44 protein-coding genes, 1 other RNA gene and 1 pseudogene (1 of these 46 running past the window's edge) are annotated in these 57,671 nt (G+C 42.2%); 16 read left to right on the top strand and 30 right to left on the bottom strand.

Features of this window, described 5'->3' with window-relative positions; all coding sequences use genetic code 11:
• Nucleotides 1-844: the 3' portion of a phosphate ABC transporter permease PstA gene (pstA, locus tag LC605_RS03405; protein ID WP_229546166.1), read on the top strand. It extends 38 nt beyond the left edge of the window; only the last 844 of its 882 coding nucleotides appear in the window; its start codon lies beyond the left edge, outside the window; the stop codon is at nt 842-844.
• A gap of 37 nt (nt 845-881) precedes the next feature.
• Nucleotides 882-1,661 (top strand): phosphate ABC transporter ATP-binding protein PstB, encoded by a 780-nt coding sequence (pstB, locus tag LC605_RS03400; RefSeq protein WP_229546165.1) that lies wholly within the window; start codon nt 882-884, stop codon nt 1,659-1,661.
• Nucleotides 1,662-1,825: 164 nt separating this feature from the next.
• Here pstB and LC605_RS03395 read toward each other — a convergent pair whose 3' ends face one another.
• Nucleotides 1,826-8,965 (bottom strand): AAA family ATPase, encoded by a 7,140-nt coding sequence (locus LC605_RS03395; RefSeq protein WP_229546164.1) that lies wholly within the window; start codon nt 8,963-8,965, stop codon nt 1,826-1,828.
• 180 nt (nt 8,966-9,145) lie between these two features.
• On the opposite strand from LC605_RS03395, the gene LC605_RS03390 reads away from it, so the two are divergent.
• Nucleotides 9,146-9,886: a cytochrome c biogenesis protein CcdA gene (locus LC605_RS03390; protein WP_229546163.1), complete on the top strand. Its 741-nt coding sequence runs from the start codon at nt 9,146-9,148 to the stop codon at nt 9,884-9,886.
• Nucleotides 9,887-9,916: 30 nt separating this feature from the next.
• Entirely contained in the window at nt 9,917-11,314 is a 1,398-nt protein-coding gene (locus LC605_RS03385) for a cytochrome c biogenesis protein (RefSeq protein WP_229546162.1), read from the top strand.
• A 99-nt stretch (nt 11,315-11,413) separates the two neighbouring features.
• Here LC605_RS03385 and queF read toward each other — a convergent pair whose 3' ends face one another.
• From queF to crtH, 7 genes are all read right to left on the bottom strand, one after another.
• The gene (gene queF / locus LC605_RS03380) at nt 11,414-11,827 is read right to left on the bottom strand and encodes a preQ(1) synthase (RefSeq protein ID WP_229546161.1); all 414 of its coding nucleotides are present in this window, start codon (nt 11,825-11,827) and stop codon (nt 11,414-11,416) included.
• A gap of 602 nt (nt 11,828-12,429) precedes the next feature.
• The gene (locus LC605_RS03375; RefSeq protein ID WP_229546160.1) at nt 12,430-12,828 is read right to left on the bottom strand and encodes a hypothetical protein; all 399 of its coding nucleotides are present in this window, start codon (nt 12,826-12,828) and stop codon (nt 12,430-12,432) included.
• 256 nt (nt 12,829-13,084) lie between these two features.
• Entirely contained in the window at nt 13,085-13,471 is a 387-nt protein-coding gene (locus LC605_RS03370; protein WP_229546159.1) for a phasin family protein, read from the bottom strand.
• A gap of 25 nt (nt 13,472-13,496) precedes the next feature.
• An RNA gene (gene ffs / locus LC605_RS03365) (signal recognition particle sRNA small type) lies at nt 13,497-13,593 on the bottom strand.
• A 37-nt stretch (nt 13,594-13,630) separates the two neighbouring features.
• Nucleotides 13,631-15,457, bottom strand: a complete 1,827-nt coding sequence (modB, locus tag LC605_RS03360) for a molybdate ABC transporter permease subunit (protein WP_229546158.1) — start codon at nt 15,455-15,457, stop codon at nt 13,631-13,633.
• A gap of 480 nt (nt 15,458-15,937) precedes the next feature.
• The gene (locus LC605_RS03355) at nt 15,938-16,840 is read right to left on the bottom strand and encodes a class I SAM-dependent methyltransferase (protein WP_229546157.1); all 903 of its coding nucleotides are present in this window, start codon (nt 16,838-16,840) and stop codon (nt 15,938-15,940) included.
• A gap of 159 nt (nt 16,841-16,999) precedes the next feature.
• On the bottom strand, nt 17,000-18,502 hold the full coding sequence (gene crtH / locus LC605_RS03350; protein WP_229546156.1) for a carotenoid isomerase: 1,503 nt from the start codon (nt 18,500-18,502) through the stop codon (nt 17,000-17,002).
• Between the two features lie 557 nt (nt 18,503-19,059).
• Between crtH and upp the strand changes: the two genes are divergently transcribed.
• The 3 genes from upp to LC605_RS03335 all read left to right on the top strand — a co-directional run bounded on the left by upp (nt 19,060) and on the right by LC605_RS03335 (nt 20,547).
• Nucleotides 19,060-19,710: a uracil phosphoribosyltransferase gene (upp, locus tag LC605_RS03345; RefSeq protein ID WP_229546155.1), complete on the top strand. Its 651-nt coding sequence runs from the start codon at nt 19,060-19,062 to the stop codon at nt 19,708-19,710.
• 75 nt (nt 19,711-19,785) lie between these two features.
• Nucleotides 19,786-20,139: a hypothetical protein gene (locus LC605_RS03340; RefSeq protein ID WP_229546184.1), complete on the top strand. Its 354-nt coding sequence runs from the start codon at nt 19,786-19,788 to the stop codon at nt 20,137-20,139.
• Nucleotides 20,140-20,268: 129 nt separating this feature from the next.
• Nucleotides 20,269-20,547: a YggT family protein gene (locus tag LC605_RS03335; protein ID WP_229546154.1), complete on the top strand. Its 279-nt coding sequence runs from the start codon at nt 20,269-20,271 to the stop codon at nt 20,545-20,547.
• Between the two features lie 99 nt (nt 20,548-20,646).
• On the opposite strand, the gene thiS is transcribed toward LC605_RS03335, so the two are convergent.
• Both thiS and LC605_RS03325 read right to left on the bottom strand, forming a co-directional pair.
• Complete coding sequence (gene thiS / locus LC605_RS03330; protein WP_229546153.1) at nt 20,647-20,859, bottom strand: sulfur carrier protein ThiS; 213 nt, start codon at nt 20,857-20,859, stop codon at nt 20,647-20,649.
• A gap of 90 nt (nt 20,860-20,949) precedes the next feature.
• Nucleotides 20,950-22,065 carry a thiamine phosphate synthase gene (locus LC605_RS03325; protein ID WP_229546152.1) on the bottom strand — a complete coding sequence of 372 codons (1,116 nt, stop codon included), beginning with the start codon at nt 22,063-22,065 and terminating at the stop codon, nt 20,950-20,952.
• 541 nt (nt 22,066-22,606) lie between these two features.
• Here LC605_RS03325 and LC605_RS03320 point away from each other — a divergent pair.
• Nucleotides 22,607-24,433 carry a DUF1565 domain-containing protein gene (locus LC605_RS03320; protein ID WP_229546151.1) on the top strand — a complete coding sequence of 609 codons (1,827 nt, stop codon included), beginning with the start codon at nt 22,607-22,609 and terminating at the stop codon, nt 24,431-24,433.
• On the opposite strand, the gene LC605_RS03315 is transcribed toward LC605_RS03320, so the two are convergent.
• Together LC605_RS03315 and LC605_RS03310 are read right to left on the bottom strand one after the other, a co-directional pair.
• On the bottom strand, nt 24,404-24,712 hold the full coding sequence (locus LC605_RS03315) for a putative toxin-antitoxin system toxin component, PIN family (RefSeq protein WP_229546150.1): 309 nt from the start codon (nt 24,710-24,712) through the stop codon (nt 24,404-24,406). The genes LC605_RS03320 and LC605_RS03315 overlap by 30 nt on opposite strands.
• Before the next feature lie 42 nt (nt 24,713-24,754).
• Nucleotides 24,755-24,979: a hypothetical protein gene (locus tag LC605_RS03310; protein WP_229484255.1), complete on the bottom strand. Its 225-nt coding sequence runs from the start codon at nt 24,977-24,979 to the stop codon at nt 24,755-24,757.
• A 148-nt stretch (nt 24,980-25,127) separates the two neighbouring features.
• On the opposite strand from LC605_RS03310, the gene LC605_RS03305 reads away from it, so the two are divergent.
• Both LC605_RS03305 and LC605_RS03300 read left to right on the top strand, forming a co-directional pair.
• A complete protein-coding gene (locus LC605_RS03305; RefSeq protein ID WP_229546149.1) occupies nt 25,128-25,304 on the top strand; it encodes a hypothetical protein in 177 nt (58 codons plus the stop codon).
• Entirely contained in the window at nt 25,301-25,480 is a 180-nt protein-coding gene (locus LC605_RS03300; protein ID WP_100899738.1) for a hypothetical protein, read from the top strand. The genes LC605_RS03305 and LC605_RS03300 overlap by 4 nt, the downstream gene beginning before the upstream one ends.
• 411 nt (nt 25,481-25,891) lie before the next feature.
• Here LC605_RS03300 and LC605_RS03295 read toward each other — a convergent pair whose 3' ends face one another.
• Entirely contained in the window at nt 25,892-26,131 is a 240-nt protein-coding gene (locus LC605_RS03295; protein ID WP_229546148.1) for a hypothetical protein, read from the bottom strand.
• Nucleotides 26,132-26,584: 453 nt separating this feature from the next.
• On the opposite strand from LC605_RS03295, the gene LC605_RS03290 reads away from it, so the two are divergent.
• From LC605_RS03290 to LC605_RS03280, 3 genes are all read left to right on the top strand, one after another.
• Nucleotides 26,585-28,126, top strand: a complete 1,542-nt coding sequence (locus LC605_RS03290) for a helix-turn-helix domain-containing protein (protein WP_229546147.1) — start codon at nt 26,585-26,587, stop codon at nt 28,124-28,126.
• 268 nt (nt 28,127-28,394) lie between these two features.
• Entirely contained in the window at nt 28,395-29,249 is an 855-nt protein-coding gene (locus tag LC605_RS03285; RefSeq protein ID WP_229546146.1) for a glycosyltransferase family 2 protein, read from the top strand.
• A 942-nt stretch (nt 29,250-30,191) separates the two neighbouring features.
• A complete protein-coding gene (locus tag LC605_RS03280) occupies nt 30,192-30,614 on the top strand; it encodes a hypothetical protein (protein ID WP_229546145.1) in 423 nt (140 codons plus the stop codon).
• Nucleotides 30,615-30,877: 263 nt separating this feature from the next.
• Here LC605_RS03280 and trpB read toward each other — a convergent pair whose 3' ends face one another.
• The 16 genes from trpB to scyA form a co-directional block, all read right to left on the bottom strand.
• Nucleotides 30,878-32,101 carry a tryptophan synthase subunit beta gene (gene trpB, locus LC605_RS03275; protein WP_229546144.1) on the bottom strand — a complete coding sequence of 408 codons (1,224 nt, stop codon included), beginning with the start codon at nt 32,099-32,101 and terminating at the stop codon, nt 30,878-30,880.
• Nucleotides 32,102-32,252: 151 nt separating this feature from the next.
• Nucleotides 32,253-33,494: a tyrosinase family protein gene (locus LC605_RS03270; RefSeq protein WP_229546143.1), complete on the bottom strand. Its 1,242-nt coding sequence runs from the start codon at nt 33,492-33,494 to the stop codon at nt 32,253-32,255.
• A 402-nt stretch (nt 33,495-33,896) separates the two neighbouring features.
• Nucleotides 33,897-34,730: a tryptophan synthase subunit alpha gene (gene trpA / locus LC605_RS03265; protein WP_229546142.1), complete on the bottom strand. Its 834-nt coding sequence runs from the start codon at nt 34,728-34,730 to the stop codon at nt 33,897-33,899.
• A 43-nt stretch (nt 34,731-34,773) separates the two neighbouring features.
• Nucleotides 34,774-35,601: an indole-3-glycerol phosphate synthase TrpC gene (trpC, locus tag LC605_RS03260; RefSeq protein ID WP_229546141.1), complete on the bottom strand. Its 828-nt coding sequence runs from the start codon at nt 35,599-35,601 to the stop codon at nt 34,774-34,776.
• The gene (locus LC605_RS03255) at nt 35,594-35,731 is read right to left on the bottom strand and encodes a hypothetical protein (protein ID WP_229546140.1); all 138 of its coding nucleotides are present in this window, start codon (nt 35,729-35,731) and stop codon (nt 35,594-35,596) included. Before LC605_RS03255 ends, trpC begins: the two co-directional genes overlap by 8 nt.
• A gap of 3 nt (nt 35,732-35,734) precedes the next feature.
• Entirely contained in the window at nt 35,735-37,939 is a 2,205-nt protein-coding gene (locus LC605_RS03250; protein WP_229546139.1) for an anthranilate synthase, read from the bottom strand.
• Nucleotides 37,940-38,420: 481 nt separating this feature from the next.
• The gene (locus LC605_RS03245) at nt 38,421-39,638 is read right to left on the bottom strand and encodes a 3-dehydroquinate synthase (RefSeq protein WP_229546138.1); all 1,218 of its coding nucleotides are present in this window, start codon (nt 39,636-39,638) and stop codon (nt 38,421-38,423) included.
• Entirely contained in the window at nt 39,635-40,279 is a 645-nt protein-coding gene (locus tag LC605_RS03240) for a DsbA family oxidoreductase (RefSeq protein ID WP_229546137.1), read from the bottom strand. Before LC605_RS03240 ends, LC605_RS03245 begins: the two co-directional genes overlap by 4 nt.
• 12 nt (nt 40,280-40,291) lie before the next feature.
• Entirely contained in the window at nt 40,292-41,374 is a 1,083-nt protein-coding gene (tyrA, locus tag LC605_RS03235; RefSeq protein WP_229546136.1) for a bifunctional chorismate mutase/prephenate dehydrogenase, read from the bottom strand.
• A gap of 232 nt (nt 41,375-41,606) precedes the next feature.
• Nucleotides 41,607-42,896, bottom strand: coding sequence for a glycosyltransferase family 4 protein (locus LC605_RS03230; RefSeq protein WP_229546135.1), 1,290 nt, complete (start codon nt 42,894-42,896; stop codon nt 41,607-41,609).
• Nucleotides 42,897-43,585: 689 nt separating this feature from the next.
• A complete protein-coding gene (scyF, locus tag LC605_RS03225; RefSeq protein WP_229546134.1) occupies nt 43,586-44,755 on the bottom strand; it encodes a scytonemin biosynthesis PEP-CTERM protein ScyF in 1,170 nt (389 codons plus the stop codon).
• 171 nt (nt 44,756-44,926) lie between these two features.
• Nucleotides 44,927-46,333, bottom strand: coding sequence for a ScyD/ScyE family protein (locus tag LC605_RS03220; RefSeq protein ID WP_229546133.1), 1,407 nt, complete (start codon nt 46,331-46,333; stop codon nt 44,927-44,929).
• Nucleotides 46,334-46,369: 36 nt separating this feature from the next.
• Nucleotides 46,370-47,710, bottom strand: a complete 1,341-nt coding sequence (locus tag LC605_RS03215) for a ScyD/ScyE family protein (RefSeq protein WP_229546183.1) — start codon at nt 47,708-47,710, stop codon at nt 46,370-46,372.
• A gap of 196 nt (nt 47,711-47,906) precedes the next feature.
• On the bottom strand, nt 47,907-48,878 hold the full coding sequence (gene scyC, locus LC605_RS03210) for a scytonemin biosynthesis cyclase/decarboxylase ScyC (RefSeq protein ID WP_229546132.1): 972 nt from the start codon (nt 48,876-48,878) through the stop codon (nt 47,907-47,909).
• A 25-nt stretch (nt 48,879-48,903) separates the two neighbouring features.
• On the bottom strand, nt 48,904-49,965 hold the full coding sequence (scyB, locus tag LC605_RS03205) for a tryptophan dehydrogenase ScyB (protein WP_229546131.1): 1,062 nt from the start codon (nt 49,963-49,965) through the stop codon (nt 48,904-48,906).
• Between the two features lie 424 nt (nt 49,966-50,389).
• On the bottom strand, nt 50,390-52,276 hold the full coding sequence (gene scyA / locus LC605_RS03200; protein ID WP_229546130.1) for a scytonemin biosynthesis protein ScyA: 1,887 nt from the start codon (nt 52,274-52,276) through the stop codon (nt 50,390-50,392).
• A 1,597-nt stretch (nt 52,277-53,873) separates the two neighbouring features.
• Here scyA and LC605_RS03195 point away from each other — a divergent pair.
• Together LC605_RS03195 and LC605_RS03190 are read left to right on the top strand one after the other, a co-directional pair.
• On the top strand, nt 53,874-55,853 hold the full coding sequence (locus LC605_RS03195; RefSeq protein ID WP_229546182.1) for a scytonemin biosynthesis sensor histidine kinase: 1,980 nt from the start codon (nt 53,874-53,876) through the stop codon (nt 55,851-55,853).
• Between the two features lie 168 nt (nt 55,854-56,021).
• Entirely contained in the window at nt 56,022-56,894 is an 873-nt protein-coding gene (locus tag LC605_RS03190; protein WP_229546181.1) for a response regulator, read from the top strand.
• Nucleotides 56,895-57,022: 128 nt separating this feature from the next.
• Here LC605_RS03190 and LC605_RS03185 read toward each other — a convergent pair.
• Nucleotides 57,023-57,169, bottom strand: a pseudogene (locus tag LC605_RS03185) (AAA family ATPase); the annotation flags it as partial.
• A gap of 212 nt (nt 57,170-57,381) precedes the next feature.
• Between LC605_RS03185 and LC605_RS32765 the strand changes: the two are divergent.
• Nucleotides 57,382-57,510 (top strand): hypothetical protein, encoded by a 129-nt coding sequence (locus tag LC605_RS32765; RefSeq protein ID WP_267868391.1) that lies wholly within the window; start codon nt 57,382-57,384, stop codon nt 57,508-57,510.
• The last annotated feature ends 161 nt before the right edge of the window (nt 57,511-57,671 follow it).

The raw sequence follows: 57,671 nt of genomic DNA, 5'->3' as shown, positions 1-57,671 counted from the left end.
GGCGAAAGAATTATGCAGTCCTCTGTCAACAGAACGAGTAATATTTACTTATGCAATGAATGCGATCGCCTTTGGTTTGACAGGTCTAGCACTCATTCCTTTATTATCAATTTTGTGGGAAATTATCATCCGAGGCATATCTGGGCTGAAATCAGAGATGTTTGTCAAAACAGTTATTGACAATGGCTTTGGCAATGCCATCCTGGGAACCATAGTTATGGTGTTAGTTGGTGCTATTTTAAGCATTCCCACAGGAATAATGACAGGAATTTTCTTGGCGGAATTTGGTCAAACTAACTCCATTGCTAGTTTTGTTCGTTTCATCAGCAGTATTCTGACAGGTGTACCCTCAATTGTTGTAGGCGTATTCGCGTACGGTGTGATAGTTTTGGTAACTAAAGGATTTAGTGCGATCGCAGGTGGTTTTGCTTTAGCCGTAATTATGCTACCTGTAATTATACTGACAACAGAAGAATCCTTAAAACTTATTCCGACATCTCAACGCCTCGCTTCTGCTGCTTTGGGCGGAACTCATTTCCAAACTACTTCTCGCATCGTTGTGACTGCTGCAATTCCCGGAATTACCACAGGCATTTTATTAGCTGTAGCTCGTGCTGCTGGTGAAACAGCACCCTTAATTTTTACTGCCTTATTTAGTCTAGATTGGTCAGAAGGATTGTTAAGTCCAACAGCTTCCTTACCAGTACTGATTTTTAACCTCTATAACGACCCAGACCCGGAAAAAGGCCAATTAGTATGGACTACTTCTATAGTTCTACTAAGCTTAATTTTATGTGTCAGTATTCTTTCTCGCTTAGTTATTAGCCAGAGAAAACTAAAGTAAAAATAAATTTTTGTTTTATTTCACACCTTGGGAAAGCATGAGTAACCTAATTCCAGCTATCAAAGTTAAAAATATCAGCTTTTACTATGGCACAACAAAAGCAATCGAAGGGGTGTCAATAGATATTTATCAGAATCAAGTAACCGCAATTATTGGCCCTAGCGGTTGTGGTAAATCTACCTTTATCAAAATTCTTAATCGCATTAGCGAATTAGAAGGGCCCGTAAAAGTTGAAGGAAATGTAGAATTTTTTGGTCAGGATATTTATACTCCTCGTGTCAACATCAATCGGTTACGCCGCCAAATCGGTATGGTGTTCCAAAAACCGAATCCTTTTCCTATAAGTATTTACGAAAATGTTGCCTACGGGATGAGAATAGCAGGCAGGTACTCCAAATTAGAATTAGATGAAATTGTCGAATCTGCCCTTAAAAGCGCTGCTCTTTGGAATGAAGTGAAAGATAAGTTGGATAAATCAGCTTTAGGGCTTTCTGGTGGTCAACAACAAAGATTATGTATTGCCCGTGCTTTAGCAGTCAAGCCAAAAGTTCTGCTAATGGATGAGCCTTGCTCGGCTCTTGACCCCATCGCTACCATGAAAGTTGAAGAACTGCTCCATAGTTTACAGTCGGAGTTGACAATTGCGATCGTTACCCACAATATGCAGCAAGCTGCTCGCGTCTCTGATTTTACAGCTTTCTTTAGCACCGATGAAAGTCGGATTGGTCAAATGGTTGAATTTGGCGCTACAGAGCAAATCTTTAAGAACCCACTAGACCCCCGCACCCGCGACTACATATCAGGGCGTTTCGGTTAAGGTATGTTTTAGAGGGTGTTTGAAAAGTATTTTTGGTAACATCTAAGCCTGCCAAACCTAGCCCCCCTAGAGCGTGTTTTCAAACTCTCACAAAAGGGCTGAAACTGTTTTTTTACGAACCACAGAGGCGCAGAGAACGCAGAGAGAAGAGAAGGAGGAAATGCTTAACCCAAGTGTATTGCCCCACTGCCTACTCGTAATGAGACGATCGCCTTGACCAATTCTTCTGGGTCTACAGGTTTAGAAATATGCCGTTGAAATCCCACAGCGATCGCTTGTTGATAATCCATTTCACCAGCATAGGCTGTTAAAGCGATCGCGGGAATTGTCCCCCCTTGCTCTGGTTTGAGACTTCTTACCTGTCGCATCAGCATATAACCATCCATTTCTGGCATCCCAATATCGCTGATCATCAGATTTGGCTGGGATTGACTCAGTGCAGTTAATGCTTCAATGGCTGAGGCGACAACGGTAACAGTTGCACCATACTGCTCCAGCATGAAGGGCAAAAACTCTCGCATATCTCCATCATCATCCACCACGAGAATCTCTAAGCCAGACAGGGGCGAAGACTGAGTTGTCACAACTGAGGAGTTATCTTGTGCATTCTTAGTTCCTTTATTTTCATCCTGTAAGCAGGGAAATCTGACAGTGAAAGTCGCTCCTTTTCCTTCGCCTAGACTTTCTGCTTGCACAGTCCCCCCATGAAGTTCTACGAGATGGCGGACGATCGCTAATCCTAAACCTAAACCGCCAAATGTTCGAGTTGTCGCCCCATCTGCTTGACGGAAATAATCAAAGACATAAGGTAAGAACTCAGGTGCAATCCCCTTCCCTGTGTCAGTGACGCAGATTTGTAACTGTGAGCCAACTTGCTCTAATTTAATTTTTACCTCTCCACCGATGGGAGTAAATTTAATGGCGTTAGAAAGGATATTCCAAATGACTTGTTGCAAGCGATTGGCATCACCTAAAACTTGCCCAACACCAGATTCAAAAATTTTCTGAATCTGGATAGACTTAGCCTCGGCCGATAAACGCACTGTCTCGATGGCAGCTTCAATGACTGATACTAAATTAATCCGCCCGAAGTTGAGGTTAAGTTTACCCTGAAGGATGCGGGAAACATCGAGTAAATCTTCAATCAATTGAGTTTGTAACTTGGCATTGCGCTCAATAGTTTCGAGGGCGCGATCGCTGGTTGCTTGGTCAAGTTTGCGGCTGCGCATCAGTTTTGCCCAACCCAGAATCGGATTGAGCGGTGTTCTCAGTTCATGGGACAACACAGCGAGAAATTCATCTTTGATGCGATTTGCTGATTCCGCAGCACTTCTGGCCGTTCGTTCGGCTTCATAAAGATGGGCGCGAGCGATGGCTTGGGCGCATTGTTGAGCAACAGCCAAGATAAATGCTTGATCTTCTCCATTCAGTTGTTGAGGCTGGGCAAATCCCAAACTTATACCGCCAACTGCCCAACCTTCGACCATCAATGGAATAGAAATCCAGGTATTAATGTCATATTGGGCGTAAATTTCTGCTAAATGCGGGTGAGGAGCTACCCGATTTTCTCTTGTTTCAGCCCAAATAGGTTTCCCAGTCCGCACAGCTTCGGCTAAGGAAGAGGGTGAATCGATCGCAAAATTCCGGCAAGCGTGTATCAAATCCTGCTTATAGCCAACCGCCCGCAGAATTTCCAGTTCAGTTTTCCCTTCATTCACCAAGGCGACGAGGGCAGAGCTGGCTCCCAAGGCAGCCATGCTCTGCTCGACAATGACTTCAGAGACTTGGGCTGGTGTCAGGGATTCTGAAAGAGCAGCTGTGATCGATTGCAGACGAGCAATGCGCTCCAAGGCTTGTTCTGCCGTTTTTTGTGCTTGCTGCGCTTCTTGGTAAAGGCGGGCATTATCAATGGCGATCGCCGCACGATGAGCAACATCTTCGGCTAATGAGAGGTCAGCCGTGCTGTAACGACGTTCTGATTCAGCAGTCACAAAGGATATGGCACCAAAAATTCTTCCACGTGCCATTAATGGTAAGATAATACATGATTTTAAACGAAGCTCACGTAAAATCCGCAGATATTCTGGATCTTGGATGGCTGCTGCTAGGACTGCATCTGAAATTTCAGCGATCATTTCACCTTGTCCAGTACGCATAACTTTAGGCGCACCCTCATCTGCATCCAAATGTCTGGGATAACGCTGATAGATTTCCCAAGCGAGTTTTACTTTCTCTGGATCTCGGTGAGCAACTGCAACCCGATGAATTGATTGGTTGTCTTGCAAGAGGTCAACGCTGCACCAATCGGCAAAGTAAGGCACAACTAGATTAGCCACACTTGCTAGTGTGCTTTCGTAATTGAGGGAAGAGGCGAGGGTTGTACTGACTTCAGCTAAAAACGCTGCTCGTTGCTGATCGGCTTCTGCTTCTTGTCGAGCAGTTTGCTCCTGAATCAGTTGGATACGTTCCGCTTCCGATTGTTTACGCTCTGTGATATCAAGGACAACACCACTCATGTGTGTGGCTTTACCTGCTTCATTGAAAAAGGCTTTTCCGCGACAGGCTGCGTGGCGGATACTGCCGTCATGCCGAATAATTCGATATTCTAAATTATGCTCCACGCCTTGGTTAATCGCTCGACTTAACGATTGAGCCAGCAATCCTCGATCATCTGGATGCACACGAGCTAAAATTGCTTCGGAAGTACCCGCAAAGGTTTCCGGTGTTAACCCAAATAGTTGATAAATTTGCTCATCCCAGTCAAAGCGGTCATTGGTAATATTCCAACTCCAAACACCGATTTGGGCAGATTTTAACGCTAGGTTAAGTTGCTCTTGGCTGTCTTCTAGACCTTGATAAAGACGAGCATTTTCTAGAGAAATGGCAATTTGGACTGTCAATATCTCCAGCACGGAAAGTTTATCCTGTGTAAATGCACTGGAAATCAGATTATTTTCTAAATATAAGATACCAAGTAATTTCGACTGACGAGCGATCGGCAAACAAAGTACAGATTTAGGTTGCTTTTGAATTACATACTCGTCTTTTGAAAACAGATTCTGCTCAGTAGCATTCTGCAAAATCACTGTTTCTTGAGTTCGCTGAACATAATTAAGTATTGATTGCGGAATCAACTGTGAAATTTCACCCTCTAATACAGGTCGAGAAACATTGAGCTTTTCTGCTTGGGGATTAACCTTAGCTTCTACTTCAATCACCAGATTTTGCTCGTGTTCCAGTAACAAATAACCAATTTCTGCTCCTGCTTGCTCGATGACAATTTGCATTAATGTCTTCAACAACCGAGAAAAAACAATTTCACTAGATATGCTTTGAGAGGCTTTAACTACTGATAAAAAGTCTAAATGCTCACCTGTGGTAATAAACGTTCCATTAGAGATAAGCTGTTGTTGTGGCAATAGTTGAAGATACGATTCTTCAAGGTGCTTGACTTTAGCAGATGCCTCCCAGCGCACATAAGCATTTTTAGCTGCTTGTAAGTAAGTTTTGCCAATTAATTCAAACTCTCGTTCCAAGTAAAACTTAGCAGCTAGCTCATTAGCTAAAGCCTCATATTGCACAAATCCCTGCTCACCGGCTGAAGCAATTGATTGCTCATACAGGCGCATTGCTTCCAAGTCTCTACCTTCAATCCGAGCTATTTCCGCAGCTACTAATTGAGACTTGTGTAAAAAGTTTGCAGGGCAGTGATTAGCCCAGTATTGCAATTGCTGCTGATGAGATTCTAAGGTTTGCAAAAACTGTTCTTGCTCTTCATTAGATATTGTTGGATAAAGAGCCGTTAGAGTCAATGAGTAATATAAAATGTAATCTGTTTCAATTGGTAATGCCAGTGTCTTTACAGTAAACTTGGATAATTCTAAGACAGAATTCAGTGCTTCTGCATACTGTCGATATGTGAAAAATATAATTAATTTGATAATGTGATAAAAAATAATTCCACTGACAAAACCTGCATCTGTAATTACACACAAAGCGTGTGATTCATCAAAATTATCATCACTTAGAGTCAGGTTATGGTGAGTGAGTCCACGCAGATTCATCAGTAACATCTGCTGTAATCTGATGGTCTGATAGACAGCCTCATGTTTCGACTGGTGAGCAAAGGCGGTATATTTTTCTAAAGATTTATATGTATCTGCAAGTGGAGTGCCTAACTGGATAATTTGCCACGAGCCTTGATAGCCGTTATAATTCGCCATCGTCACATCACCTGCTTCGACACAACCGATAAATCCCCGTTCTAAAAAGGGAATATCGCTAGCAATATGGTTACGCCAAACGTTGATGTGGCTTCCATGAATATGTAGAACAGTTCCTCGAAGTTTCAAGTCATGCAACTTTTCATTCAATTGAATTGTCATCTCCGAAAACGCGTAACCCGTAGGAATATCATGGAAGATAGAGACTAACAGTATAGCGTACATACTGTAAGCGAAACATGAATCTTCCGTATTACCAAACTTGAGTGAGTAATTAAGAGCTTTAAGTACAACTAAGGGAAAGAGAGCAGGTCTAGCGAGATAAGTTGGTGGGCCTAATGTTGTCAACAGACTAATCAGTGTTTTAATATTTGAATCTTGGATTACCGGAGCATTAATTAAATCAGAGACTTGTCTATCACCTAAATTGATCAATACCTGGTTTTTCTCAATGGCGATCGCACTTTCCACTTCTTCATTGGTATCAGGTAATTTAACCCCAAAAAGTTTTAAAGATTCTAATCCTAATTTCAGCGCTTCTTCATATCTACCTGCAACTTGATAGAGTCTGATTTGCAGCATATAAATATTAGATTTCTCTACATGAGATTTTGCTTTCAGCAATAGTAGCTCAAATAATTTTTCTGCTTCCTCTAAATTTCCGGTTAAAAATTCACACTCAGCCGATTCTCTAAATAAAGTAAATGTTTGTTCATATTGTTCAATCCAGGCATTTTTAGCCAAAAGATTCATAGCAACACTAAAAAATCTTTTAGCAGGAGTGTAGGCTGTAGAAGCTTTTGCCTTTTTACCAGCGATTAAATTCAATCGCAGTAATTCATTTTTTTCTGTCTGTTCAACAATCAGAACCACCGCCAGATTAAGCTGATTTACTAGATCAAAAATTTGCTCATTAACTTCTTCATCACTAGCATTTTTCAGCAAAAGTTGCCCAATCTTCAGGTGAACAGCCGACTTTGATTCATCAGGAATTAGGGCATAAGCCGCTTGTTGAACTCGGTCATGGTAGAAACGATAGTTTTTATCAGCATTCTCATCTGACTCAATGGAAACAATTAATCCTCTTAAAATTGCTTCAACAAGTGCATTTGCCGTTTCTTCAATGGATTGTTCGCCAACAAGTGCCAAAACTTCTAAATCAAAACGATTACCGATGCAGGAGGCTAATTTAAGCACCTCTTGAGTTGCTTTTGGTAATTTTTGCATCCGCCCAATCATCAAACTGACAATATTATCTGTAATACCTTGAGCTTCAATCTGAGCTAGATTCCATTGCCACCCTCCTTGTACCCCCCTCTGTCCCCCCTTACCAAGGGGGGACAGAGGGGGGTCAAAATTGAGTAGATTTTCTTGATGGAGTGTTTTGAGAAATTCATTGACAAAAAATGGATTACCGCCAGTTTTTTGGATAATTAATTGAGCAAGGGGTTCTACTTGTTCTGGTGAACTATGCAACGTATCAGCAATTAACTGATTAACATAAACAAGATTCAACGGTGTAAGTATAATTTCAGTCGTTCTTGCCCCATGCTGACGCACCTTCTCTATCATCAAATTGAAAGGATGCACAATATCTACTTCGTTATCTCGATACGCTAAAACGAAGCAGAGATGTTGGATACTAGAGCCAGTAATAATAATTTGAATTAAATTCAAAGTAGCGGTGTCTGCCCACTGCATATCATCTAAAAAAACAGTGAGTGGATGCTCTTTTTGAGCAAAGACGCTGATAAAATTCTGAAATACCAAATTGAATCGGTTTTGAGATTCGGCAGGCCCCAACTCTGGTATAGGAGACTGTTCTCCAACGATTAATTCAACTTCTGGAATTACATCTGTGATTAGTTTCCCATTGTTCCCTAATGCTGTTTGTATTCGCTTTTTCCAAGTAGCAAGTTGATTTTCCGGCTGCGTTAAAATTTGTCGAGCCAGTGTTTGAAAAGCTTGGACAATGGTGGAATACGGAATATCTCGTTTGTACTGATCAAATTTACCAGAGATAAAAACGCCGCGTTCTCTGACAATGGGCTTGTGAATCTCCTTCACTAGCGAAGATTTACCAACCCCAGCATAGCCAGAAACTAACACGAGTTCTGGTTTACCTTGACTAACCACTCGCTCAAATGCTTGTAGAAGCTTGGCTATTTCTGGTTCTCGCCCATACAATTTTTGAGGAATTTGAAAGCGTTCTGAAATATCTTGCTCACCCAAAATAAAGGATTGAATTTGTCCAGTTGTCTCTAATTGCTCTAAGCATTTTTGCAAATCAAATTGTAAACCTAAAGCGCTCTGATACCTCTGTTCTGCAACCTTCGACAGCAATTTCATGATGATGTCACAAAGTATTTGGGGAATATCAGAGTTCAGCTTGTTTGGGGATAACGGAGATTTGGCAATATGACAATGCACCCACTCTAAGGGGTCTTTGCCTTGAAACGGTAGCTGACCTGTGAGCATCTCATAAAAGGTGACTCCCAGAGAATACAAATCGCTACGATGGTCAATTCCTCGATTCATCCGCCCGGTTTGCTCAGGCGATAAATAAGGTAAACTGCCTTCAATGCGACTGGAACTGCTAATTATTTGCTGCTGGTAGGGAATAAAGGCAGCAATGCCAAAATCGGCAATTTTGACTTGATTAGTTTCGAGGTTAAGTAAGATATTTTGTGGCTTAATATCCTTGTGAACAATATGATGAGTGTGGATTTGGGCAAGTTTGCTGGTGATTTCAATGGCAATCTTCAGAAACGGCACAGGCTGTTGAAATTGGTCTAAAAACTGGTCAAGCGATCGCGCCTGAAAATCCTCCATAATTAAATAAGGGATTCCCTGATGCATCTCCAAGGCGTAGACAATGAGGGCTGCTGTGGTATTTAACCTTTGAGCGATCGCATACTCATGTTTTAGTTGTTCAACATTATTGGGTGTACACTGTTCTGGACGTAGCCCTTTGATAATTACTGGACACTGGTCTTGAACCTTAATTCCACGGTATATGACTGCTTTTACCCCTGCTTTTAACAAAGTGGCAATTTTAAATCCGGGTAATGCAATCATCATGCCAAGTACTCCAGCCGTGCTTCTTCAGGGATAATTCGAGCTTAATTGTATTTTAGATACATTTCTTCGGGCAGATGAAATTTACTGATATCAGGTTCGGATAATCACTTCTGCTGACTCTCCAGACAAAAATAAGCTAAAATTCAAGCAGAGTAAGCATTTCCCGCTCATAAACTCCTCATGTTTGATCACCTGCAAACCCAAATTTACCAGCTAGAACAATTTGCCAACAGCCTCGTTTCTAACCAACTGACACACCTTAGCGTCGTGAGTATTGGCATCATCTTTGCGGCTGGCTTGCTCACCAGTCTCACACCCTGTATGCTTTCGATGCTACCAATTACCATTGGTTACATCGGTGGTTATGAAGCAAAAACCCGCTTGCAAGCAGCAGCCCAATCAACTTGGTTTGCTTTGGGATTAGCAACTACATTGGCAGGGCTAGGGATTATAGCAGGTCTTGTCGGAAAAGTCTACGGTCAAGTGGGAATTGGTTTGCCGATTATCGTCAGCATTATCGCCATTCTCATGGGGCTGAACTTATTAGAAGCATTGCCTTTGCAATTTCCATCCTTGGGTGAAACCAATTGGATTTCGCCAGATTTACCAGCAGGATTGCGTTCCTATTTGCTGGGACTAACTTTCGGCTTAGTCGCATCTCCTTGCAGCACGCCTGTTTTAGCCAGCTTGTTGAGTTGGATTGTCAATACACAAGACTTAATTTTAGGCGCTGTTTTGCTACTTTGTTACACAGCCGGTTATGTAGCACCATTGATTTTAGCAGGTACTTTTACAGCTTCAATTAAAAAATTACTAGAGTTGCGTCGCTGGTCTGGTTGGATTAATCCAGTTAGTGGGGCACTATTGGTAGGATTCGGTGTATTTTCCTTAATTTCTCGGATTCCCCTTGGCAGTTTTTAATATCAATACCTTTGTTATATTTTACACCTAATGACTTTAGAAGATTCAGCATCCAAAGAATTAAAATGGTGGGCAATACCTGGGCAGTTCTTACGCCAAGAGCTTTTACCAGTACTGACCAACTTAAGACTGGCGATCGCACTACTGCTATTGATTGCAATCTTTAGCTCCACCGGTACTGTAATTGAACAAGGTCAGTCACCCGCATTTTACCAAGTTAATTACCCAGAACATCCAGCTTTATTTGGTTTCCTAACTTGGAAGGTAATTCAGGTAGTTGGATTAGACCACGTATATCGTACCTGGTGGTTTTTAGCATTACTCATCTTATTTGGTACTAGCTTAACTGCTTGTTCATTTACCCGTCAGTTACCAGCCTTAAAAGCTGCCCAGCGCTGGAAATATTACGAAGAACCACGGGAATTTCAAAAATTAGCTTTAAGTGCAGAACTAGATACTGGTTCGCTAAATTCTCTCAGCGAAATATTACAGAAACGCCGCTATAAAATTTTTCCAGATCAAGAAAAAGAAAATCTCCTATATGCCCGCAAAGGAATAGTCGGACGCATCGGCCCAATTATCGTTCATATTGGCATCGTCGCTATTCTGCTAGGGGGAATTTGGGGGGCAATGACTGGGTTTATGGCTCAAGAAATGGTTGCTAGTGGCGATACATTTCAGGTGAGAAATATTGTCGATGCTGGGCCAATAGCTGCAAAAATCCCGAAAGATTGGTCTGTGCGCGTCAATCGTTTTTGGATTGATTACACTCCATCTGGCGGCATTGATCAATTTTATTCAGATATGTCTGTCTTGAATAATCAGGGACAGGAAATTGACCACAAGAAGATTTTTGTCAACGAGCCTCTGCGCTATCATGGTATAACTTTCTATCAAACTGATTGGGGAATTGCAGGGGTTCGCGTCCAATTTAACAACAGCCCGATTTTTCAGCTACCGATGGCGCAATTGAACACCAACGGTAAGGGGCGCATTTGGGGAACGTGGGTACCGACTAAACCGGATTTGAGTGAGGGTGTCTCCCTGTTAGCCAAAGACTTACAAGGGATGGTATTAATTTATGATGCCACTGGCAAACTCGTTGATACTGTCCGCGCTGGGATGTTCACCGAAGTGAATGGCGTGAAGCTGAAAATTCTGGATGTGATTGGTAGCACTGGCTTGCAAATTAAAGCCGATCCAGGCATACCAATTGTTTATTCAGGGTTTGGGTTGCTAATGCTGGGTGTGGTGATGAGTTACTTCTCTCATTCGCAAGTATGGGCATTGCAAAAAGGCGATCGCTTGTATGTGGGTGGCAAAACTAATCGCGCCCAAGTTGCTTTTGAACAAGAGGTTTTAGAGATTTTAGATCGGCTGAGTTCACAGCCAAAAGGTGAGGAGAAAGAGGCAGTGATTGAAGTTTAAACGCAGAGGAACGCCTTCGCGAAGCGTCTCGCAGAGAAGGAAATCGCAGAGGAACGCAGAGGTTTACTTTGCGTTCCTATGGGTTTCAAAGTTGTGATCTTACTTTTGGTGACGCACTTCAACCACAGTATGTACATTGCCACGAGGCGTAAAGTCTGCTTTCACCGTGACTTGCAACGGATCACAAGCAGCCACAATATCATCTAAAATTTGATTGGCTGATTCTTCGTGGGAAATATAGCGATCGCGGTAACTGTTAATGTAAAGCTTCAGCGCCTTCAATTCCGCTACCCGCTCATCAGGTACATAGGTAACGTAAATTGTCGCAAAGTCAGGATACCCGGAAAATGGACATTTACAAGTAAATTCCGGCAAAGTAATATTAATATCATATCGCCTCCCCACACGTGGGTTTGGAAAGGTAATTAGTTTACCTTCCGCAATGTCACGTTCGCCATACTTCATTTCTTGGCTTGTCTGGGATACACTTTCTGGTAATTTGTCATTTGTCATTTGTCATTTGTCATTTGTCATTTGTCACTGGTTATTCTAACCATCTTCACCAAAATCCTCGCGCCGTGGAAGCCCCTGCATTCATGCATGGGGGTAAGGGGCAGGCGAATTTATTCGCAGTCACCCTGACGGGTTCGCCAGTCGCTTCAAGTCGGGAAACCCGCCCAACGCGCTGGCTCACATTATCGCCTTGGGGTTGCTGTATTCGGTGTACTTTTGTTTTGTACTTTCAACAGGACAATTACCGTTTCAAACTTGACAACCCTGTACGCACAATGTTTTGCTCAGTTGAGCCTCCCTTGCGGGGTTATGTGAGCTTCGACAATGTTAGAGGTCGGTACTTTCCAAACGACACTGGTTTAACCCTTTAAGCCTGTTTAATCGTTCGGTTCTAGAGCAAGGGACTAGCTTCGCATCCCTTGGTAGGTCTTGAACTCTTGCCTCTAACGTAGTACGCCTTCGTACTGAGTCTGGTCAGGTTAAGGCTTTTTCAAGCCCCCGCATTTAGACGTGGGGTTCCTGACGTCTTTTGAGTCATTTTTTACCCTGTTAACTCCTAACCCCTAACTTCTAACTCCTAACTCCTAACTCCTAACTCCCCCTTAATACTCTTCCTTCTCCCAGTCTACACAATTCTCATCTTCACAACCGTGGGGATGCATGGCACAGACTAACAAATTACCACCATAAACTTGACCGTGGTAGTGAGTACAACCGATACAGGCAGGATTTTTTTCTGCTGTGGGTTCAACTGAATAAGGAAAACCCGGGTCTATATCTGTTACCATGTCCTCTAGTTCCCAGTAAGCTTCAAACATTGGTTCAGCCAAATCCTGTAAATACTGATCGAATTCAGTGACAATGCTAGGTACTTGCTCGGTCATTTCTTCCGTTAGCTCAAAAAAGGCTTCTACCATTTCACTCATTCCCAGGAAGAAACGCTCTACTTCATCAGCTACTGTTTCGACGATTTCTACTAAATCTTTTTGCCACTGTTCCATAAACTTGACGCCCTTACAGGCTATAAACAGGACGGTTTGTGCTATCTGGGTTGAAGCACTTGAATACACACTAAGGAATATGGATTGATTAACTTACAATTCTTGTTCATCAGCTAACTTGGTATTTAAAAGTTTTTAAACCAAGTTTTGCACTTTATTTAATCCACATTCCTAGACAATGTATCTTATCAAGTTTCTATGCGAAGTGTCATGTCAAAGTGCCACTTCTTGCTATTTTTCGATCAAAAAATGCTTTTTATTGATCGCGTTGCAATCTCTTTAACTCTTCTTGCAGGTCTAGCACTTCTTGGCGTAATTTATCTACGTTCTCATCAGCTGATGCCTCTTTCACCGTTGGTTCTTCATCTTCCTCTAAAATTTCAATGCGCCGAGGTTCAGAAGGGGGTGTTTTCTCAGAGGTCTCACCAGATCCTTGGGGCTGTTGGGCTTGCTTCATCATCTCTTCAACGAAGCGGCGGGCTTCTTCTGTGTTCATTTCGCCCTTTGCCACCATTTCATCTGCCAGCTTTTGGACTTGCGATCGCACTTCGGCTAATTTTCCCCCTGCTTTCTCACCTGCGTAAGAAGCTAATCCAACTCCGAGGTAAAAAGCTTTTTGAACAATATCTCCAAAACCAGCCATTGTTGCTGAAGGCTCCTAAAAATAGGGCGACCCGGAGACTACGCCTACCACAAGCCTCCCGTGTTGCTGCTACCTTCCGGTTCTGACAAGATTTGGGTGTTGCGATCGCATAGATCCAGGTCTGCTGTAAGCATAACATGAAAAGTCAGTAAGTGTGTGTCATTCCATCAAAATTAACCGCCGGGGATCTAAGCGCACATACCAAGGAAAAGGTTGGTCTTTCATCGTCGCCCATTTTTCTTTGAAGACTTCAGCTTGCAGATGGTAATCTTGAGAATTCTTGCCAGGGGTATGTAATTTGAGAAATAATGTGATCCGATGGGGCGTTTCACTTGTCCGTACTACCCAGCAGGGAAAGGTATTTTCCTGCGATCGCTCGTTGGTAAAAATGAACTGATGGGCACGAATGCCGACGTGGGATAATTCGCTCTTGATTGGTTCTATGACTTGAAGAGTACAACCCCAATCAATGGCTTCCAGTTGTTGCGATGACTGGAGAACAGCACGGGAGAAGTTTTTACATCCGGTAAGTTGGGCGACACTCACAGTAGCAGGATGCTGGAAAATATCATGTTTGCTACCATAATGAGCGGCTCTACCATGCTGCAATACCAATAGATTGGGACAAATCCGATAAACTTCTTCCATATTATGAGTGACAAATAGAGTCACACCTTGATAGCCAGCAAGAGTTTCTGTCATTTGCTGCTCTAATTGGCTACGCAGATGAGTGTCAAGTGCCGAAAACGGCTCATCTAAAAGTAATGCTTCTGGTTGACTTGCTAATGCTCTGGCTAAGGCTACCCGTTGTTGTTGACCCCCAGAAAGTTGGTGCGGATAGCGATCGCCTAATCCCTGCAACTGCATCGCTATTAGTTGCTCCTCTACCTGCACCCGAATACTCCCACCAGATAGGTTTTTGGGTAAGCCAAAAGCGATATTTTGCGCCACACTCATATGCGGAAACAGGGCATAATTTTGCACTAAAAAACCGATGCGGCGATGGCGGCTGGGTAAATTAATTCCTTGTTCGGAGTCAAACAGTACTCTGTTGTTTAAAACTATGCGCCCGATTGTGGGCGTTTCTATCCCTGCAAGGCAGCGCAAAATCATGCTCTTACCTGCTCCAGAACTTCCTAACAATCCCAAGGGTTGCTGATCAGCAGTGAAAGCAACTTTTAAGTGAAAACTAGGAAGGATTTTTTCAATGTTGACAAGCAATCCACCAGATTCAAAGCTAGAGCGCAAAGTATAAAGATTTTCTCCTCCCGCTCCCTGCTCGCGTTCGGCTACGCTCACCGCAAGCCTGCTCCCTACTCCCCTCTTCCTTTCCCTCAATTCTTGCCAGAAGTTGACTGCAATAATTCCAGATAGAGAAATCACCATAATTGCGATCGCCCAAAACCAAGCCTCATTCATTGCTCCCGCTTCCACCGCAAAATAAATCGCCATTGGGATTGTCTGCGTAAGTCCGGGAATGTTACCAGCCAGCATCAACGTCGCCCCGAATTCTCCTAAAGCACGGGCAAAAGCTAACATTGTGGCAACTACAATGCCGGGTAGTGCTAGGGGTAAACTGATGCGCCAAAAGATTGTGGCTTCGCTTGCACCAAGGGTTCTAGCTATTCGTAGCAGACTACCATCTATTTGTTCAAATGCTCCCAGTGCAGTTTTATACATTAAAGGGAAAGAAACTACGGTAGCTGCGATCGCTGCACCATACCAAGTAAAGACGATGGTGAAGTCAAAAGCCTGCATCAGTTTCCCTACAGGGCCATTTTTGCCAAAAAATAGCAGCAACAAGAAACCAACAACCGTGGGTGGTAAAATCAATGGCGCAATAAAGATACCCTCAATCAACGATTTACCTTTGCCACGATATCCCAGCATCCAGTAAGCAGCAGCGATACCCAAAAAGAAGGTGATCAATGTGGCAAGTAATGAAGTTTTGAGTGATATCCAAAGAGGCGATAAATCCAATGGCATAGTTGCGTAGGCAAGAATTAGCTCAACTAATCCCTAATTTACCAACTTTAATCTATATATCTTGGGAAAAGTTGGTAGATTACCGCAAAAACAATAAAGAAAATCGCAAAAACGAGATAATGATGTAGGGGCATAGCATTGCTCATACGTGTCAACTTAACGTGAAACCCAAGGAAGGAATGATCAAGAGTCCACTCACTTCCCATCACTCACCGCGTCACCCCACCCCGGTTTTGTCTAAAGCCAAAACCTCCCCTCCCCGCTTGCGGGGAGGGGATTGAGGGGTGGGGTAAAATGCCTGTGGGATAAGCGTTTGAGCTTAAGTTGACACCAATGAGCATTGCTGTACCCCTACGACACGTGTGGTTCAAATAGATTAGGACTTACGCAAAAACTCTCTGAAACTCTTGTTCCTTTGCGTCCTTTGCGGTTCGTTTTTTCATGATTTTGCGTAAGTCCTGTAGATGAAAATAGCTGTAATTAATCCAGTTGACTGCTGTAGGCACTAAAACCATAAGCCAAAGTTTGTTTTAAACTACCTGATGGCTTAAGACTTCTGTTGATAGCATTAGCAAATGGTACTGGAATTCCTTTAATAGTTTCCGGCAAAATTGCATATTCTTCTGTTGCTTCAACAATGTATTGTGGACATTTCGTTTTCATCCCAGCAGTTGCTAACATTTCATCTATTTCAGCAGATGTATATTGCTTGAGATAGACTGGATTTCTCACAAATGGGTTCAGCTTCCTGATCCAATTATGGATAATATGAGAAGGGCAGGACTTGTTGTGAAAGGAATGATTAAAAACAAAAATTCCACCAGGTTTAAGTACGCGAGATATTTCAACCAACAAATTTCTTAATTGTGCATCTGGGATATGCATAAAGACGCAGTTAGAAATTACCAAATCTATGGAATTATCTTCTAAAGGCAATGTTTCAGCAGAATTGCAAATTAAGTGAAATTCCGATTCAGGGAAAAAATTATATTCTTGTTTAACCTTGATTAACCGCCGCAATAAAGGCTCAGAAATATCAATCCCATAATATTTTTCGCATCTGAGATTTTTAGCTTTAGAGAGATGCAAAGGTGCGCGACCATAACCAGAACCAATCTCCAAAATAGAATCAACAGATTTATTCAATGGAAATTTATTCCAAGTACCTCCAGGTGTACCAGTTAAAAGAGTATAATCTTGTTTAATAGGCGATGTATCTGCAACTTTTTCAATTTTTTGGGAACCATAATAGGTTTTACCTATTGCATCCCAAGTTTTCTTATGTTTAGTATTATTCAATTGTTCGTAGTTGTTGGGAAAATAAATACCATCTCGTAATTCAAAGTCATTCAAACTGGATTTCACATTTGCTAATTGAGTCATTAGGATTATTCCCATGAGTAGCTAAGTCTGTTTTATGTTATACTCCCAACTCCGCATTAACCGCAAGTAATTTTTACAAGGGAGAGGGAACAGGGAACATTAACTCACCCACAGGGGGTGGGATTTTAGCAAGCTCAGTCCGTCTTACGGCGGAGTAGTTCACAATCCTAAATCTACGGCAATACGGTGGGCACAAGCAAACCCAGAAAAAGCGACTGCATTCAACCCTTGACCCGGAAAAGTACTATCGCCTACACAATAAAGTCCTGAAATAGCTGTGCGATTAAAGGGCATCTTCAACAACCCCCACAACTTCCGCCGGGGAATTGGCCCGTATGTGCCATCTTCACGACCCAAAAAGCGGCGATGGGTGCGCGGTGTCCCCACTTCTAAATAATCCAATGCGGCATCTAAACCTGGAAAAATCTTCTCTAGGCGGTCAATAATTCGCCAAGCCGCCTCTTCTTTCTTCCCTTCGTACTCACTTGGAGAAAGTTCTTGCCAATCATCAATCCAGTGAGGTGTAAAGGCATGAATGATGTGATATCCATTTGGTGCTAAGTCTGGGTCAAGTAATGTGGGAATCGAAACAAAAACTGTGCCTTCTACTGCTGTCATCTTTTCCCAATCTTCCAGCAAAATATGATGACACTCTGTTCCCGCAGGTAAAACTGACTCCTTTACCCCTATATGTAAACTCAAAAAGCTTGGAGATTTTTGATAATTTTGTTGCCATTTTTTCTCATTATTTGGCATTGCTTCAGGTGGTAGTAATTGTGCAAATGTATCCCACCGTGTAGCATTAGAAACTATGCGTTTACCCCGATATACTTGACCATTAGCCAGCTGCACGCCTACCGCTTTTTCCTGTTCTATGATAATTTTGGTGACTCTAGCTTGGTACTGAATCTTACCTCCAGCCTTTTCTAGACCTTCTACTAATTTTTGGGCAATTTGTCCGACTCCGCCTTTAGGATAGTTAACTCCGCCATAATGCCTGTCAGAAAAGACCATTCCAGCATTAATCATTGGTGTCATGGCTGATGGAACCACTGACCAGCAATAACATTCCATATCGATAAATTTCAATAATTGCGGGTCTTTGATGTAGCGCCGTGCCACATCCCCGGCATTTTGGGGCAGATACTTGACTAAGCCGAGACACGCCAAAGGATGCTGGAAAAAGACCCGCAGTAGATACCGAGGTTCTTCCAGTGACAGTAAATCCATGCTGTTGAGACACTTGAATACCTCTTGGCATTCGTCATAAAAGCGACGAATCCCCTGTTCTTCATGACGAAAATGAGCAGTAAGATTTTGCAAAAATTTTTCATAAATCCGGTCAACTTTCAGGTCTAAACCTTGGGGTAGATGATAGTGAATCTGTACTGGATCTGCGATCGCTTCTTGGCTGACATTTACAGCTGATAATGCACGGGTGAGTAAGTTGGTAGTACCGTTCTGTCCCAGCCCAAAAATCATTGATGCGCCAACATCAAATCGGTAGCCTTGGCGTTCAAAATAACCAGCGCTACCACCTGGGATCAAATAACGTTCAAGTACCAGCACTTTCGCTCCCTTCGCCGCCAGCTGGGTCGCTGTTACTAATCCGCCAATCCCAGACCCAATCACGATCGCGTCAATATTTTGTGTTTTTGTCATTTGTCATTTGTCCTTTGTCATTTGTCCTTTGTCTAGAGTCAACCAATATATAGGACTCATATTTGATTTTTGAAAAGATACGTAGGGTGCGTTAGCGACAGCGTAACGCACCATTGGTCAGGATTTGGTGCGTTACTAACGCACCCTACAAATACCTAATTTTGTTCAAAAATCAAATCGGATTCCTATAGGACTTACGCAATAACTCTCTGAAACCTTATTCCTTTGTGTCCTTCTCCCAGGGGGAGACGCACTCGCGTTTGCGGTTCGTTTTTTCATGATTTTGCGTAAATCCTTCAATATTTACCAATGACCAATGACAAATCAAAAAAAGAGGGACAAGCCTGCTGCTGCTGGCTAATCCCGTTTGCCGATCCTTAAAAGAGAGGAGAACACTGTATAACAGTATATCCTTGATTGACAATTAATGTCAAATACTAATGAAAATATTTATCAATAAAATTAAGAGTGTTAATTTTTAGCTGTCAGCCGGATGCAGGAAAGAGTATTATGGTGTTTCAGTTATTAGTACAATCAAAAGGCGCCTATTTCTGGCTATGACGCTACAATTGCGCGTTTATGTTCCACCCCATCCCCTGATCAAACACTGGCTGGCAGTTGCCCGTGATGCAGGCACGCCTTCAGTATTATTTCGCAGTGCCATGACTGAGTTGGGAAGATGGCTGACTTATGAAGCTGCGCGAGACTGGTTGCCGACTCAAGAAACAATGGTGCAGAGTCCTTTGGATACTTGTCCAGCAACCGTGATTGACCCGCAAGTACCTATGGCAGTAGTGCCGATTCTGCGGGCTGGGCTAGGATTACTAGAGGGAGCGCAGACTTTACTACCTTTAGCATCGATTTACCACCTGGGCTTGGCACGAGACGAAGAGACACTGCAACCTCATTGTTATCTCAATAAGTTACCAGAAAAATTTGACCCCCAAACACGAGTATTAATTACCGATCCAATGTTGGCAACAGGAGGGTCGATCATGGTGGCAATGGCAGAATTGACACAACGGGGTGCTGATCCAGCCTTAACGCGGATTGTTTGTGTAGTAGCGGCTCCACCAGCTTTGCAAAAATTGAGTGAAGCTTATCCAGGTTTAATAGTTTACACAGCTACTATTGACGAAAAACTGAACAACAGGGGATATATTGTACCAGGATTGGGAGATGCAGGCGATCGCATCTTTGGGACTTAAGCTAGTATGCAGCTAGGGCAGAAAAATAGCATAACTACTGTAAAAGTTGCAAGGTTTGTTGAAGGCGGTAAAGATATGAGTCAAAGAGATAGTTTTGGCAGTGGTTTTGTCACAGGGGCATTTGTTGGTGGCGTATTTGGTGGTGTCATCGGGGCACTGATTGCTTCTCGACGCGAGCCAGAATTGCTAGCAGAGGAGGAGACAGAACTGACAGATAGCCAAGGCGAAGCGAGAAAAATAGCAGCAAAGCGGCGTCAGATGAAAGCCTCAGAAAGTGAGAGCAACAGCATAGAAACGGCCCGGCGATCGCTAGAAGATAAAATTGCCCAGCTAAATGCCACAATTGATGATGTGCGAAAACAACTGGGAAATGTTAATGGCGGTTCACCCCAAGCAACCAATGACCGTTCCCTCACTAAAGACTCCTGAAGTTTGTTCAGGCGTGGTGAAAGTATCGAGTATGGTAAATGTGGAATCCGCAAACACTTTTGACTTTGGACTAAATTAAAATTAAAAGATAAGACCGCGTTTGACACTTAGTAGGAAACAAAGCTATCCATGAGTTTACTGATTACGACACTAGTTACCTTTGTCAGCTTTTATAGCTATTTGCTAATTATCCGGGTTTTGTTGACTTGGTTCCCGACAATCAACTGGTATAATCAGCCATTTGCTGCTTTAGCCCAGATAACCGATCCTTATCTGAATCTATTCCGCTCAATTATTCCGCCATTAGGTGGTATGGATTTTTCTCCGATCTTAGCTTTCTTAGCACTCAACCTAGCTGGAGAGTTTCTGAGAACCCTAACTCGTCTGCCATTCGCACAGGGATTTTGATTACTACTCTTATAAAAACAAGTGTAGAGACGCCAAGTGTAAAAGCGTCTCTACACTTGTTTTTATAAGTAAAATGCCGGCAAAATAGGGTTTAAAAACCTAACCACCACCGACAATAGTCACCACTTCTAAGCGATCGCCTAGTTGCACTTTTGTTTCCGGCCAAAACTGGCGGTGTAAAATTTCACCGTTATACTCCACAGCTACCAAACGAGGGTTAAAACCCAACTGTTGGAGTAAGGCGGGTAAAGAAGTTTGAAACGAACAGCTATGGGTTTCCCCATTTACCTGAACCGTAATTTCATTAGACATAAGCGATATTGGAAATTGGGCATTGGTGGAGAATGACAAATGACAAATGACAAATGACCAATGACAAATGACAAATGACAAATGACTCTTTTAAGATTCTGGTTTAATGCGATTGAGTTGGGAAAGCAAATATTGCGTCACGAGGGTAGGCTGTTCAGCTTGCATGAGCGATCGCACCACCGCTACACGTTCGGCTCCAGCATCGATCACATCATTGATATTATTAGCATCTATTCCCCCAATAGCAAACCAGGGAATTGAACAATTTTTAGCTGCATAGCTGACATATTCTAAACCTGCTGCTGCTTTACCTACTTTCGTGGGAGTTTCATAAACTGGCCCCACGCCAATGTAATCTACACCTTCAGCAATTGCTCCTTGCATTTCGTCTTTATTTGTGGTAGAAAGACCTATTAAACGCTGGGAACCGAGTAATTGCCGAGCAACAGCAATGGGCATATCTTGTTGTCCCAAATGCACCCCATCCGCATCCACCGCTAAAGCTACATCCACGCGATCGTTAACGATGAACAAAGCACCGTAAATGTGGCATAACTGCCGTAATTTTCTAGCTTGTTCTAGACGCAAAGAATCATCTGTGGTTTTATCGCGGTATTGTAAGAGTGTTAATCCACCTTTGAGTGCAGCTTCGACGGTGTTCAACAAACTTTCACTAGGCGAAGTAACAAAATACAAATGCGATCGCCACAACAATTGATGGCGCTGATGGCCCATTAAACTACTTTCTAGTGTATAAACCTGATAGCGCATCTGCTTACAAGCTTTAGCCATATTTGGCTGGTAAAGCTTGCTGTATTCTTCCAGCACCCGCAACGCTTCTTCTACGCGGCAAAAGTTAGCTTGCAAGACTGATTTAATACTAGCTCGTTCTTCTTCCTGAGGATGGGTTAACTCAGTACCCTGATCGCCTGGTGTATCTCGCGCCGCCCGCAATTCGGAACTATGCCACTTGGCTACCTCTTGTCGCAAGCGCTTGCATTCAAGAGCCAACTGGGCATTATTCAATCCAAACCGACACCATTCTTCGATAATTCGCAAGCCTTCACGAGCGCGGTCTAAATTTGCATCTAAAATGCGGTAGATAACCTGCTGAATTTGCCCTTTTTGGCTGTATGGCTCGACCATTACAACAACCCCGTTAGTGCTTTCATCAAAGTGTGAATTATCATATAGCCTAGTAATCATAGTTAATTAATTTGCTTTTTTTTACTCAATTTTTACTAAATCTACCCAAAAAAATGTAGTAGTCAGAGTTACGGTCAATTATCCCATGTTCTTATAGGCAGTGATCAGGGTAGTTTGAGGCTACAGTTTAGCACTAAGATTAGTGAAAAAGAATTGTTTTGACGTAGCACTGCTACGTCTCTACAAGGGTTCTGGATAACGCATATTTAATTTCGCCCAATTGACGTAGGCACAATTCACGAATTGTGCCTACCAAAGATTTTGACCAACGCGTAATTAATTTCTGGAGATGTTTAATATCATTTATTACTATGTATTAAATATCGCCAATGGGTCAATATGTGAGTAATATTATCGACATAATACTCTCAGGGATTGTTTGAAAAGTCTAACTGGCGTGGGTCAGGGGTAATCAGCAAGTGCCTAAAGTTACAATCAGCCACTTTTCAAACAACCTCTAAGAATTTATTGTTACTTGTAAGTAATTGTGTTAGATATGATTTTTTGTCCTGTGCTTACTACGTACCGTAGAGTAGATATTATGCTTGCAAAGCTTAAGTTTCTGGAATCAGCAAGGCTTTTATTGTTTAGGTTTTCAGTATTATCTTTAACTGTCGGCATGGGGGCGGCAAGTATGACGTTCCTAGGTAGTAGCCTTGGCAGTGCGATCGCTCAGATTCCATTGATACCAGATTCAGCACCTCTGGGTGAGAAAACAATTTCTCAGGTTAATGTACTGTTTGTCAACCCAAATGTTGGTGATGACAGCACAGGTAATGGTAGCGAATCCACTCCTGTGAAAACGATTACCCAAGCGTTGCGATTAGCTCAGGCCAATACTGTAATTATCCTCTCCACGGGCACTTATAATGCTGAGACAGGAGAGGTTTTCCCCTTAATGCTGAAACCGGGGGTTTCAATTCAAGGCAACCCTAGCAATCAAGGTAAGGACATTATCATTCAGGGAGGTGGTGATTACCTGAGCCGCAGCTTTGGCGGTCAAAACGTCGCCATTGTTGGAGCAAACCAAGGAGGGCTGTCTGGGGTGACGGTGACCAACCCCAATGGTCGTGGTTACGGTTTATGGATTGAATCTAGCAACCTAGTCGTCAGAGAAAATACATTTACTGGCAGTACCCAAGATGGTATTTCCATTAGTGGTAATGCTGCACCCACCATTAGCAAGAATTACTTCGATCGCAATGGAGCTAATGGCATCACAATTGCTGGTAACTCCAGTCCGCAAATTCAGGAAAATGTCTTTCACCAAACGGGTTTTGGCATCAATATTGCCCAAAATGCCGCTCCGATAGTCGTAAGCAATCAAATTCAGAACAATAGAACGGGAATTGTGGTGCAAGCAAATGCCCGCCCGATTTTACGGAATAATATTATTCAAGATAATAAAGAAGACGGTTTAGTAGCGATCGCTCAAGCAATGCCAGATTTGGGTAGTGCATCCGAACCTGGGGGTAATCAATTTCAAAATAATGCTCGCTACGACATTAACGCCAGCGCTGCTAAACAGGTGATATCTGCTGCTGGTAACAATCTTGTCAGCGATCGCATCACTGGCAAGGTAGATATCAACGGTACAACAGCACTAGTAACCCAAACTTCTCAACCCGCTCCAGTCCCCAACAAGGTATTACAAGAAATACCAGCAAACGGTGAAATCACCTTCTCGGCTCCTGGAGTTTCTGAAACTACCAATGGGCAAACCAGCAACAGCATTTCACCAAATAATGGGATTCCTGGACAATTAAACAGTCAACTGCTGCCATTATTGCCGGCTAATATACCACTTTCCGCGCCCATATCCAATCAACAACAAGCCACCTCTAAAGTTGCCGGTTTTCCTACTCCTAGCAGCTTGTCGGGTAGACAAATACCAACTGACACTCAAATTGCAACTTCCAGTCCAGCACAGCCTCCTGATACACCACAGTTGAATTATGTGCGGATTGATCCTAATACGATTGAGTTTACTGCTCCCCAGTACCCATCCAATTCAATGGCACAGCCACCAGTTCCAAGTATGAGGGATCAAACACAGCAGCAATTACCAGTTTTGGATCAGAATATCCCCATTGATAATACTCGTAATATGCAAACAAGTTCTGCAAGTATACCCTATGGGGGTAACTCTGGGACACAATTGGGTGTACTTTATCGCGTAGTAGTTACACTAGCAACTGATCGGGATCAAGATTTAGTGCGATTTCTTGCTCCTGGTGCGTTTCCCACAGTTTGGGAAGGTCAAAGAGTTATGCAAGCAGGAGTGTTTAGCAGTGAATATAACGCCAAAGAAATGCTCAAAACACTCTCTAGCAAAGGTTTAAGAGCCATTATGGAGCCGTTGAATTGAGTAGGGAATTGGGCATGGGGCATCAATCGCTGTAGCCAACACAGGCAAATCTTTGGGATCTCGACAATTAGGCGGAACAGTTTTCAACTCAACCCATAAGGCGCGGTACTGCAATTGTTGTTCTAGGCGAATCGCCTGACTAGAGTCAATTTGCTGTCTTAAACGGGGGCGATTCCAAACAAGATGGAGTTCTTCCATGAGAGGTTGACTCATTACCAACTGGAATTTATCCTCATTAAATGCTGCCAAAATCGGCAATGTAACTCGCCCTTTGAGCAAAATGCTCTCTCCAAATGTTGGTGTCGATGACCACTCGCAACATCAGACCTGCTGGGATTGCTGACGCACAGCTTTAATTTCAGCCCTGATTTCATCGTCTGTAATCTCATTCACGGGGGGTTCGGCATAAAGTTCTTGAATTAAAGCCGTCAAATCTGAACGTAAATCTATTTGAATCAAGGCTCTAGCGACTTTTGCTCGTTCGTCTGGCTGCAACTGTTGTACTGCCGTAATGAGTTGTTCCAAAGTAATTGGGATCGATACCATGTTAGTACCCATCATCATAGGTTCTTAAATTTTAGTGCGTTTGTGCGATCGCTATCAGTCTTTTCAGCGGAATTTATAATTGACAAAAGCAATGTTATTCTAACTTGTCACGAATAAACCGATTTAATTTTATTCAATAGTAAGAGGTATGGAACCGACCATCGAGCAACTTAAAGCATTCTTTGACTTTTGCGTTCGGGCTAGTAATTTGTTTAGAGATATCGCATTGGTTAGATTTGATGAGAGGACAAGCCGAATCGTGATTTTGATAGGTGAAACCATCCAAGTAGAAATTCTTAGTAATGGGGAGAACATTATCCGATGACAGACTATTTAACTCTTAATGAGCAAGAATTAAGACAATATGTGATCTCAAACCCCCAGGATGAGGAGGCATTTCAGCATTACCTCAGCATCATGAGAGCGAAACCGGGGGTAGTGGTCAGCACTCCAGAACAATTAGAGGCTGAGTTAAAACGGCGTATTAATCAAGCTAGTTAATGTAAAACCCGTTACTGACATTCCAGCAACGGGGTTTTTTCAATTTAGCAGTTTGACTCAGTGTGAATTTTGGGACTTGCCTTTATTCAGCAACACCGATATTCCCGCGATCGCACACCCTTATATCTCAATACGCTTGGCTTTGTGGATAATTGTAGGTTGGGTTGAACTTTAGTGTTACCCAACAAACCCCGTGAAATGTTGGGTTTCGTTCCTCAAACGCCACGTGCTACCCTGCGGGAACGCTAAAAGCGAACAAGTCGGGGAACCGCAAGGGCGCAGTGGCTCCCCAACCTACGCAATACAAGGTTTTTGACGCTAACCCAAGCGTATTGCCTTATATCTGCGCTGATTTGGCGACTTGCGTCTGGATACAGCAGGCTGAGTTTTTTCCGTTTTACCAACTTTCGGTTAACGCGAAGACTCAAAAATGATGGCGATCGCAAACAGACAAAAGATGAAAACTGCTATCCGCAGAAGCCATTGCCACAAACTTCCACTCAGTAGTATCTCGATAATGGGAACGACGCCGAAAATTGTAGACATAATGTAGGCGATCGTAAAGCCAAGTAGAGTCAGTAGAAAGTACTTGAGTCCTTTACACGCCAAGTTGAACAGTAGATTATTGTTGTTTGATAAATTGGTTTTCATAGTTCTTCTTCTGATGTTGAGAGATGAATCTAAGTAAGTCGGCAAAAATAAACCAAACTATATTACGAAACGTAAATACACCTTAAACCCTTATAAATGACGAAGGACAAATGACAAATGACAGCCTTAGCTAGTTAGCTTTATTTGCGTCGCTCTACTTAGTGAACGCTACCTAATGATTTGAGTTTATAGGAGCTAATTCATTCAAACCAGAGAAGATAAGAGCAGTTAAGTGCAAATAGCTTAAAAACAACTATCTGCATTTATCCACTTCGCAGTTTTTGACCTCGATTTCCTAAAGTCTTGTGAGAAATCCGGCTTAATGCCTGAGCAATATCTGCTGCACTACTTTTGATGTGTGGGTCTTTAAGAGAGGCTAAAACTTGTGGATGGATCTTGTTCGCCAGCAACCATTATAGTAAAGACAGTTCTCGGTCACTTTACTTACTACCAATGACTGAATCAGAAAGCACAAAGGGTAAACAGTCAAGGCAACGTGGGTATATAGCAAGTCCAGACGGACTTAGAAAACTTCAAGAAAGAAGGTTTTCCAAGGGATTTTCTTATGAGACTCTGGCAAATGAGGCAGGTTTAGCTACCGATGGGGTGAAGCGGCTGTTTAACCCGCGCTGGGGGCGTAGAGTGCAATTAGAGACGATTGAAAAGATTGCTAGAGTCTTAGATTTAACCCCAAGGGATATCATTAATCCAGAGGAGTGGAGTTCATCAAATAAGGAACCAGACGTACATATTAATAATTCTAATAACATTTATCCAGTAATTCCATCTAGTATAGAGTTGAAAATCGGATTGTCATCTGAAACATCAAGGCTAATATCTGATCTCCTCAAGGATTTTGAGAATATTATTAATGCTTTTCTGCCGAAATCATTTTCTCAACTAAATTTCACCATTATTGAATTAGCAAATGAGGAAGCTAGAAAAAAATTTCAAAAGCCAGAACTCTACGACATCATTATGCTAGATGATCCTTGGATTCCAGCTTACTTGAATAACATTGAACCATTGGATAGCTACTTAACAGAATTTGGGTTGAACAGTAAAGCTTTATTTGGTAAGGTATTCCTTGAATCATTTCGCTCTGTTTGTGTATATGAAGATCAAATAGTTGCGGTTCCTATTTTAGGGAATGTGCAATTATTAATTCATCGATGCGATGTAGCAAATAAACTATCAGAGAGAACAGGAAGTAACCTGCTTAATCGAGAGTTGCTACATCTTAATCTGCGGATGATGGAAGATTTTTATTCTATTGTTCAAAGTACAAACTCTATTAACAAGAACTCCTATTCTGCTATTTTAAGTGCGGAATTTCTTCCCTTAGTTGTTCGTGACGATGGCAATGGTAATTTTGTCGTAGCCTTTTGGGAAATACTACGTGCCTTAGGTCATGAAGATGGAGATAGAGCCGTTGATGATCCAGTCAGAATTGATTTGAATACTGCAAATCAAGCACGCTCTTGGCTATACGATTTTACTTGCAGGCTGGATTATTCAGATCTTCATTCCTCCTTGTTAGCAAGATCTTCTAACATCGCTACTGCTCTTGCTTGGCCTGGATGGATTACTTATGCTCTTAGCAAGAATCCACTAGCTCTTACTGAAATTGAGTTTCAAAGGTTGTCGAAAGCCCCTGTTATGGGAGCATGGTGTCTTGCCCTACCTCGCTATCCTGCTCAACTTAAATTAAGGGAATATGCAGTAAAAGTGATACTTGCCTTAACCACTGATCCGAATATTCAATTCTTTCTTGCTAAAGGAGGTAACATTCCAGTTTTAGCGGATTTTGATGAAAAAGTAGAATCCCTAAGACAAATTCCATTTTGGAGAACAAACTATAACAGTATTTGCGCTGCGCTTGCTGATTCGTTACCACGTCCACGCACCAAATATTGGAATGATATTGAAAAGGAATTAGATTTTCAAATCTATAGAGGAGAATTTAGAAGTATTCCAGGGAAATTAGAATTTTAGATTTTTCTATAAGTAGAACGGGGTAAATAATTAAAGGTTTGTAATAAGGACTTTAGTCCTCATTTGAGGGCTGTTCGCGAAGCGTTCCCGTAGGGTAGCCCTCTCTACGAGACGTACTCGCGTTCACTACAAACTAATATCAAGATTTTTTATATTACTTAACCTAGTTTGATTTATTCTCACCGACTTACTTAGCAGTCCTAAATCATTTGTGAAAAATCAAACCTGTTGTAAACTGGCATTAAAAAGAGAAATAGAAGGTTCAAAGATGAAACCTGAATTGAATCTTTCGCCGCAGGAGAGTTTTGAGTTTCAAACTGGTGCATGGTCGGATGAGCCAGAGACACTGCCAAATTGTTTGCAGGATGCCTCAAGTCGTATATCTGTAGTCATTGTCACCCTTGGTCGTCCCCAATTAGAGCAGGCGATGGAGAGCGTTTATCAGCAGGATTTTACGGGGACAATTAGACTCTTGGTAATCGGAGACAATTGTCAAAAGCTTCCCATAAATTTGCCAACTCCCCCACACATCAAGCTCACAGTCGGCAATACAAGGTTAAATCAAAACAGTAATCCCTACCACCGAGTGGCGCGACTACGAAACATTGCTTATAGTCTTGTGAATACACGGTTTTTTTGCTTTTTGGATGATGATAATCTTTGGGAAAAAGACCATATCTCAACGCTGATAGATTTGATCCAAAAGACTGGTTTTCTTGCTGTTCATAGCTGGCGTAAGTTGATAAATCATGACGGTAAGTTTGTGATTCCAAATCGCTATCCCTGGCTACCTCCGGGATCTCTATCTGAGCAGATGTTCTCTATCTACTGCCAACACGGAGTTATGAACCCAAATGATTCGATTATCCGCGATCGCCCAACACTAAATGTTGGCGAGCAAGACTATGGCATGGTTGATATGGGGGAATGGCTGTTTGATCGAGAGTTATTTTCTCTAATACAATTCAACGAGGATGAGCCATCGGGAAAGCATCAGCTGCATTCCGGCGAAGACGACAAGCTGCTGCGCGATTTGAAAAAACTGGCTGTTCCGACGGCTTGCACCTCAAAACCTACATTACTTTATCGCTTAGGTGGCTTCTCAAATGATTTCACAAAATAGCAAACTACTGACACGAGCAGAGAATCAAGCACAGAATCTCAACGAGTAAGTAAGTCGGCGCAATTAAAGCTAACTGGCTAAGGCTGTCATTTGTCATTGGTCATTAGTAAAGATTTTAAGCCTATTTATGTTTCGTAACATAGTTTGATTTTTTCGCGCCAACTTACTTATATAAAATTCCTATTTGATTTTTGAAAAAACGACCTACATCCCAAGAGTGACGAAATCAAAGGTAGGTTCTGCCTTTAGAGCCAGGGGACTTAAACCCCCAAACTTAGTTAAGAATAACACTGACCCCCTTCCTGTCAAGCCTACGGCTTAACAGGAAGGGGGTCAATACGGTTCGGTTAAGACTAAAAATAAAAATGTCTAGGTTGGGTTGAGCGTAAGCGTTACCCAACAAAGAGAAAGAAAATGTTGGGTTTCGTTCCTCAAACGCCACGTGCTACCCTGCGGGAACGCTAAAAGCGAACAAGTCGGGGAACCCGCAAGGGCGCAGTGGCTCCCCAACCTACGAATATTCTTAACTTCAACATGACTTGGAAGTACTCTAACACGATTTGAAAGTACCTCAACATGACTTGGAAGTACTCTAACACGACTTGAAAGTACCTCAACATGACTTGGAAGTACTCTAACACGATTTGAAAGTACCTGAACATGACTTGGAAGTACTTCAACACGATTTGAAAGTACCTGAACATGACTTGGAAGTACTTCAACACGATTTCAAACTACCTCAACATGACTTGGAAGTATCTGTTGTTGATTTAATGTAATTTTTTTGACATTTTGAATAAATATTTCAGTATAATCCCTTAAAAATAATCAGGTCGATTTTAATTTGCTTTAATTTTTCCGAATTATCTCTCACAGAAGTTTATTGTTGCATTGGCTACAGTACATACAGTAATCCTATAACTTCCTTCAGGAGCGCATTTCATGGCACGACTAAAACGCAGTTCACCCACTCTAGAAAAGGCTCTCCGTCGAATTGCAGGAATGCGATCAATTAGCCCGACGCTAGAATTTGGCAACGGATTAAGTTTGACAGACTACGACGGCCACATCCAAACCTTGCAAACCCAACTATCTACCTACAACACTTTACTCTCTAGCCTGGATGAAATGGCAGGTCGCCTCTCTCTAATTGAAGAAGAATTGCGCAGCTACTCTGAAAAGATGTTAATGAGTGTGGTAACCCATTATGGCAAAGACAGTTTGGAATATATCCAGGCGGGAGGGAAGCCACGCAAGAAATTATTACGCCGTTCGAGCAATACCCAATCCCCATCTGAGAGTACAGCTACAACCTTGAATAGTGCAAACAACAATGGTAAAGAAACCTCTGTTGTTTTACCCTAATGTTCCATCGAGCGGAGTCGAGATGCTCACCGTAAACTCACCAAGCGCGAATGCGAGTGCGTCTGGTAGAGTTGTCGTTGGCGTGGTCACTGAGCGACTTGTGCCGAGCATCTCGTCTCGACTTCGCTCGTTGGCGTAGCCTCTCGTAGAGATGGAGCCGGAGTCGAGGTAAGTCGAAGTGCAGCCTAAGAAGAAAAGTATTGGAGCATTGGGGTATTAGTTATTCTTTTCCCCTCATCCCCCTCATCCCCCTCCCCGCTTCATTAAAGAATTTTCGCCACAGCCTGCACATCCTTATCACCTCTGCCAGAGCAATTGATGACGATGCGGGGACTACCTTCTAACTGAGGACAAAGGGTTTCTAGATATGCGATCGCATGAGCAGTTTCTAAAGCTGGTATAATCCCTTCTAGTTGCGAAAGTCTTTGAAATGCATCTAAGGCCTGTTTATCAGTAACACTGTAATACTCGGCGCGACCAAGATCCTTTAAATAACTATGCTCAGGGCCAACACCTGGATAATCTAATCCGGCGCTAATTGAATGGGCTTCGATGACTTGACCATCATCATCTTGCAGCAAATAGCTCATAGCACCGTGCAGTACACCTATTTTGCCTTTTGTCAAGGTAGCAGCGTGTTTTTCTGTATCTACACCTTCACCCGCCGCTTCGACTCCAATTAAGCGCACCGAAGGTTCATGCATAAACTCATTGAATAAGCCGATGGCATTGGAACCGCCACCCACGCAAGCCAGTAAAATATCTGGTAATCCTCCCCATTTCTCCTGGGATTGAGCGCGAGTTTCTTGTCCAATTACTGCGTGGAAGTCACGGACAATCATCGGGTAGGGATGAGGGCCAGCAACAGAACCGAGGATGTAATGGGTTGTTTCCACATTCGTCACCCAATCCCGAATTGCTTCCGAAGTTGCATCCTTGAGAGTTCCCGTACCTGCCTCCACTGGACGCACTTCTGCCCCCATTAATTTCATGCGGAACACGTTCAGCGATTGTCGTTCCATATCGTGGACGCCCATGTAAATCACACATCTCAAACCAAACCGCGCACATACAGTTGCAGTCGCTACGCCGTGTTGTCCTGCACCCGTCTCTGCAATCACCCGTTGCTTGCCCATGCGTTTAGCTAGCAACACCTGAGCCAAAGCATTATTAATTTTGTGAGCGCCTGTATGATTTAAATCTTCGCGCTTTAAATAGATTTGCGGGCCCGTGCCATCTGGTCTAGCGTAGTTTGTTGTTAGGCGTTCAGCAAAATATAATGGGCTGGGTCGTCCTACATAGTCACGCAGTAAGTTTTGCAGTTCTGTTTGGAAACTCGGCTCGTTACGATATTGATTAAATGCTGCTTCTAGTTCACTTAATGCGGGCATTAAGGTTTCTGGGACGTATTTACCGCCGAACCTGCCAAACCTGCCCAAAGAATCTGGTTGTTTAGTTGCAGTTTTGATGTCTTGTATGCTTACCATTGTTTAAAATCCTTTTATGTTCAAGTAAGTAGGTTGGCGCAATTAAAGTTAACTGGCTAAGGCTGTCCTTTGTCATTGGTCATTAGTAAAGGTTTTAAGCTTATTTACGTTTCGTAACATACTTAATTTTTTTCGTACCAACGTACTTATTTTAGGACTTACGCAATAACTCTCTGAAACTCTTATTCCTTTGTGTCCCGTAGGTATAGCCCAGTTTCCTGTGATTCAAAACGTCTATAGGGCGCACCAAATCGTTAGAGTCAAAATTTGGTAATAGGGATAGTAAATTTCCTAACCCCGTAGCTTTTGGGGTAGACATACCGCCGTCCCAAGGCCACATTCGGTCTTTAAGATTGTGCCCATAAGGCTGACCATCAGCAGGATAAAAATTGCTACCTTGATGACCGTTTTCTTGCCATTCAGCCCAGAGGCGGTCTACATTGGCATGATGCAACCAAAACACTGGGTCATAGGGCGAACTTGGTATATTGCTCATAGTACCCAGACCCTTCAATTTTATGGGTGTCGTGCTTGCATCTATCTGTACCCCACCAACTAAACCATGAATGTAGTTGTGTATAAATCCTCCTGGGGTAATTTTACCCTGCTCATCTACAGAGATAAATCCTTCCAAAGCAGGGCGTAATAGAGAATAGTTATTAAGACTCAGGGCACGCTCAACATCTTTTTTGGGGACAGGGTAATCACTAGCAGGAGGTACTCGTAGAAAGCGGACAAGTGATGTACCTAATGATATTTTGGTATCTGGGTCAAAGTTTAATACTGGATTCATAACCCAGCCATTTGCAGCAGCAAAAGCCCCAGACTGTACAGGCCCACCTGTAAAGTTTCCCTGATTTGGAATTTTGATGGTTACTCCTTGACCATTAGAACCAAGAAAGTCATCGTTAAAAATCACATCAAGTGCTTTGGCATCTGTCCAATCCCAGTATGGCAGAGTAACAGTTGGGTCTACTGCTTGCAGTGCTTGTTCAAATCTGCGAATATATTCTCGATGCCAAGGGAAAAATGCGGCATTTTCATGAGCAAGTTCTTGGACGGAACCATCGGAATGTCCTTTATGGTTATGAATCAGCCGTGTTGCCCCTATATGTATAGCAACGAATTGGTCATAAATACTGAGCTTGCTACCTGCGGGTATGACAGTTTTTAAGGTTTTGATAGCCTTGACGAAGGCTGTTTTCTCTGCTGATGTTAGGTCAGTTACGTTCTTTCTTACAGCTAGGCGAGCGTATTGTCCAACATTGTGATTCCAATGGTATTTGTATTCTCTGTGGTCAATGCGATCGTGGGCGAAGACTGTAATCGCACAGGCGCTAACTATAAGTAAGCTATAAATTAATATTTTGACGGATTTCAGCAGGGATTTCATTATGTTAATCGAACCAGGGGGCAGGGGTAAGCACAGGGCTATTTCATTCTCATCTAGCCCGCCTCAGAATTAATTCACCAGTCTAATAGCGAAAGTAGTCTAAAGACGACTGAGAAAAAGTTATAGTCCGTTAAAACGGACTTTAGCTATGAGCCAGGAACCTCAGTTCCGGGTGGTTTATGTCTAGAATGAAATAGCCCTGGGGGTAAGCAAGTTCGTAGTCAGGACTTTAGTCCTTATTTTCTAAGCACTAAAGTGCTTACTACAAACCCTGAAAACTAGGTTAGACATTGGACTAAATTTGGGGGTGAATTAGACATATCCATAAATTAAATATGCGTTACCCAGAACCCTTGTAGAGACGTAGCACTGCTACGTCTCTACATTTTTGGAGATGTCTATTTATCTCACCTCTTGAAGAGATGAACTTTTGCGCTGACTTTCTGTGATGGCTGTTTTAAGTTCTCGACAAAATTCTTCCACGGCTTGCAATCCTTGTGTTGGGCTACCTTCAGCTAACCGTTTAACAAAGGCACTACCAACAATCACTGCATCTGCACCCCATTCCATGACTTGGTGTGCTTGTTCTGGGCCTGAGATGCCAAAACCAACGCCGATGGGTTTATCGGTGACGTTTCGCAAATCTGTAATTAAATGCTCTACGCGGTTTTGGATTTGAGCGCGGATCCCTGTAACACCTGTAACACTTACCAGGTAGATAAAACCCTGAGACTGACGAGCGATCGCTTCAATTCTATCTTGAGAACTGGTAGGAGCTACGAGTAAAATCACCTCAATTCCCAAAGTTGCGGCAATTTGGATTAATTCTTCTGCTTCTTCTAAGGGTAAGTCTGGTACTACTAATCCTTGCACCCCAGCAGTAGCAATTTGCGCCAAAAACGACTTAATACCCCGGTGCAAAATGGGATTGTAGTAAGTAAATAGAATTATTGGCGCTTTCAGGCTAGGAATCACTGTGTGTAACATCTCTAGCACTTGCTCTAGTTTCGTACCTTTTTGTAAAGCGCGGGTTGCTGCTGCTTGAATCACAGGCCCATCTGCGAGAGGATCGGAGTAGGGAATGCCCAACTCGATGAAGTCAGCACCGTTGCGATCTAAGATGCGTAAAGCTTCGGCAGTGGTTTCTAAATTAGGATCGCCTGCTGTGATAAAGGGGATTAAAGCACACTGTTGGCGATCGCGTAAAGTTTGAAAGGAATCGGAGATAGAAGTCATGCTGAAAAATAGTTAACGATTGGTTAAACCCAAAAATTCCGAATTACGAATTACTTAAAATACTACACACAGCTTGCTCTACATTAGCTTGTTTAACTAAAGACTCTCCAATCAAAACTGCACGCGCACCAGCCTCGGCAACAAGAGATAAATCAGCAGGTGTATACAGTCCAGACTCGCTGACGACGGTAATATCTAAGCTTTGTAATTGTTGTTGACGCTCTGCTAAAAGTTGCTGTGTTGTACCCAAATCAAGGGTAAAATCTTTGAGATTGCGATTGTTGATTCCTACTAAACTTAGGTTATCAAGCTTTAGCACTCGATCCAGTTCAGCCAAAGTATGAACTTCTACCAGTGCATTCATGCCCAAATCATGAATCACTCGCAAAAAATCTTGAAGTTTTCTATCTGATAAAATAGCCGCAATCAACAATACAGCATCTGCACCTACTGTCCGTGCTAAATAAATTTGATAGGGGTCAATGATGAACTCCTTGCACAGTAGGGGTAATGCTACTTGCTGCCGCACCCTTCGCAGATAATCAAAACCGCCTTGAAAGAACTTTTCGTCAGTCAGCACTGATAAACAAGCTGCACCGCCTCGTTCATAAGCTTGAGCGATCGCTACTGGGTCAAAATCTGCGCGGATAACCCCACGGCTTGGTGATGCTTTTTTTACTTCAGCAATTAAGCTAGGTTGTTTAGGATTTTCTTGTAAAGCAGTCAAGAAATTTCGGACAGTCGGGGCTGCATTTAACTGTTTTTGCAAGGACGTTAAAGGCAATTCTTGCTGCATTTGTGCAACTTCTTGCCTTTTATGCGACACAATTTCTTCAAGAATATGGCGGGGAGGGGCAATTTGGTTAGTCATAATTTTTTAGGGGGAGTAGGGGGCAGGGGGCAGGGGGAGATGAGGGAGATGAGGGAGATGAGGGAGATGAGGGAGAAAGAATAACTAATGCCCAATGCCCAATGACTAATGACCAATGACCAATGACCAATGACTAATGACCAATGACTAATGACTCCTTGGTTTGCGTATATGCACACACGACATTTTTAATGATTTTCAGACCGACTTCTCCCGCTAAAGTCATGATTGATTCTGGATGAAACTGAACGGCAGCTATGGGAAGTGTCTGATGTTCAATACCCATAATTACGTCGTCATCAGAAATAGCTGTCACATTGAGTTCTTTTGGCAAATGTTGCGGTAGGGCAAATAATGAATGGTATCTACCCACTGCAAAGGATTCTGGTAAGTTTTTGAAGGTGACAGAATTGGAATCGGTGACGAAAATGCGTGAGGATTTACCATGTTGAGGATAGTTGAGAACTCCCAATTTTCCATCAAAAGCTTCAACAATGCCTTGCAGTCCCAGACAAACTCCAAAAATAGGAATTTGGCGATGAAGAAGCGCACCGACAGTCTGTGGAACCCCAAAATCACTTGGTCTACCAGGGCCAGGAGATAAAACAACTAAGTCAGGGCGTTCTGTATCGAATAGCGATTCCGAGAAACCATGACGTAATGTAGTTACGCTTGCACCAGTTTGGCGAATGTAATTGGCTAAGGTATGAACAAATGAGTCTTCATAGTCTATTAATAAGACACGTTTGCTAGCTTCCGCACTTGGTAGGATTTTAGTTAATTTTATGGAACTGGATTGATCAATTTTCTGACTCGTTTGCTTTACACGACGAATTGTCTCAAATAAAGCAGCAGCTTTGGTAATTGTTTCTTGTTCTTCTGCTTGTGGTATTGAGTCATAAAGGACAGTAGCCCCAACTCGCACTTCGGCGATGCAGTCTTTTAATCGGATTGTCCGTAGGATTAATCCAGTATTTAAATTCCCATTGAAATTTAAATAGCCCACTGCTCCACCATACCAACGTCGGGCGCTCTTTTCGTGCTGTTCAAGAAAATCTATTGCTGCTTTTTTGGGTGCGCCGGTGACTGTAACTGCCCATGTGTGCGAAAGAAAGGCATCTAAAGCATCAAATTGCGATCGCAGTGTCCCCTCAACATGATCTACTGTATGAATTAAATGGCTGTATAATTCAATTTGGCGGCGGCCAATCACTCTTACTGAACCAGGTTCGCAGATTCGGGATTTGTCATTGCGATCGACATCAGTACACATGGTCAACTCAGCTTCATCTTTGTGAGAGTTGAGTAACTGACGAATTTGCACCGCATCATCGAGAGCATCTTGTCCGCGGCTAATAGTACCACTAATCGGACAAGTTTCTACCCGCCTACCTTCAACCCGCACAAACATTTCTGGAGATGCACCAATCAGATATTCTCCACCTAAATTAAAAATAAATCCATAAGGACTAGGATTTATTTCCTTTAAGGTGTTAAATAGTTTGCTGGGTTCCTGTTCATAGCCCTCAAAAAAGTTTTGACTAGGAACAACTTCAAATAAATCGCCTCGGCGGAAATAATCGAGTGCAACCTCAACTTTTTTGGCATACTCGCCTACTTCATGGTCAGCAGTTTGATTTGAGAGAAGATGTTTTCCGCGATAATCAACAGACTCGCCTGTTCGAGGCAAATTCTTAGTGTTGCCATGCGCTGTTTCAAAATCATATTTTAGACAAAATGCCCGTTGCTGATAGTAGTCAACAACTATCAATTCATCAGGCAAATAAAGCACCAAATCACGCTGATCTTCAGGACGTTCTAGGCGGTGATTAATTGGTTCAAATTGAAAAACTAAGTCATAGCCAAATGCACCATACAAGCCTAAATGCTCATCTTCATGACTAGAAAAAATATGTAGAATTTCGCGAACAACAGTAAATACTGAAGGCTGTTTGCTACGTTCTTCTTCAGCAAATATTTTTTTTGTAGGTTTAACAAAGCCTACAATCTGGTTATTATACTTAGTGACCTTTTCAAGTTCTTTGGAGTTAGATAAACGCTCTAATAATAATGGTAAAAGTACTCGACCGCGTTGATTTAACGCTATCAAAGTGAAAGTATTTTCCTGTGTAGTCAACTCCAATGGTGGATTGACAAATCCGATCGCCCATCTTTTGTATCTCCCTGGATATTCGTAGCTGCTCCTTAGCAAGCCTCCACGCTGAGAATTTAAATGGAATAGAATATCTTCGAGGGCGGTGTCCATCTTCACTTCGGTGATGGAGCGAGAAACACTTACACCACCAAGGCTTTTGTAAGAACGTGAATCAAAAATCATGAGTAACTTCTCTGAAATAGTTATCAGTCAATCATCAATAAGCAACCATTAATTATTAGTAGTTATTTTTAAACCCAGAGCAAACTTAAATAACATACTGTCAATCTAAGTAGGTCGGCGCAATTAAAGCTAACTGGCTAAGGCTGTCATTTGTCCTTTGTCATTGGTCATTATTAAAGATTCTAAGCCTATTTATGTTTCGTAACATAGGTTTATTTTTTCGCACCAACTTACTTAAGTCAACTTATTTTGACTCGCATATTCTTTTTAAAGAATGTGATAAAACACTACTTGCTTCTTCTTTAAGAATACTAGATATCAAGCAAACAATACATTGAATAATTTTTCGATCAGGTGTCAATTTATTCGCTTTTTATACTAATTTTCCAGTACATTTAGCAACAACTGCATTTCCAAAACTCCGCCTCTCTCAAAAGTAGTAAATTATTTCATAAAACCTCAGCGTGACTCTGCGCTTCCCTCAGCGTGACTCTGCGTTTAAAAAAAATTCCCCATTAAATTCCCGCAACAGTAATATTGCTTGCTTGTACAAAAACAAATCCACCTGATGAACCTCAATTCTTCTTCCAATCCCTTGTAAGAGCGTCAAAGTTAATTCTCCACCCAAGTGTTCGCGGAACTCAGTCAAACCGCGAAATAAACAATCAGGATGTTCCACTTGTGATAACTTCTCAGCTAGTTCTGGCACATACAACTTAAAACCCAACGCTGATAAAGTATGTAATATCCGTTGCCACTCAGAACAATCCAGCAGTCCCATTAAATAAGAATAAGTGCTATCCAAAGCGATACCGATCGCAACTGCTTCGCCATGACGTAAACGATAATCTGTCAAATGCTCCAGTTTATGAGCCGCCCAATGTCCAAAATCTAGGGGACGAGACGAACCCATTTCAAAAGGATCGCCGCTATTGGCAATATGTTCTAGGTGCAACTGAGCGCAACGATAGATAACCTGTTGCATGGTATCCATGTCTCGCCGCACCAGGGCTGGGGTGTGAGAGTGGATAAAATCAAAAAAGCTAGCATCCTTAATCAACGCCACTTTGATTGCTTCTGCAATGCCAGAACGCCAATCGCGATCGTCTAGGCTTGTCAAAAAGGCAGAGTCATTTATAACTGCATAAGGTGGCGCAAATGTGCCGAGAAAGTTCTTTTTACCAAAGGCATTGATGCCGTTTTTTACTCCAACCCCAGAATCATTTTGTGCTAACACCGTTGTCGGAATGCGAATCAGGCGAATTCCCCGGTGAGCAGTTGCAGCAGCATATCCTACCAAATCCAATACAGCCCCGCCTCCGATCGCTAATATGTAAGAGTGGCGACATAATCCGGCGGCTTCAATCAGTTGCTGGATTTGCTCTAATAAAGTAGGGTCGTTTTTGGCAGCTTCTCCTCCCGAAATGATCATTGGTTCAGCTGCGATCGCTAATACCTCTGCATAAAACTTGGTATACGCTACTAATTGCTTCACCAATTCCGGTTGATACTTTAATATTCCGGCGTCTACCACTGCAACTAATTTCTTCGGCTTAGTCTCTCCATCCCCTACAATCACTTGCGCTAGCGTCGGGTTTTTCAACTCAAATAAATTTTGGGTGAAGTAAACTTCGTAGTTAAAAGTAACCGAAACACGTTGATGAATTAATCTACTTTTTTGCTTGATGTCAACTATCATATTTTTGCAGGTATATTTAAAAGTGCAGCACGATTCAAATTTTCCAGGAATACCTCTACCGAGTGAGAACCATTTACCTTGACTTTGTTATTGATGACAAAGAACGGCACGCTGTTGATGCCATTTAACCGAGCGAATGTAGATTCAGCAACAACTGCATCAATCAGATTATGATCATTTAATTGCAACTTTAATTCCCTAGCATCCAGATGATATGCTGCACCGATGGCAACAATAACGTCAATATCTCCGATGTTCAAACCATCTTCAAAATAAGCTTTATAAATAGCTTCGACGATATCGTTTTTTACCTTTGCAGGCGCAAGTGCAATCAGTTGGTGAGCAAGCTTAGTATTAACAGCTAAACGAATTTTTTCAAAATCTAACTTAACTCCAGCCGCTTCAGCTGCGCGTTGGGTAGTATCAAACATCTGTTGCAGTTCTTCTGCTTTCATGCCTTTTCTATTTTGCATAAAGCTACGAAATTCGTACCCGTCAGCAGGAACAGTATTGTCCAGAAGAAAAGGATGCCAACGGATATTTATTTCTTCTTTTTGCAGTTGTGCCAGTGCATCAAACAGATGTTTTTTACCAATTCTGCACCAAGGGCAAACGGGATCATGAAAGATGTCTATCAGCATAGTTTTTGTTACTTAAATGCTAATATTGGTGTGCATTTGTGGCTGGAAATCTCGTTGGATAGCCATTGTATTTAAAGGCTGTAGAAAAGTATTTATTTTCTCTTCAAAAAAGCTTTGAGCATTTTCAAATTCTTCAATTAATGCTTCTCTATCTTTCCTCGCCACCAGTTTCGCCAAACGGCTGTAAGTATTAGCTAAAAAGCTAATTTTATCACACCTTTCTTCTGTAGCTAGCATAATATCGACGCATAACTGAGGGTTTTGGGAAAACAAACGTTTAACAATATCAATTTCTTGACGGTAGTTAGGAGTTGACATCCTTAAGGTCTGTTCTATGTCAATTCTTGCTTCTGCGAAGAAAACGCCAAGACTAAATCTACAGAAGTGCTGGGTAGCTTGAACAATCACCATCATTTGATCATGTTCTTCAGGCGTGCAAACAATCAACTCTCCACCTTGACCTTTAATAAAGTCCAATAACCATTGAAATGAATCATCGTTCCGACCTGGACATATCACCACTTTTTGTCCAAAGAACGATTTGATATTTGGCCCAAACATCGGATGTAAACCCATAACTGGGCCGGAATGGTGTTCAAGCATTGCTTGATTTGCCTGTGTTTTAATACTCGTGATATCGCACAAAGCTGTAGTTGGAGCCAGATATTTAGCTGCACGCTTAATAACATCAACTGTCTGTTCAATGGGAACACTTACTAAAACTAATTGTACCTGATTCAACAGTTGCTTTGCGTATTTCCAATCCTCATGTTCGAGAACGCTAACATTGTGCCCTACTAGGGAAAGTTGCTCTTGAAATAATCTCCCCATTCTGCCGTGTCCACCGATGATCGTAACTTTTCGGGGGCTGACATGATTTGTCGGATACTTATGAGTCAGAGTAGCGTGACAACACTTCAGCACACTCACCCAAACAGACTGAGGAATACCAGCTTGTGCGAGTAGGGGGGCCACATCAGCCAATTGTTCATCTAAAGAAGGTTGTTCTGATGCTGCTAATAATGATAAGCGATCGCTCAGTAAGGCAATTAAGTCTTCGTCACTTTTTTTCAGCTGATCTAATAAGTCATTCATATTGTAAAAGTCGTTTTACTCTAGAATTGGATATCAAGCATTAAAATAATTCCTAACTACATTTTGTAACTCGCGAATTCTCTTTGCGTTCCTACCCTACGGGAAGGCGTTCGCGTAGCGTCTCGTAGAGAAGCGCCTATGCGCTTCCCTTTGCGCCCCTCTGCGTTTAAAATTCAACCCTCAATTCACCACAATTTTACACAAAGCTGTACGTAGTCCCCATTCCCAAATTTCAAATATCAACAAATGATTCCTTAGAACTCATTTCGGGCAAGATATCCAAAGTTGTTGCTTCTTTGGCAATCACATGAGAAAATAACTCTTCATACTGATCTAGCGCTTGCTCAAAGCAATAGTTTTCCACCGCAAACTTTCTGCCTTTGCGCCCTAATTTTGCTGCTAGTTCCGGTCGATCATATAAATCCAATACCGCAGCAGCTAAAGCATCTGCTGATTCTGGTTCAACGATAATACCACCACCACTTTCTCGGATAGCTTTGGCAGCAGTACCAGCGCCGGGAACTGAACCGACAATTGGGCGACCACTGGCTAACAAGAGTGGTATTTTAGAAGGCATATTGAAGGAAATCACATTGCACTTTTGCACAATCAACCCGATATCGGCGGCTGCTAACATTTGCGGTAGTTTTTCTCGCGGTTGCAATGGCAAAAGCAAAACGTTATCTGCACCACAATCAACACAATGTTTTTGTAACTTTTTGAGAGCTTGGGATTCCCCTGCTACGACAAAAACAATATCATTAATATGACGCAACCGAGCTGCTGCTTCTATTACTGTTTCCAAACCTTGAGTGAGAGCAATATTACCTGAATAAAGAACTACAAATTTACCATCGAGTTGATGGGTCGCTCTCCAAGAGTTGTTCTCCGGCGGTAAAGGGCGGATAAAATTTAGGTTTACCCAATTGGGAATACAGGCAATTTTATTAGCAGGTACACCCTTATTTATTAAATTATCTACAAAGCCATCGGCAATCACACTAATGGTGTGTGCAGTTCGGTAGGCAAATTTTTCTAAAGCTTCCAGAGCGAAAATCATTAACTTATTTTTAATTAGCCCAACACGCACAGCAGCTTCCGGGAGAATATCTTGCACATTCAGCACTATTGGACAGTTATATAGCCAAGCTATTAAGGTTGCAGGTAAGCAAACTAGTAAGGGTGGCACTGTTAAGAGGATTACATCAGGACGTTCGCCCTTGAGGGCTTGTGGCAAACTCGTAAAAACAAAACTCAACTCTAGGAGTAGCCGATCTACAAGGTTAGGTTTAGACTTAATCCGCAGGTAACTACGCTGAATTTTAACACCATTTTTATGTTCAGTAACGTATAGTTTACCCCGATAGCGATCGTAAATCTGACGCTGAGGATAGTTAGGCATACCTGTGATTACCCGCACTTGATGCCCTCGCTTCACCAGTCCTTCTGCTAGTTCAGTCATCAAAGGTGCAATACCAATTGGTTCTGGATGATAGTTGTATGAATAAATCAGAATGCGCATGAGTTGTTAATGTCCTGGAAGCACCTTCATAAATGTTGGCTTTATTGTATTAACCAGTTTTTATCTCCCTTATTCCGGATTTAATAACCTGAAATTTTCGTAGACACCTTTGTAGAATGTGTTACTAACGAGAGTACGGCACTGAAATTATTGAGATGGTGCGTTAGCCAAGGGCATAACGCACCCTACTGTGGTGACGCACCTAAAAGAGTGCATTAGAAAACTCTTGTGGGATGGGCGTCTCGCCATTGGTGTCAACTTAACGTGAAAGTTATGTCCCAATACGCTTGGGTTAAGCCGTAAAAATAAATTTGCGTAGGTTGGGTTGAGGAACGAAACCCAACATTTTCGGGTATTTGTTGGGTTTCACTAAAGTTCAACCCAACCTACAATTATCCACAAAGCCAAGCGTATTGAGTTATGTCCCGCAAGGAACTGAAGTTCCTTGCTAATAGCTGAAGTCATCTAAAAGATGACTAATAATCGGAAAAATTTTTAGTGTACTGAAGTAGACTTTAGCTATGAGCCGCTGAAATTTATTTCAGGGCGGGGTGGAAGCCAACAGATAAAAGATTTCTAGCAAAAGTAGATACCAATGATCTTGCCCATACCACAAAAAAATTTATTGCATGACTTTAACTGTGTCACCCTACTGCGAAACTTATTAATTACGAATTACGAATTACGAATTAGTAATTATTTTGTAGTTCCTTTTCTAAACTGAAGACTGGCTTTTGTTGCCCACGTTTCCGTAATGTGACGGTAGCAGCGCCTAGTCCAAGTAATGCCAAACCCAATGTTGAACTAGGTTCCGGCACTTGTCTTCTGCCTTCTACGTTTAACACTTGGACGCGACCTTGAAAGAAATCGCCGACATAAAGCTTACCATCTTTGTAGCTTGTGCCACCTGTCCAGTTAAATGTACCTGGTGTGAGGTCGAGGGGATTGCCAAAGGGTGGCTGACCTAGTTGTGGTGGTGTTGCTGCGGCAGGTTTACCATAAGCTGTCAGGAAGTTACCGTTTTTATCGAATACTTGAACGCGGCTGTTGATAGAATCAGCCACATAAATATTCTCAAACTCGTCTACTTCTAAGCCGATGGGCTGATTAAACTCGCCATCTCCATTGCCTTGTTTGCCAAATGTTAAGAGCGGTTTCCCTTCTGGGTCGAGTACTTGGACGCGGTTGTTAAACTGGTCGCTAACATAAAAATTGCCACTGACTGGGGAAATTCTTACACCTGCTGGGCCTTGAAACTGCCCAGGTTGAGTGCCAGAGCTACCAATACTACCAATTAGTTCGCCGTCTTTAGTGTATTTATTGATCTTGTCGCCGCTAAAATCGCCTATATACACATTGCCAGTTTTGTCAAATGTCACACCAGATGGGCCAAAGAAAGCTCTACCTGGGATTAAACCGCCAAACTCACCAAATGATTTAATAAAGTTACCCTGGCGATCAAAGACATTAACGCGGTTGTTGAAAACATCACCTACATATAAATTCCCTGTTTGCGGGGAGATTTCTAGAGCCGATGGTTCGTCAAATTGTCCAGGCCCTTTACCACCCTCGCCGATCGCTCCAATATAACTACCTTGAGGGCTGAATACTTCAACTTTGTTACCGATGTTTGGGTTAAAAGTGCCGTCGGGGTTAAGACCGCGACCATTACTTATAAGGATGTTCCCGGTGTCATTTACCGTTATGCCTTGGGGAACAAACAACTGCCCAGGCCCAAATCCAGGGCTACCAATACTACTGTCGTAAGTTAATGTTACAGCCTTGGCTTGTGCAGATGTTGCCAATATGGTGAATCCAACACCGAGAATAGCAACTGACAAATTTTTGACTAATCCCATGAGTTTTAAGTCCTGGTTGTATGGGTTATACTCTTTCCTAGACTCATTTTGTTCCTAGTCCCGGTTTGAGGACTCTAAAATTTGGGCTGCTGTGTCTTGTTTGAAATGCAACTTTCTCTGTGAGGCAGCAGCCTATTTTCTAACCATTACCTGACACCAGGTAATGAGGAATTAGACTATCTCTGCTTTGGGTAGTAACTCTTCACCCAAGTTGTGTTGGCGTTTGCGCTTGGCGATCGCAGCAGTTGCGCCTACACTAGCAAGTGCTAGTAAGCCAACTATTGAACCAGGTTCGGGGACTTTTTGTGTAACAAGACCATCCACCCGAACAACCTGCCCGTTTTTTGGGCCGACACCACGGTTGGTAATATAAATCTTGCCGTCAGGGCCAATATCTATTCCATCAGCTGAATCTAATCCTTCACCTGCTGCAACTAGTATTGTGCGAGTGCCATCAGGAGCAACTTCGATCAGAGAACCAGGTAGATTTGTGATGTCACCGTTTAACTGGGACTCGTCACTGAACTGTAAGACCAGCAAATTGCCTTTCTCATCAAAAGTTAGGTCGGTGATGTGCGTAAACCCATCTAGAAAAACCTCTGGCTTTCCATCGTCGCCAATGCGGAAAATCCGTGATTGATCTTCTGGATAAGGAAAACCCGTATATTCACCAACGTATAAAGCTCCATCGGGGCCAACTGCGCCACCCGTTGGTACTGATTGAATGGCTATTTGCCCTCCAGGAAGCTGTTCTACTAGCCCTGGAAGCAACTCTACTAGGTCTGGAGGTAACTCTTGCCCTGGTGGCGCAGATGGCAATACTGAGGCGCTAAGGATTTTCTTCGGAATTGCGATCGCTTCAGAGTCACTGCCATCAAGTTTAATTTTGTAAGCAGTGTTTCCACCGCCATCAACGACATAAGCAGTATCGCCACCGATAGTTAGATCGTAGGGATTGGTAACTACATCTTGACCATCTGGATTGTTGATAATTTCATACTTGCCAAAGTCGAAAATACTGTTGAGAGAGCCGGTATTCAGGTCAACTTTGTATAGTTGTGCTAACTTCGGGGCATTCAAAACTTTATCGGGTGGGGATGGCGGGAAAACGTTAAGTTGCGTTGCTGGGATAGGGTATTTAGAACCAAGTTCAAGTGTTTCTTGATCGCGGTTTCCAGGATATCCAGCAAACCCAGTTAAAAGATAAGCATTTCCCAAAGAGTCGAATTGCAGGTCTTGAATACCAGCTCCTTGGTTGCCGGAGGGTTGTTCTGCGACAGACTGAAAGTTAGTGAGTAAACGCGTTTTGGTGCCGTCTGGTGAGACTTTAACGAGTGAACCAGTATTGCCTACACAAAGAGGCTGAAATATTGTACTTGGAGATGGCTGGCAATTCCCATTTCCTCCTATACCTGGTTCTGCTACGTATAGACTTCCATCAGGGCCAAAGCTATTAGCCCGTGCATTACTGATTCCATCGACAATTGTCGTTAGTGTTGCAGCTTGTACAGATGGCGTTCCACAAATAGCAGCAAAACAAAATGTAACAGATGTAAGAGCAAATGACTTGAGTTTCATACCTTTGGAGATTGAGAGTTAAATAAGTGGAAACTTTTATGGTTTTAAAGACAACGAATCCCAGTCTTTGAAGAACGCAGGATTGGTTTGAAACTCTTGACTTGACCGCCACGACTCCCTTTGTCGGAAGTTTGCGGCTTTTTTCTTGTGCAACCAACCAACGCCGAAAGCACCGATCGCTAATGCGCCTAAAATAGAATCAGGTTCAGGAACAGACTGGGTATTTTCAATTCTGAGAACTTGTCCAACTCCTGGGCGATCGCTTCGGTTTGTGACGTATACTGCACCATCAGCACCAATAGTCAAGGCGCTAGGTGACTCTAATCCATTGCCACTCAGAAGAGTTGTGCGTGTCCCATCGGTAGCTATTTTGATCACAGAACCATCAAAATTACCCTTCCAAGCTGACTCATTAGCGTATTGCAAAGCATATAAATTACCCTCAGAATCAAATTCCAAGTCTGTGAGTTGGGTAAAACCATCAGCGAAGACTGTTGGTTTACCATCAGCACCGACTCGATAGATTTTTGCCTCACCTTCTGCGAAAGGAAAGCCAGTAAATTGGCTGACATAGTAAGCGCCATCAGCCCCTTTTGCCACACCTGAAGGTACTGGTTGAGTTGCAAACTGCGATCGCACCACTTCACCTTGAGATCCCACCTGTGACGGTTCATTGGATCGGGAATTAGAGGGTGGAAATACTGGATTAGTTAATATGTCTTGGGGAAAGCTGGTAATAGCTTGCAAATTACCACCAACCGTATTAACACGTAGCAAGGTATTTGCACCTGCATCAACTGCAACTAAGTTATTGCCATCGATCACAAAACCCAAGGGATTGCTACTAACATCACTACCATCGGGATTATTGGCGAGTTCATAGTTAGCTAAGTCAGCAACACTCGTCCAGGAATTGGTATTAAAGTCGGGAGCGATGATTTTACCGAGGTCAGTGTAACCTAAATTGCGATCGCGAAAGGCCGGATTAGCTGCATACCCAATCAGAACGTAAGGTTTACCAGTAGCATCAAATTTAATGTCACGAGGGCCACCGGCTCCAGTACCATCTGGTAATGCTAAGGAAGGAAGTCCTGTAAGTATCCGCTCAGTTTTACCATTGTCAATTTTGGTAACTGCACCACTTTTGCCATAACATAAAGAATCTCCTTGACCACTTCCTGGGGGAACACAAGCCCCATTTCCCCCAATTCCCGCTTCTGTAATATAGAGATTGCCATCGGGGCCAAAGCTCAAACCTCCGGCATTATATAAACCGTCGGCGATTACTGAAAATGAGCCGGCTGATGCGGTTTTCATTCCCGAAAAAGCGGCAACACAAAAGGTGAGGAAAGTAATTGTAAGGTGTTTTAGTTTCATGTTTTGTCCTTTGTCATTAGTCATTTGTCTTTTGTCCTTTGTCCTTTGTTAGTTGATTCAGGTTCATATTTTGTCCTTTGTTAGTTAACCAATGACCAATACAACTCTTGGAGAGGCTGCGCCAACGACTTCTCTACGAGACGCTACGCGAACGCTCAGTACAAGTGACCAATGACCAATGACTAATGACTAATGACTAATGACCAATGACCAATGACTCTTCAATTTTTGGCAGATAGCTCATTCCTCGGTCAAATGATTTGAGGTTGCCAGCTTTGGCTTCGAGTAAACGTTTGATGTTCATGCTCTCAGCGCCAAAGTCTTCAATTTGAAGTTTGCCGTGGGTTACAGAGTTATCTACTTTCCAAAATGTGATTCGATGCAGAATGAAACCTGAAGCTTCTGGGTCAGCGAAAGCATAAGCTGTTGGAATAAGTAGTGCTACAGAACGCTGATAATATTCGTAATCTGGATAAAGGTGTTCTTGTTCAAGTAAGTAATATTTGCTTAAACTATGAACTCGCACTGAAACTTTTACTTTCTGGTCATATTCATCTTTGAATTCACCTGATTCTGAAGTAATATCACCATTTGGTCGTAGTAAGTGCGCCCACTGATCTACGTTTTTTAAGTCTTTTAGGTATTCAATGCCGATTTCAATTGGGGCATCAACATAAATGGTGTCTGTATCAATAAGATGGCGTCCTTTAGCTGCTGAGGTCAGACCAGCTTTGCGTTCCAAATTACCTTTGAGAGAACGACATTCGGAAGTGTGTACTGTATGAATTCCCTGCATAATCATCTGAGTCTGCCGTTTGGGATCGACAAAGCTCAACCAGTGAAAATACACACCTTTTTCATCTGTTCCTGGCTCGATGTAGTCTGTAGGAAACAGTAAAACAGGGTAAACCTGAAAATATTTCTGATACTCTAATCCGCAATGCCACTCAATGCCGTAGAAAAGCGGATTTTCTAGTTTTTTAACGTGATAGTAAAGATTTTTATGATATCCAGATGCAGTTCCGAGCCAGGTGTCTTCGTCAACTTGCTCTTGCATTCGGCTGTAAAGTGTCCATTCGTCCAAGTTTTTTAAACTACAAAGGTAGTCAAAGGCGCTCTTTGGTGAAGTAGCAATATAAGCTGATGTAGCAAAGGTGTTTTTTTCCATTTTTCACTCCTTAAGATAATAAAAATTAAGCTGCGAGCGCCTCAATCTTGGTTCGCTTACCCCTCTGAATGCGGTCTTCTGCTAATCGCTTGGCAGCATCGTTAGTAGTAATTCCCTGCTGGTTAGCAATATCAAAAATTGCTAATAGCGTGTCATAAATGTTATGCACTTGCTTAAAAGCTTTTTCTTCGTCATAACCAATCATTTCGTTGTAAACGTTGATTAGTCCTCCGGCATTAATTACATAATCCGGGCTGTAAAGAATCCCTTTTCTAGCAAGCATTTGACTATGTAATGGCTCATTATCTAATTGATTATTAGCTGCACCAGCAATAATCTTAGCTTGGAGGAAAGGAATTGTATGACTATTAAGAATTCCCCCTAAAGCGCAAGGAGAAAATATATCTACATCAAGTGAGTAAATTTCGGTTGGCTCTACAATAGTCGCGCCAAAAAGCCGTTTTGCTTCTGCCGCTTTCTCTGGATCTACATCACTAACAAAAAGCTTGACATCATTCTCATGTAAGTGCCGACAGAGATTTTTACCTACATTTCCTAAGCCTTGAACTGCAACTTTCATCCCATCAAGTCTTTTGCTCTGCCAACGAGACTCAACAGCAGCTTTAATTCCGAGAAAAACTCCTAGTGATGTTATGGGAGCAGGGCCACCAGATTTTTCTGATACTCCAACAACATATTTAGTTTCTTGACTGATTGTTCGCACATCGTCAGGAGTAATATTAACATCTTGTCCGGTAATAAAACGTCCATTGAGGCTATCAATAAAACGTCCGTAAGCTCTCAACAGATCATCTGTTTTATTTTCAGGATTAGCAATAATGACTGCTTTACCTCCACCAGCCGGAATGTTGGCACAGGCTGCTTTATATGTCATCCCACGGCTTAGACGAAGTGCGTCTTTTAAAGCAGCTTCTTCGTTGACGTAAGGCATGAGTCTTGTAGCTCCCATCGCTGGGCCCAAGGTCGTGTCATGGATGGCAATAATTGCCTTAATTTCGGGATTTTTACCATGACAGAAGAGAACTTGTTCATGACCCATTTCTCTAACAGTTTCAAATAGCAGCATATTGATCTCTCGATATTGGTTGGGATTGGTTAGAGAAGGTGATGAACATTACAAATTGTAAAGATATAGACACAAAGGCGCTCTCGAAGATTAAGATTGGATGAAGTTGAAAAGAAAACGTTTGAAATTCCAGTTTGGTGAATGTAGTTGTTGGCTGGAATAAAAGAGTGAGGAAACGAACCGCAAAGGGCGCAAAGAGCGCAGAGGTTAAGAGGGTTGTAAAGGGTTTTTGCATCTGTACGGGGAATTTTTCAAGAATTGGGATGCTCGGGTGTTTTACTCGCTTACCGCCGTAAAATTACTTGTCTGTTGCTTTGCTTCCAACTCTTACGAGACGCTGCGCGAATGTGGTTCGTTCAAAAAATCTTCGAGGGGGAAGAGAGTGGTCTGTATAAGAATCTGATTCGATTCCCAGATTTTAAAGTTAAACCATTGGAAATGAAACTTGCTTGGCTGCACCTTTTGCGGCAGTTGATTTAACTCCTTGTGCTGCCAAACTCTTATTACGTCCACCAGAAGGGGCTGGTCGATCAGCGTCAATCACGACGTCAATTAAAAAGGGAGCAGTTGATGCGATCGCCTGTTCTAATGCTGCTTCAATATCCGACTCTCTAACGACTACGATCGCTTCTGCTCCCATCCCACGAGCAATCATGGCGAAGTTTGTCGGTGGAAGTGTTGCGTCTGCACCCTTTAATCCCAATATTTTCATGCCTTGATGGCACATATTGTAACGAGCGTCGTTGAGTACAATCCAGATGGCGGGAATTTTGTATTTCACGGCTGTGCTGATTTCGTTATTCATCAGCATCGCCCCATCGCCAACAATCCCTACAGCCTTACTATTGTTCGCCAGTGCTGCACCTAACACTCCGGTGACGGCGTGACCCATTGCTCCGACTCCGGTGCTGACTCGGTAACGATTGGCTTGGGCAAATTGCAGTAAATGCGTTGACCAGGTAAAGGAGTTACCGCACTCTGCCATGACTATGGCATCGCTACCTTCAACAATAATCTTTTGAATTGCTGCCATCAATACTTCTGGCCGCACTGGATAATCTATGTCTGGTGCAGGTTCAATTGCTTTGTGTTCTGGACGAGGTAGCAACAAAGTTGTGGAATGAGGAACATCTGGTAATTGCTGCAACAACTCTTCCACAAAAGCTTTGATATCAGACCGAACCGCAAAAGTTTCAATGTGTGGATACGCCACCCCTGGTACTTCTGGGTCAATATCTACATGGACGAAGCCTCCTTTTGGAACTAGCGCCGAACTCCAGAAAGAAGTCGGTTCACCAAGGCGGGTTCCTAATACAAGTGTGCGTAGTGGAGGCTGTTCTTCCATATAAGTTAAGACGGAAGCATGACCGCCTAAGCCTGTGACACCCACAAATTGGGGATGATCTTCGGGAAAGATGCCTTTTCCACGCGGTGAACATATAACGGCTGCTCCGGTTTTTTCAGCGAGTTGGCAAATTTCGGCTGCTGCATCACGCGCACCAAAACCAACCCAGATGGCAAAGGGGCCGGATGATAATAATTCTACAGATTTAGCGATCGCTTCTTTGGAAGGAGTCATCGGAAACGGAGAAATATCTAGTTGGGGTAAGGCTATATCCTCAACTAAACTTGTCTGCACAGCAGTGGGAATGCTCAAATGGGCAACAAATCCGCCTGGTTGCGCCAAAGCTAAAGCCAGTTTCCGAAAAATCTGCGGGAGTTGAGCCGCAGATTCAATGGTGATTGCGTAGTTAAATAGCGCTCCTGGGGTAAAAATTCCCCCACTGGGCAAGGTGTAAGTGCTGGTTTCTTGAATAGCCCAACGTCCACGCTGTGGTGCTGAGGTGCAAGCCGACAGCAAAATTACCTTTGCACCTTCACCACGAGCCGCAAATAATCCGGTGAGGGCGTTGGTGATTCCCGGCCCGGCTGTGGTAAAAACTACAGTGGGGCGATTATTTGCAAAGTATGCCTCAGTCGCTGCAAATGCTGCTCCGGCTTCATGGCGGAAGTTCAACACTTCTATGCTGCTATTGGACAGCGCCCCCCAAAGGCTTGCCATCGCACCACCTGCGACACCAAAAGCATAGCTTACTCCCAAATTTTCCAACATTTGAGCGATCGCATCGGCAACCGATAGCGTTGGCGCGATTTCGTGGTTTAAAAAAGGCTCAATTCCCCGATTATTCTTCGATTCGTCAAGCTGACGGGAAGTGTCAGACACAGATTCTACATATCTGTTTGCTGGAAATTCTTTGTATGGCTCAGTGGTGATCAGAGGAGAGTTTGAACCAGTATAGTTTTGACTCATTAGTTTCACTAAATTACATAAAGTTACAGGAAGGTTTTTTAGTTTACAATCACAGCAGTAGCAATATTTATTTAAGATAAACAACTCTGTTGCTTTTACAGCTATGACCTAGCTTGGTCGATTGCACAAACGGTTAATTGCTGCTGATTGATGGTTGTGATAGCACTACCAAAAATTTTTGAAAAGCATACAGCAATTAATACTTTGCTTCTTGTTACCAGAATAAAGGGGATGAAAACCTTGTGCAATCAAAAATCTTTTGCTGAGGGTGTCAATTTTTTCGCTTCTACTGTGATGACTACAGTACCTAAGTAGGTTGGTGGGAAAAAACTAAATCATTTAAGAGTAGATAAACCTTGAACTACGCTTAACTCAAGCAGATCTCATAAACTTTACAATACTTAATATAAGTAACTTTAATAGCACTGATATGGTTACAAAACCGCCTCAAAAGGTTCTTAATTTGTGATGGCTGTGATAATGAAAAGCTAATTTGCAATGAAAAATCTTTTGATGAGGGTGTCAATTCTTTCGCTTTTCTGGTGATTGTGACATTTATAACTTAATTATTTTGAAAGATTGAGATTTTGCGATCGCTAACAAGACACATCACCAAATTTACAATAGAAAATCTTTTGATCTGGTTGTCAATTCTTTTGCTTTTAGAGCTAGCTTCTTAAGCTACCCTAACCCACACCACTTGCTAGAACCGCGAAACCCTAAAAACCAACTTTTTAGGCACTATATACTAGAGCATCATCTGAAATGCAACAGTTTGGCGGTCTTTATCTTGTCACCAAAAACTCTTTGAGTCAATTAATTGTGACGATAAAGACATAAATTCATAACTCTTGATATTTCCTTTGAGAGATGACTAAGTGCGCTAAGTATGTCATTTCTTGATAAAAGTTGTTATTTTTGATGCATATTTCCCACACAATTACGTAAATACGGGAAAGTCTGTATTGAAACAGACAACAAATAATAACATTGCACGTAACCATCCCGTCGTCCTTGTAATACAAATGTATTTCTAGCGACAGATGACTAAGCATATTCTTCTATAGTTAAATTCCTGAGAGAGTAAGTTAAGATATATTAAGAAAATAAGTTAATGAGTAAAATTTGTTCATCTAAGCCCAGCCCAGCACTGGAAATTCATTTATGTTGAAAATCAAACGACTCTACACAAGTAGTTTGCTAAAGTCTTTGGTGGCCGAAACCAAGCAATTTTAGGTTGGTGAACTATTAGTTAGCTCTGGTGCAGAGCTAGTTTAAATTTCAAATATCTTTTTTAGTTATAAATTAAGAGTTTCCAACTCTTATCGAAGAATCTTGATTGACTAATCTAGATTTGATTTGTCTAAATTTTGTATTTTCATAAAAAGCTGTTGAAGCCAATCAAAAAATTAAGACTTTTAGTTTTTTTAAGAAAGTTTAGTTTAATTTTTTACTATTTATTGGTATGATAAGTTTTGTAAACACTAGTAGTAATATTTTTTAATAGTCTCATAATGCACCAAATATTTTAGTAAGTTATGACTATTAACTTATTAATAACTATGGTGATGATTGATTACCAGGAAGAAGTATGAATATGAATTCTGGAGAATATACATTAGCTAGATCAAACAATCAATGGGGGCTACAACCAGAAGTAGAGATGAAGTTTGCTCACTTCCTAATAAATCATGCTGTAGATGCTGCCTTCTGTTTAGGAGTAAACGGGCAGTTTCTTTACGTTAACGATGCCACTTGCCTGATGACTGAGTATTCCCGTGAGCAATTACTTTCTATGAGGCTGCATGATATAGACGTAGATTTTTCTCTGCACAATTGGTCAGATATTAGATCACAGGGTTCCCTTACCTTTAAATCTCGCTACCGGACAAAAGCAGGTCGGATATTTCTGGTAGAAATATCCATGAGTTATGTAAAACAGCAAGATCTTGAATTTGGTTGTGCCTTTGCTCGTGAAAAAACTGATGAAATAGTCGAACTGAGTGTGCAAAAGTGGACTGATGAATTAAGGGATGCCAAAGACAATTTGCAACAGGAATTTTCTCAACTGAAGGCCAAAGAAGTAGAACTAGAAAAATCTCTTTCTTTAGTTCGCTCTACTCTTGAATCTACTGCCATTGGTATCGTTGCAGTCAACTTTGAGGGAGATATTCTGAGCTTGAATCAGAAATTTGTTGATATGTGGCAGATCCCAGAGTCACTAATGCTATCTAAGAAATGTCCTCGCTGCAAAGCCTTTTTTGAAAATCAACTCCAAGATCCACAAGCCTTTAATCGGCTGATTTGGGAAGTATCTAGCCAATCTGATTTCGAGAGCTACGACATTTTAGAATTGAAAGATGGGAGAGTTTTTGCACACTACTCTAAACCTCAGATGCTTGAAGGCAAAATTATTGGGAGAGTGTGGAGTATTTGGGACATTACTGAATCAAAACAGACTGAAGAAGCATTACGCCTGAACGCATCTAGATTTCGGACTTTGGCAGAAACGACAGATACCAGCACTTTTCTGATTCAAGGGACGCGACTTTGCTACGTAAATCCAGCAGTAGAGCAACTCACTGGCTACACAAAAGAAGAACTGCTAAAAGGTTTTGATCTTCGCCGACTGATTAAAAGCAAAAAACGTAGGCAGATACGTAAGCAGGATGAACCAGCTAACTTTGAATACCAGGAGATGAGTATTCTAACAAAAAACGGCACAGAGCGCTGGCTAGCCTGTGCGGTTGCCAAGTTTGATGGAGGGTTGGATTTTGGAGGAAACCCAGTCGAACTGATTGCAGGTATCGATATTACCGATTACAAATACGCAGAATTAGGTCTTAACCAAGCTTTAGAACAAGCAAAACAACTTAGCGAACTTAGAGCGCGTTTTCTTTCTATGGTTTGCCATCAATTCCGAACTCCGCTGAATATTGTTTCATTTTCTAATAGTTTACTTAAGGAAGAAGTAGACAAACGTACCCAGAAAAAAATCCAACCATTACTAGATCACATTCAAAAGGCTACCGAAGAACTTAGCCAGATGTTGGATGATATTTTGTTCTTCTCTAAAGCAGAAGCAGCAAAAATAAACTTTGCTCCCAAGCCACTGGAGTTAGTTCAATTTTGTCATGATTTAGTTGCACAAATGCTGATGAGCGTCAGTCAAAACCCAATCAATTTTGTCAGTCAAGATAAGTCTCTTATAGCCTGTATCGATAAAAAATTGTTAGAGCCTATTTTGAAAAATTTGCTCGACAATGCGATCAAGTATTCTCCTGAAAACAGGGCAATTGATTTGAAACTATATTTCCAAAACGAGCAAGTAATTTTCCAAGTTCAAGATCAGGGGATCGGTATTTCATTAGTAGATCAACAACGAATATTTGAGCCATTTTACCGTGGTAGTAATATTGATCATATACCTGGAACTGGACTAGGACTATCGATTCTTAAAACCCTTGTAGATTTACATCATGGCCAAGTTTCTGTAGAAAGTAAAGTTGGCGTAGGCACTACGTTTACTGTGATTCTGCCATTAATCAAATCAGAGTTTAGCGGTTCCGAGTTATGAGTGTTGAAATCCCGATAGTTCTTAATTAACGACTTAACAATCATAACTCTCGGAAGGAGTTAATTAATCTCATATAGCAGTCCGCTTTGATTTTTTAAATTATTTGCGTAGTGCGCGAAGCGCGATGTTTGATAATCAGCTTTTGCAAAACATTTATGGTAGTAGAAAATTATGTCTGAATCGTCAAAGAAAATTCTTGTGATTGAAGACGATACCATTACCCGTAATCTTTATTTAAAGGGTCTTGAGGCTAAAGGTTTTGATATTATAGGTGCTGACAATGGTCGTGTTGGTATCCAACAAGCACAAGAGTATACACCCGACTTAGTGATTTGCGATATCACGATGCCCGATATGGACGGTTATAGCGTTTTAACGATGCTACGCCAAGATCCTGTTACAGCAATTATTCCCTTCATTTTTCTGACTGGTAGTAGTACCAAAGCAGATGTTCGCAAAGCTATGGAATTAGGAGCAGACGACTATCTTACCAAACCCTCTACACTAGACGAATTGCTCAGAGCGATCGCGATTCGATTACAAAAGCAAGCTAATCTCCAATACTGGTGTTCTATTCAATTTGAGAAAGCTGCAAAATCAGTATTTGCAGATAATACTACAGCGATCGCTGGAGGTGTTGCTGTAGCCTCTGATAGAGAAGCCAACATTCCTTGTAAATCAATCTTTCCCTGTATTCCCCAATTAAAAGAAGTGTTCGACTTTATCGAAGCCCATTATCATCAAGGAATTACTTTGTGTGATGTGGCTGTTGCTGTTGGTTACTCACCTGCTTACTTAACTAACCGAGTAGCAAAGCAGACAGGAGAGACGGTCAATTGCTGGATTGTGAAACGCCGAATGGCGGGAGCGCGTTTTTTACTCCAAAATAATGATCAGACAATCGAGAAGATAGCGAAAGCATTGGGCTATCAGGATGTGTCTCATTTCTCCCGCCAGTTTCGCCAACATCACGGTTTACCTCCCCAAGCTTGGCGTAAAGAGCATCAGCTTGGATCGCAAAAACAGGTTCAACTCTGGTAAAAGGAGAAATACCAGGGCTATTTAATTCTCATCTAGCCCGCCTCAGAATGAAATAGCCCTGGGAGAAATACAGCAATTTTCAATTAGGCTACGGCTGAGATGGGGACTGGCGAGTAGTGTAGTTTACATCATACAAATAGTTGCGTAAACTCATATGTTAAATCCACTCTGCCCTTACGTAACATGGCTGGATCTAATCTTTCAGTAGTGTTGCAAGTCATCAAGACAACTAACCGTTGCTGCATCTGAATACCAGAGTCATCAATTACACTCTGACAGGACTTACGCAACTGGCACAGGCGATCGCTAAATTTTAGTGCGGATGTATTGAATAACGACGCCACTAGCACAGGGCGATCGCCAATAAATAGTACTTTCGTACTATAGAAATGCACATAAAATGAACTAGAGTACAAATGTAAAGTGTCCGTTTTTACGCCAAAGTTTTGGGCTGCGGCTCAGGCTACTGTAACAAATACTTTTGAATATGAAGTTTACTAAATTAGACTATTGCCAGTATCTACTTAGTAGTCAAATTAATTATACGGGGAGCAATGCGATGCAAGTTAGGCGACTCAAAAAAAGTGCGATCGCTAATTTCTCTTCTCAGCAATAAGACTTATTTAATACAGATAATTCAGGATTAATATTGAAGCCAAGATCATATTTACTTTCATAGCCTCGTGGCAGTTTTTTGGGGTAATATCCGAACATTTTTTTTAGAAATGATAATCAAGTATCTACGAGCAATAATTTTTTCGTGCAGAACGAAAAAAG

This window comes from Nostoc sp. CHAB 5836 (genome assembly GCF_020829445.1).
Classification (GTDB): domain Bacteria; phylum Cyanobacteriota; class Cyanobacteriia; order Cyanobacteriales; family Nostocaceae; genus Nostoc.
Note: the sequence above shows the minus strand (reverse complement) of the source record. Positions and strands in the feature narration are given on the sequence as shown.

Bases quoted from the DNA above. Each gene is read 5' to 3' on its own strand.
- LC605_RS03220 (WP_229546133.1), bottom strand. From the start codon at position 46,333: ATGAAACTCAAGTCATTTGCTCTTACATCTGTTACATTTTGTTTTGCT.
- LC605_RS03285 (WP_229546146.1), top strand. From the start codon at position 28,395: ATGAAACCTGAATTGAATCTTTCGCCGCAGGAGAGTTTTGAGTTTCAA.
- tyrA (WP_229546136.1), bottom strand. From the start codon at position 41,374: ATGAATGACTTATTAGATCAGCTGAAAAAAAGTGACGAAGACTTAATT.
- LC605_RS03280 (WP_229546145.1), top strand. From the start codon at position 30,192: ATGGCACGACTAAAACGCAGTTCACCCACTCTAGAAAAGGCTCTCCGT.
- LC605_RS03370 (WP_229546159.1), bottom strand. From the start codon at position 13,471: ATGGCTGGTTTTGGAGATATTGTTCAAAAAGCTTTTTACCTCGGAGTT.
- scyC (WP_229546132.1), bottom strand. From the start codon at position 48,878: ATGGAAAAAAACACCTTTGCTACATCAGCTTATATTGCTACTTCACCA.
- LC605_RS03325 (WP_229546152.1), bottom strand. From the start codon at position 22,065: ATGATTACTAGGCTATATGATAATTCACACTTTGATGAAAGCACTAAC.
- pstB (WP_229546165.1), top strand. From the start codon at position 882: ATGAGTAACCTAATTCCAGCTATCAAAGTTAAAAATATCAGCTTTTAC.
- trpC (WP_229546141.1), bottom strand. From the start codon at position 35,601: ATGACTAACCAAATTGCCCCTCCCCGCCATATTCTTGAAGAAATTGTG.
- queF (WP_229546161.1), bottom strand. From the start codon at position 11,827: ATGACAAATGACAAATTACCAGAAAGTGTATCCCAGACAAGCCAAGAA.
- LC605_RS03310 (WP_229484255.1), bottom strand. From the start codon at position 24,979: ATGGTATCGATCCCAATTACTTTGGAACAACTCATTACGGCAGTACAA.
- LC605_RS03300 (WP_100899738.1), top strand. From the start codon at position 25,301: ATGACAGACTATTTAACTCTTAATGAGCAAGAATTAAGACAATATGTG.
- LC605_RS03385 (WP_229546162.1), top strand. From the start codon at position 9,917: ATGACTTTAGAAGATTCAGCATCCAAAGAATTAAAATGGTGGGCAATA.
- LC605_RS03305 (WP_229546149.1), top strand. From the start codon at position 25,128: ATGGAACCGACCATCGAGCAACTTAAAGCATTCTTTGACTTTTGCGTT.
- scyA (WP_229546130.1), bottom strand. From the start codon at position 52,276: ATGAGTCAAAACTATACTGGTTCAAACTCTCCTCTGATCACCACTGAG.
- LC605_RS03245 (WP_229546138.1), bottom strand. From the start codon at position 39,638: ATGATAGTTGACATCAAGCAAAAAAGTAGATTAATTCATCAACGTGTT.
- LC605_RS03240 (WP_229546137.1), bottom strand. From the start codon at position 40,279: ATGCTGATAGACATCTTTCATGATCCCGTTTGCCCTTGGTGCAGAATT.
- LC605_RS03290 (WP_229546147.1), top strand. From the start codon at position 26,585: ATGACTGAATCAGAAAGCACAAAGGGTAAACAGTCAAGGCAACGTGGG.
- upp (WP_229546155.1), top strand. From the start codon at position 19,060: ATGACGCTACAATTGCGCGTTTATGTTCCACCCCATCCCCTGATCAAA.
- crtH (WP_229546156.1), bottom strand. From the start codon at position 18,502: ATGACAAAAACACAAAATATTGACGCGATCGTGATTGGGTCTGGGATT.
- scyB (WP_229546131.1), bottom strand. From the start codon at position 49,965: ATGCTGCTATTTGAAACTGTTAGAGAAATGGGTCATGAACAAGTTCTC.
- LC605_RS03335 (WP_229546154.1), top strand. From the start codon at position 20,269: ATGAGTTTACTGATTACGACACTAGTTACCTTTGTCAGCTTTTATAGC.
- LC605_RS03340 (WP_229546184.1), top strand. From the start codon at position 19,786: ATGAGTCAAAGAGATAGTTTTGGCAGTGGTTTTGTCACAGGGGCATTT.
- LC605_RS32765 (WP_267868391.1), top strand. From the start codon at position 57,382: ATGAAGTTTACTAAATTAGACTATTGCCAGTATCTACTTAGTAGTCAA.
- LC605_RS03270 (WP_229546143.1), bottom strand. From the start codon at position 33,494: ATGAAATCCCTGCTGAAATCCGTCAAAATATTAATTTATAGCTTACTT.
- LC605_RS03295 (WP_229546148.1), bottom strand. From the start codon at position 26,131: ATGAAAACCAATTTATCAAACAACAATAATCTACTGTTCAACTTGGCG.
- LC605_RS03375 (WP_229546160.1), bottom strand. From the start codon at position 12,828: ATGGAACAGTGGCAAAAAGATTTAGTAGAAATCGTCGAAACAGTAGCT.
- scyF (WP_229546134.1), bottom strand. From the start codon at position 44,755: ATGGGATTAGTCAAAAATTTGTCAGTTGCTATTCTCGGTGTTGGATTC.
- LC605_RS03320 (WP_229546151.1), top strand. From the start codon at position 22,607: ATGCTTGCAAAGCTTAAGTTTCTGGAATCAGCAAGGCTTTTATTGTTT.
- trpA (WP_229546142.1), bottom strand. From the start codon at position 34,730: ATGACTTCTATCTCCGATTCCTTTCAAACTTTACGCGATCGCCAACAG.
- LC605_RS03215 (WP_229546183.1), bottom strand. From the start codon at position 47,710: ATGAAACTAAAACACCTTACAATTACTTTCCTCACCTTTTGTGTTGCC.
- thiS (WP_229546153.1), bottom strand. From the start codon at position 20,859: ATGTCTAATGAAATTACGGTTCAGGTAAATGGGGAAACCCATAGCTGT.
- LC605_RS03230 (WP_229546135.1), bottom strand. From the start codon at position 42,896: ATGCGCATTCTGATTTATTCATACAACTATCATCCAGAACCAATTGGT.
- LC605_RS03390 (WP_229546163.1), top strand. From the start codon at position 9,146: ATGTTTGATCACCTGCAAACCCAAATTTACCAGCTAGAACAATTTGCC.
- LC605_RS03355 (WP_229546157.1), bottom strand. From the start codon at position 16,840: ATGACTCAATTAGCAAATGTGAAATCCAGTTTGAATGACTTTGAATTA.
- trpB (WP_229546144.1), bottom strand. From the start codon at position 32,101: ATGGTAAGCATACAAGACATCAAAACTGCAACTAAACAACCAGATTCT.
- LC605_RS03195 (WP_229546182.1), top strand. From the start codon at position 53,874: ATGAATTCTGGAGAATATACATTAGCTAGATCAAACAATCAATGGGGG.
- LC605_RS03250 (WP_229546139.1), bottom strand. From the start codon at position 37,939: ATGATTTTTGATTCACGTTCTTACAAAAGCCTTGGTGGTGTAAGTGTT.
- LC605_RS03395 (WP_229546164.1), bottom strand. From the start codon at position 8,965: ATGATGATTGCATTACCCGGATTTAAAATTGCCACTTTGTTAAAAGCA.
- modB (WP_229546158.1), bottom strand. From the start codon at position 15,457: ATGCCATTGGATTTATCGCCTCTTTGGATATCACTCAAAACTTCATTA.